Here is a 50,499-nt window from a genome sequence, read left to right on the forward strand (position 1 = left end):
CGGCGTGCGGGGGTTATTTGGTTTTTCGGTTGTTGGCCGCGCTCCTCTCCCTTCCGGGGCGGCCGCCGGGCCGGGGCTCCCCGCCCCCGCGCCCCCCCCCCGGGCCGCTTCCGGCGACGGACGTCGGGTCACGCGGTCAGACGGTGACCCGTTCGGTCCGCTCCGCGTCGAGGCCGGCGGGCTGCTCGGCGGTGGCGGCGTCGGCGGCGGGGGTGTTCTCCCGGGGCGCGGGGAGGACGGCCATGATCACGGCGGAGATCACGATGGTCGCCGCCCAGGCGAGCCCGTACTTGCCGACGGGGGTGCCGGAGAACGGACCGGCGAACCAGTCGCACTTGGTGAAGGCGAGCCCGATCAGCAGCGCGAGGACCCACGAGACCATCGCCTGCCAGCAGAAGCCGCCCACGTACCAGTACCGGCTGCCCTTGCTGGTGTCCATCAGCGCGTCGGCGTCATAGCGCACCGCGCGCGAGCGGCGGCGGAACATGTCCACCGCGTAGACGCCGATCCAGGCCGAGAAGGAGACGGCGAGCAGGATCAGGAAGGTGATGAAGGAGCCGAGGAAGCTCTTGGCGACCAGCATCAGCATCAGGCCGCCGACCAGCGAGATCACGGCGTTGATGCTGACGGCCATGGCGCGCGGCAGCTTGACGCCCATGGTCTGCGCGGTGAAGCCGGCCGAGTACATGGAGAGGCTGTTGATCAGCAGCATGCCCACGATCGCGGTCAGCAGGTAGGGCACGGCCAGCCAGGTCGGCAGCAGGTCGCCGAGGAAGGAGACCGGGTCCGCGGCCTGCGCCAGGCCGGGCGAGGCAACCGCCATGACGGCGCCCATCAGCACCATCGGCACCATCACCAGGCCGGCGCCGGAGACCGTCACGCCGACGATCTTCCGGCCGGAGGCGGCGTGCGGCAGATAGCGGGCGAAGTCCGGGCCGGTGGGGACCCAGCTGATGCCGCCGGCGGCGATGGTGCCGATGCCGGCGATCATCATCGCGGTGGTGCCCGCGGGCTTGGAGAAGACCTCGCTCCAGTGCATGGTCGCGATCAGGTAGCCCAGCACCAGGACGCTGAAGACGCCGAAGAGGTACGTCGACCAGGTGTTGCAGACGTTCAGCGCCTTGCGGCCCATGCCGGAGACCAGGAAGGTGCAGGCGACGAAGGCGAAGAGCGTGATCACGATCAGCGCGGTGTTGCTCTTGATGCCGAAGAGCAGGTCGAGCACCGTCAGCACGGCGTAGGCACCGGTGACGGCGTTGATCGTCTCCCAGCCGAAGCGGGCGATCCAGAGGATCGCGCCGGGGAAGAGGTTCCCGCGCACCCCGAAGGTGGCCCGCGAGAGGGTCGCGCCCGGAGCCCCGCCCCACTTGCCGGAGACCGACAACACGCCGACCATGCCGAACGAGACGAGCGCGGCGCACGCCGCGACGATCAGGACCTGCCAGAAGTTCAGCTGGTTGAACACCACCAGGGCGGCACCCATGGTGAGCAGCAGGACGCTGATGTTCGCCGCGACCCAGGTCGGGAAGAGCTCGCGGACTCTGCCCCGGCGCTCGTGGTCGGGGACGGGTTCGATACCGCGGGTCTCTATCGCACCGTCGGTAACGGCGGTGGACGGGTTGTCCATGTGGGTGGCTCCGTGCGTGTGAAGCGGGAGATAATTCGGGCAAATGACATATTTGTGCAACTCTTCGCGCGTAGCGCGGGAGTTGAGTCATCCTACTTTGTTCAAGATGTGACCCGAATGATGCGGTTGCCCGCTAGGACGGCCGGGCCTCTCGCCCGTACAGCCGGGCCTCTCGCCCGTACGGCCGGGCCTCTCGCCCGTACGGTCGGGGCCTTTCGCCGTACGGCCGGCAGCTCAGCCCCGGGTCTTGCAGGCGGGCTCGTGCCAGGTGGTTCGAACCACCGTGCCGCCCGGGTTGATGTGCTCGCTGGACCAGGTCCGGCAGCACCCGCTGCCGCCCGGCCGGGCCGGAGCCGACGGCCGCGCGGCACGGACCGGAGCGGCGGCGGTGAAGGCGTCCGGACGGCGGCTACGGCGGTGGCGCCGGGTGGGAGTCGTCATGCCGAAGGCTCTGCCCACCACACCCCGGCGTCGAACCCGGCCACCACCCGTTCGGAGCAACGCGGCGGGTTCACACCTCCCGCTGAAGTGCGGTGGGAGGTTTCCGCCCCCGGTGCCGGTCCGGCCGGGCGGTCGCGCCCGGCCGGACCCCTACGTCCGCACTGCGGATCGGCTCAGCAGCCGGTGGCGTTGTAGTTCCAGAACGCGGCCCTGGTCTGCGGTCCGGCGATCCCGTCGGCGGTTCCGGCGTTGTAGTTGAGGGCGTTCAGGAACTGCAGGGCCGTGATCGTGTTGTGCCCGGGGTCCCCGTCGACGGAACCGGCGTTGTAGCCCCAGGCGTTGAGCATCCGCTGCGCCGCCGCCCAGCTGTTGGGGCCGAGCTGCCCGTCGACGGAACCGGCGTTGAAGCCCCAGGCGTTCAGGCAGCTCTGCCAGTTCTTGGCCCGGTCCGTACTCAGGCCGAGGTTGTTCACCGACAGGACGGTGACGCGCAGGCTGCTGGTCGCGGGCTTCGCGGCCTGCTGGGGGGCCGCGACGCTCGCGCTCGCGCCCGCGAGGCTGCTGGCGGCGATCCCGACGGCGGCGGCCGCGGTGACGAATGCCCTTGCCAAAGAAGATCGCATTGGTTCCTCTCTCCGAACGGATTCTGGAGGGCTTTGACGCGAGCGCCGAGACCAGTTGTCCGCGCCATGCCAAGCATTGCCGGAACCGGGCGGCCGGAGATAGTACGAATCCGGTCCGCCGCCACCTGGCACCCGGTTCGGGCCCCGTGGCAGGCGCCCGCCACGCCTGACCCGAATCCGTCCCTCGAAACGGGCCGCCCCCGGCCTGGAGCGACGACGCGGGCCCGGCGTCGGCGACGGCGACGGCGACGCGCTGATGACGCCGCACGCTACGAGCGGCGGTAGGTGGAGCAGCGGCAGTACTTCTCGTTCCGGTAGCCGACCCAGTCACCCGCGCCGTCGTAGATGTCCCCCGAGGCCGAGACCCGCACGGAGCAGCTGCCGCTGGAGTAGTGCTCGCCGGGGCTGTGGCCGCAGGTGGCGCAGTCCGGCCTGGGCGGGGGGAGGTCGGGAAGCGGGGGGAAGGGCGAGCCCGTGCGCCAGATGGCGACAACGGCGACGAGCACGGCCGCCACGATGAGGATGCCGACCAGACCGATGATGGTGTGCGCTGTCATGAGTGCCACCCGGGGCGTACGTGACCTGCCGTCCCGAGGACCATGAGAGCAGCGCGCGGCCGCCCGCGTCGAGCGCCGCCTGCCGCGTCGGCCTGTGCCGCTGACGAAGAAACCCGACAGGTTCGCGGAATCTCACGCCGCATCGTGGAGGAACCCGTGGGTCGCTCCGCCCAATTGTGCGGACGTACCCGTGAGTTCACACCCCCGACTCCGGGGCGCTGGTGTTCAGCATCTCCGGCAGCAGCACCCGGCAGGCCCGCGGCATCGCGTCCGCGATGGGGGAGGCTCTTTCTTCCGGACGGAGGCCCCCGACATCCTCAACGCATGGAACCTGCGCCTGAGCCCCCACGTCCAACGCGATGAAGCCCCTCTGGGACACCAGAGGGGCCCACCGTGAGGAGGCACCCCCCTGAAGCGCAAGGCCGCTCTGCTCGCCATCTCGCTCGTGCCGTTGCTCGCCGCGTGCAGCCATGAGACGCCGGCGGCGGCGGACACCTGCGGACAACGAATCGCCGGGCAGACCGACCCGAACACGCTGGCCGTCTACCGCGTGCCCGTGGGCAAGGACTCTGTCCAGGTCGACTACCGCGCGCAGAACGTACATCCCGTCAGCGCGTACCTCACGACAACGAACGGGACCGTCGTCGGCCGTGCCTCGAAGCCCGCCCACGACGGCAAGGCGACAGTCGATGTGCTGTGCTCTGGAGTCGCCTGGGCACAGGTGACCGACCCGCACAACTTCGACTATCAGGCCGTGGTGATGATCACTAGCTCCGGCCACCCGAACATCGTCTCGTCGGAGCCGCTGTTCGTCTCCGGATCGGTCCCCACCGTACCGAGGACGCAGCCGTAAGGATCGCCGGCGTGGGGTGAGCAGTGGCGGGCGGCGGCGATTCACGCAGCGAGGCGGCCGCCGACACCACCCACCGCCGGGGGCAGGGATGCGTCGGACCGGCATATGGCGGCTCCGGCCTATACTCCGACCATGTCGAGCTTGCTGGACCTTGCCATCCTCGGGTTCCTGTACGAGGAGCCGCTGCACGGCTATGAACTGCGGGTCCGGATCGCGCGGTTGTCAGGGCACGTCAGGGCGGTCAGCCACGGCACGCTGTACCCGGCCATCAAGCGGCTGGAGACGGCTGGGCTGCTGACCCGCGAGGCGCAGCCCGGGACGGTGGCCGCCCCCCGGCACGTGCTCAGCCTCACCGAGGCCGGCCGGGCCGAACTGCAGCGGAACCTGCGGGAGCCCGCCGAGCCGTTCATCACCGACGAGAACCGCTGGTTCGTGCTGCTCGCCTTCCTGCGCCACCTGCCCGACCCCGGCGCCCAGGCGACCGTGCTGCGCCGGCGCCTCGCCTTCCTCAGCGAACCCAGCAGCTACTTCTACGACGGCGACACCCCGCTCGCGGCGGACGATGTCGACGATCCCTTCCGCAAGGGGGTGCTGCTGATCGCCCGAGCCACCTCGCGTGCCGAACTGGAGTGGCTCCGGAGCACGCTCGACGAACTCGCGGCAGCCGCCGCGGCCCCAAGGTCCTGACCGTCGAGGCGGTCCAGGCCTCCGACGTGGTGATCACCATGGGCTGTGGCGACGCCTGCCCCTACTTCCCCGGCAAGCGGTACCTGGACTGGAAGCTGGAGGACCCGGCGGGCCAGGGCGTGGAGGCCGTCCGTCCGATCCGCGACCAGATCAAGGCCCTGATCCGCGGCCTGCTCGCCGACCTCGGCATCGACTGCGACGACGCGACCTTCGAGAGGGCCGCCCCCGAGTAGAAAGCCTTCGACGCCGTTTGTCTCCCGGCCCGCCTGGTCGCCATCGACCAGGCGGGCCGAGTCGTCGGGTGGGCCGCGCCGACCGCCGGCCAAGGCTTCATGAGCGAGGCGGAGAGCCGCTCGCCTGAGACGGCGTCAGCCGGGGTCGACTGTGTCGGCCATGTCGGCCGGTCGCCGAATTCACTTGAACCTCCGTGCGCGGTGCTTCTACGATTCGATATGTCGAAACGACATAAGGTGGAGTCGACCTAGATCGAGTCGCCAGACCCTCGGCGCACCACGGCCCGCTCTGGCCCCGGTGCCTGGTCGTCCACACCGACCACGCGCTCGGCCGAACCGCTAGGAGGTCCCCGTTTTGTCCGCCCCTACGAACCCGCAGTCCGCGACACCGGCACCACCCGAAGCACCCACACCCGTGGCAGAGGTGCCGGACGGTGACCGCCCCGCCGGACGCTTCTCGGTGATCCCGCTGATGGCCCTCGGGCTGTCCGTCTTCGCGCTCTGCTCGGCGGAGTTCGCGCTGATCGGGCTGCTGCTCGACGTCTCGTCCGACCTGCACGTCACCGTCGCCGAGGCCGGCCGGCTGCTCACGGCCTACGCCCTGGCGGTGGCCGTCGGCGGTCCGATCATCACCGTGCTCACCGCCCGCTTCGCACCCCGGCCGCTTGCCCTGACGCTGCTCGGCGTCTTCGCGGTGGCCAACGTCCTCGGCGCCCTGGCGCCCAGCTTCACGATGCTGTTGGGCGCCCGCACCGTCGCGGCGCTCACTCACAGCACCTTCGCGGCAGCCTGCATCATGCTGGCGCTGCGGCTCTCGCCGCCCAACCGCCAGGCCTCCGCCATCGCCTGGGTGGCGGGCAGAAGGTGTCGGTGGCCACCGAGCTCAAGGTGCTCGGCCGGCCCCAGGTGCTGTGGGCGATGGGCGTCACGGCGGTGTCCCAGACCGGCTGGTTCCTGCTCTACAGCTACATCACCCCGCTGCTGCGCGACCTCACCGGCTTCGGAGAGTCCCTGGCGGCCGGCATGCTGTTCGTCTTCGGCTTCGGGGGGTTCCTCGGCAACGCGCTGGGCGGTCGGCTGGCCGACCGGTCGCTGCGCGGCACGATCGCCGGGATGCTGGCCGTCCTGGCGGTGATGCTCCTGGTGATCGGCGCGGGCGCCCGGCACGCCTGGCCGACCGGCATCGCCGTGCTGCTCATCGGCGTGGCCTCCGGAGCCCTGGTGCCCCCGTTGCAGGCATGGGCGCTGGGCGCCGCCGGCGGCGGGTCGACGCTCGTCCTGGCCGCCAACGCGTCGGCCTTCAACCTGGGCAACGCGGCCGGCTCCTGGGCCGGCTCGTGGATGCTCGGCGGCGGCACCGCCGTCAACGTCCTGGGATACGTCGGCGCGGCGATCGTGCTCCTGTCCCTGATCGGCGTGGTCGTGGCGCTGCGGAAGCGTTAGGCCGGCGCCAGCGAGAACCGGACCTTGGGGCGGGCCTGGGCGCCCGCGCGGTGGTAGAAGCGGATGGCGTCGGTGTTCCAGTCGGGCGTCTGCCACTGGAGTTGTGCGGCGCCCAGCTCTGCCGCCGCGTCCTGCACGGCGGTGAGCAGGGCGCGCCCCCAGCCCTCGCCCCGGTGGGGTTCGGTGACGAACAGGCAGTCCAGGTGGACGTAGTCGGCCGCCTGCCAGGTGGAGAACTCGCGGGAGTAGGTGGCGTAGCCGATCAGTTCGCCGTCACGGTCGACGACGAGGCACCAGGCCCGCGGGTGTGCCGAGAACAGCACGGGCTCCAGGCGGGTGGCGAGGTCGGCGGGCACGGGTTCGGCCCGTTCGAAGGCGGCGTGGGCGGCGCACAGGCGGGCGATCGCCGGCAGGTCGGCCGCGGTGGCCGGGCGGATCACGCCGCCCGGCCGTGCGGTGTCGTTCAGCATGCGCAGGTGATGCCCGAGCGCGGGGCGGTCAGGTCGTCGACGGGGCGCTGGTCGGTGCCGGTGGCGGTTTCGTAGGCGAAGCCCTCGCGTGCCCAGTACTCGAAACCGCCGAGCATCTCCTTGACCTGGTAGCCGAGGCGGGCGAAGGCCAGCGCCCCGCGGGTCGCGCCGTTGCAGCCGGGGCCCCAGCAGTAGGTGACCACGGTCAGGGACGGGTCGATCAGCTGCGGTGCGAGTTCGGCGATCCGCGCGGTGGGGATGTGGAGGGCACCGGGGATGCGGCCCTGGTCCCAGGCGGCCTCGCCGCGGGTGTCGACGACCACGATGCCGGGTGCGCCGGACAGCAGATCGGCGTGGACGTCGGAGACGTCCGCCTCGAAGGCGAGACGGGCGGCGTAGTGGGCGGCGGCCTCGGCCGGGGCTGCGGCGGGCACGCTCAGAACGGCGCTGGTGATCTCGGCGGACGTGGTGGCAGACATGGGGTTCCTCTTGTTCTTGCTGGTCAGGACGGGGTCCGGTGGGCCGTTCCGGGTTCCCCCGTCGGCGATGGCTCCATCCTCTGATCCCCGGGCTCGCCCGACGAGTGGCGTCAACGCCTTGGGTCGCCAAGATCCCGCCAGCCGGTGCCGGCGGCCGCTGCGGGAGGATGCCGGTGTGACGATCACACCCAGGCTGGTGGCCACGTACCCGATCCCGGACCGGGACGGCGGCGCCCGGACCCTCCTCGACCCCAGCGGCCCCGTACCCCGTCTGCACGTGCGCAGCGCCGAGTCGCTGCGCATCTACGAGCTGCGGGAACAGGCGGAGCCGGCAGCCGAGTTCCCGGCCCCGACGCCAGACCGGTGGACGAGGGAGTGGGTGGCCCCAGACCTCTCGTTCGCCGTCTTCGGCACCACGACCGAGTACCGCGCGGTCGCCCCGGACGGCAGGACGTTGTGGAAGCAGCCGTACGGCGCGTGGGAGGTGGGGCGCTGGGGCTACCTCGACTTCTCGACGGCCGACGCCTCCCCGACGGGCGGCACCGAGGAGGAGCTCCGGATCTGGCTGCGGCTGCCCTCCGGCCTGCCCGACCGCACCCTGATCCTCACCCTGGACACCGAGGGAACGGAGCTGGCACGGAGCATGCTCCCGTGCGGCGGCTACGGGCAGTTCGTCAGCCTGCTCCGGGACGGGAACGGCGAGATCATCGGCGTGACCGTGTCCGACGGGCAGGGGCCGGACACGCGCTACGAGGCGCGCTGGGAGTGCGGTGGCATCGTCCTGGGCCGGCAGCAGTCGCCGCAGGACCGGGACGGCCAACCCGCGAGCGGACGCGACCACCTGGGCACGGACTCACGGCGCACCCGCTGCATGACCGTCGACCGCAGGGGACGGGACGTCAGCTGGCACAGCCTCCCCACCTACCAGGTCACCGCCTCGCTCGCCCTGAGCGACTTCCCGGCCCCCGGCACCGGCGACTGCTCGGTGCACAACGACCCGTACATCTCCTGCCCGAGCGGCTTCGTGGACGACGACACGGCGCTGGTGGCGCTCTACAACCCGTACGACGAGGCAGCGGTGTACGTGTTCGGCGAGGAGCGCTGGAGGCAGCACAGCCACTGGCTCGCCGACCCCGCCACCGGCGCCCTGCACGGCCGCATCGAGTACCCGATGCCCGAGGTCGACAACGTGACGCCGCTCGGCGACGGCACCTGGATCACCCAGGAGTGGGACGCGTACCACCGCTGGCGGCGCTGAGCAGCATGTGGCGGGGGTCTTCGAGGCCCCTCAGCACGCTCGCCGCCCGCTGGCACGAACACCGAAGTCACTCAGCCGACCGCCTTGCCCGCGTCATCGACAGCCACTGATCGTCGGGCGCGCTCGGGCGACCGGCCGGCACCGGATAGTGTGGTGCGAGAGGCAAGGCAGGAGGATTCCGATGGGTGTCCAACCCGTGTACCACCACCCCCCGCAGCCCAGGGTGCCCCGCACCCCCGACGGCATCGCCGCCGCGCTGCAGGGCGGCCGGCGGATGGAGTTCTACCGCGAACTCGGCCAGGCCCCCATCGACCGGGCGGAAGAGGTCCTCAACCGCTGGTGGTGCGAAGCGGAGATGGACGCCGATCCCGAACAGGACCGCATCATCGCCGCCGCCCGCAACGGCGCCCTGTCCACCACCACCATGGCCGACGTCCTACGGCTGCGCCGCGAGCGAGGCGGGGACCTGCCGCGTGGGTAGCGAGGAACCGGACGACCTGTGGCCGGTTCTGCCCTCCGAGGCTGTCCAGGACGCCCTGTCCGATCCCAGCCTGCCGGTCGAACTGTTCTCCGCGGTCGTCGCGCTCACGGTCGCGATCGCCGAGGACCCGTGGCTGCCGGAGAGCAGCGCCCGCGACAACGTCGGCGACTGGCGCCGACTCCCGATCCCCCGTGGGCGCGGCCTGGTCGAGTACGTCATCGACACGCACAGCCACGTCGTACGCCTCACCCGCATCATCCCCCTCTGACGAGCCACCGCCTCGCAGCCCCTTCTACAAGGAGCAGCCGGTGGCCGGACGGCGGGGCGGGTGGCGTCAGTCGCCTTCTCCGAGGCCGCGGTCGGGCGCACCCATGTCCCCGGTGCGGGGCGTGCCCTCGGCGAGTCCGTAGCGCAGGTGCACGGTACCGGTCGGACTGGCGGCCGGCGGCTGGAGGAGCGTGAGGTTGGTGGGCACCGCGCCGCCGTCGAACACCTTCTTGCCGACGCCGAGCGTGATCGGGTGCACCCAGAGGTCGAGACGGTCGAAGAGCTTCTCCCGCAGCAGGGTCTGCACCAGGTTCAGGCTCCCGACGACCTTCACGTTCCGGTGCCGTTCCCGGACCTCGCGCACCGCCGCGGCCAGGTCCGGGCCCAGTTGCGTGGACCCGGCCCACGGGAGGTCCGCCCGGCCGCGGGAGGCCACGTACTTCGGGACGCGGTTGAAGAGCTCGGCGATCTCGCCCTCCTTCTGGTGCGGCCAGTAGGAGGCGAAGAGGTCGTACGTCCGCCGGCCGAGCAGGAGGGCGTCCGTGCCCTCGTACGCGGCGACGATCTGCGCCCCGGTGACCTCGTTCACCAGGGGCGCCTGCCAGCCGCCGAACGGGAACCCCTCCGGGTCCTCGTCGGGCCCGCCGGGCGCCTGCCCGACGAGGTCGAGGGTCGCGAACAGTTCGATCTGGATGAGGCCCATGCCTTGTGCTCCCGGTGAGTCGGTGTCTCGGCCGGGATACCAGATCCCCGCCGCGTCGTGGCGGCACTTCACCTGCGCGGCGGCGCGGCCCGGGCTCCGCGTTGACGCCGCACGAGCCGCTGCTCCGGTCCGCCCACCTAACTGTCGTGGACGGTCGGTGCCCCCAGGTAGGGGTGCAGCCGGGTGGCCGTCCTCGCCAGGGCCGCGAGCTCGGGAAACTCCGGACGCCCATGCCCAGGACGGGCGTTGCGCCCTGGACCGCGTCGAGCAGGGAGGCCCGGCCGCCGTGCGTGACGAACAGGTCGGCGCCGTGGAGGAGGGCGGGCTGTGGGACGTGCTCGACGACCGTGATGCGGGGGTCCGGGCCGGCCACGTCCGCGGCGAGGTCTCCCGCGGACACGATCGCGTCGCAGTCGATGGCGGAGAGGGCGGCGATGATCTCCCGGTACGCGCTGGCGACGACGTCGCGGAGGCCGGACATCCTGGTGGTCAGGGTGCCGAGGCTCACGTAGACGAGCGGGCGGGGGGAGGGGGTGCGGTCCAGCCGTCCGGGGAGGGTGGACCGGAATGCCGCGACGGTGCGCCGGACGGCGTGCGCCGTGGGCGGGGGCGTGTCGTAGAACCAGTGGACCGGGGCGGGGGCGAGCAGCGGGGGCAGTTCGGGGGTGTCCTGCCCGTGTAGATCGTAGAGGGGGGTCAGGGCGGGCGCGATGTCGGTGTCCCAGAGGTCGAGGAGCAGCGGGCCGAGACCGTTGTCCGCCGCGAACACGGACAGGTCCAGGGCCTTCGCCGCGAGGTGCGCGCCGAGGTCGCTGCACTCGGCGATCACCAGGTCGGGCCGCGCCCCGGTCCACGCGGTGATGAGGTCACGGGCCTTCGCTTCGGCCTGGTCCGGCCAGAGCCGGCCGAAGACATGGCGGTTGAAGGATGCGTTTCCGGACTCCTTCCAGATCTCGCTCGCCGCCCGCTGGACGGCGGGATCGCAGGTCCAGTCCGTTCCCGCCCGATGGAACTCCACTCCTCGGCGGCGGGCTTCGAGGCGGAACATGAGGGAGGCGAAGAGGGTGACCTCGTGGCCCTGGTCGAGGGCCGGGCCGATGACGTAGTCGAGCGCGGACACGTGTGAAGGTATCGGCTCGGCGGTGATGGCTATCCGTAGGGGCATGGAGGCTTCCTGGCGTGGTGAGGGGGCGTCAGGCGTCGGTGTCGGGGGACGGCGGCTTGCGGGAGGGGTCCGGGCCGTCCGCGCTGCCGAGGACGAGGACCTGGAGGGCCGCGCCGGCGTAGACGGCCAGGAGTCGGGCGATCCTGCGGGGTGTGCTGCGCATGGTGGTGTGCCTGCTTTCGCGGTGGTCGGCTGTTCACGTGGTGGCGGTGTCACCAGGAGACGGCGTCGTCCATCAGCCGCTGCCAGTAGGTGACCTTGAGGGAGTCGTCCACGTAGACGCCCTTGGCGGGCAGCGACGGGTGGGCGCCCGTACCGACACTCTCGTCGCCGGAGGGGCCTTGGAAGTAGACGGCCAGGGACGTGGCGGTGTAGCCGTTCGAGCCGTCGGTGCCGTCGGTGGAGGACAGGTTGACGGAGGCGTAGCCGGACTCGCCGGGCTTGAGCGTGACGACGGCCTGCGGCTTCGAGTCGGCGATGACCGGGGGCACGGACTGGGCCTCGCCGAACCGGACGGCCGGGTACCCGTAGAGGTAGCAGGGGCCGGAGCCGGTGTTGGTGACCGTGAGCAGCATGTGGTTCACGGGGCGGTTCAGCGGGGCGGCGGTGGTCTTGGTGTTGGAGCCCTCGCAGGTGCTCGGCTTGGCGGGTGCGGGGGCCGAGGGGGCCTTGGGGGCGGGGGTGTTCGGGGCGGTGTTCGGGGCGGGCTTCGCAGTGGTTGCCGCGGGAGCCGGGGTCTCGCCGGTGGCGCCGGCGGACGAGGTGGGCGCCGTGGCGGGCGCCGTGGCCGGTGCGGCGGCCTTCAGCGTCGGACCGGTTGACGTCGCGATGTCCCCGTGGTCGTCGTCGGTGCACGCGGTCATCGAGAAGGCGGCGAGCACGACGCTCGCGGCGGCGGCGGCCAGACGGGTGCGGGAGGTGCGGACGGACATGTGGTCGTGCCCCTTTCGGCATTCGCTCAGTTCGCTCAGGTGGTGCGGCGATCGGATGACCGAAGCCTGCGGAGCGATCCGTCCCAGCCGCCACACCTGACGGCACGATGGGTAGGGTGGAACGGCGAACCGGGCTCTGACCAGCGGGGGTGGAACGGGCCTGGAACGCCGGAACGGGACACCGGGGATTCGGAGGGGACGGGTGTCGGAGGGTACGGGGGCCGCGGAGACGGAGGAGTTCGCGCGGCTGCTGCGCGAACTCAAGACCCGCTCGGGCCTGAGCTACGGAACGCTGGCCAAGCGGCTGCACACGAGTACGTCGACGCTGCACCGCTACTGCAACGGCACGGCGCTGCCGCACGAGTACATGGCGGCGGAGCGCTTCGCACGGATGTGCCGGGCGACTCCGGAGGAGCTCGTGGAGCTGCACCGGAGCTGGATCCTGGCGGATGCGGCCCGGGGGCGGCGGGCCGAGCGGGCCGAGCGGGCCGCGGAGTCACCGGCGATCCCGGTTGTCCCGGTTGCACCCCCTGCTGAGGAGGAGGGCGGGGCGCCGGTCGTCGCGGTGGTGGCGGAGCCCGCGCCGCCGCGGCGACGCCGTAGCGCGCTGATCGCCTGCGCCGCGGCCGTCGCCCTGCTGGGCACCGTCGTGGTCGTCACGCGTCCCACGATCTGGGGTGGTGGGAACGATCCGGGCGCTGCCACGGCTGCGACGACGGGGGCGACGGGCACGGCGGGCACGGCGGGCGTACCGGAACCGTCCCCGTCCGCCTCCGCCACCGCGGTTGCGACCGCCACAGCGACGCCGGCGGTCGCCGTTACGGCGACCGCCCCGAGCCCGAGCGCGTCCCCGTCCGCCGACGGGCCCGCGCCGCTCACCGTCGGCACCCGCCCGTACGTCTACAACGACCCGTGCAGCCAGCACTTCCTCGTCAACAGCGCCCCCGCCCAGGTCGGGCCGCCCGCCCCCGAGCGCGACGCCCCGCGCTGGGCCGCCGCCTACGGTGCGGTCTCCGCCGGCGGGCAGGAGGTCGCCCTCACCGTTCAGGGCACCGGATCGGACACGGTCGTCCTGGAGGCGCTGCACGTGCGGGTCACGGCCAAGGGCGCGCCGCTCGCCTGGAACGACTACTCGATGGGCGTCGGCTGCGGCGGCGGGATCGAGACCAAGTCCTTCGACATCGACCTCGACCGGGGCAGTCCCGTGATCACCGTCAAGGGCGGCCAGCGCGACTTCCCGTACAAGGTCAGCGAGTCCGACCCCGAGGTCTTCTACATCACCGCGCACACCAAGGCGCACGACGTCCGGTGGGACCTCACGCTGGACTGGTCCAGCGGCAGCCGCCGCGGCACCATACCGATCGACAACAAGGGCACCCCGTTCCGCACCAGCGCCAACGTCAACCGCCCCGGCTACGACTACCCGCCGGGCAGCAGCGAGTGGATCAAGCGGATGGGTGGCTAGGTGTTCTGTCCCGTGCGGTTGGGGACGCGGCTGGCGGATGGCTTGCCTGCGAGTGTGGTGTGTCCGCGGTGGTGATCCCACAGCCCCCGGCCGGCACTCCGATGGCCTGTGGTGCCGGACACCGCCATACCGGGGTACTACAGAGGACTTGACACCCTGGTATGACGGTTTCCGCCCCTCCTCGCCCGTACCGTCGCCCCTGTTCAGGGCGAGACGGAACCGAACGAGGAGGAACGGCGATGAGCAGGCGAGGTCGGACCGTGGCGGCGGTGCTGCTGGCGGCGACGGCGGCGTTGGGCGTGGTCGGCGCGCCGGGCGCGGTGGCGGCGCCGCAGCGGGGCACCGGGCAGCAGGCCAGGGCCTGGCTGCCGCAGCCCACCGGGCCGTACCCGGTCGGCACGACGTCCCTGCAGCTCACGGACGACCACCGGGACGACCCGTGGAAGCCCGGGCAGCACCGCAAGCTGATGATCAGCTTCTGGTACCCGACCACCCAGCCCGCCACCGGCAACGACCGCACGCCGTACATGCTCCCCGCTGCCGCCGATCACTTCGGCAGCGCCGGGAGCGTCGGCCAGAGCGAACACGAATTCGATCCCGGCCGCACCGACTGGGCAGGCATCCGCACCCACGCCCGCGCCGACGCGCCCGCCCTCCCCGGCGGCAAACGGCCCGTCGTGCTGTACTCGGCGGGCTTCGGCGACCCGCGCACCTGGGGCACCGGCCTGGTGGAGGACCTCGCCTCGCGCGGCTACGCCGTCGTCACCGTCGACCACACCTACGACGCCTCCGAGGTCGCCTTCCCCGACGGGGACCTCGCCACCTCCGTCCTCCCCGCGCTGATGGCCCAGCCCGGCCTCGACATGGGCGCCCTCCTACGCAAGATGCTGCAGACCCGGGTCGACGACACCCGATTCGTCCTGGACCAGCTCGCCGGGCTACGCCACGACAAGCAGCTGCCGGCCGGCCTCGCAGCCTCCCTCGACCTCGACCGGATCGGAATGGTCGGCCACTCCGGAGGCGGCTCCACAGCCCTCCAGACCATGCACGACGATCCACGCCTCAAGGCCGGCGTCAACCTCGACGGCCAGCTGCACTTCCCCGGCCCGGACGGGAGGACCGGCGTCTTCCCGACCAGCGTCGCCGAGGACGGCCTGACCCGGCCCTTCCTGCTCATGGGCACCCAGGACCCCGACTCCGGCAGCTACCACCAGCAGCCCGGCTGGGACGCCCTGTGGCAGCACAGCACCGGCTGGCACGCCGACGTGACCCTCACCGGCTCCCGCCACGGCTCCTACACCGACGCGCAGTCCCTGCTGCCCCAGCTCGCCCGCCAGGGCGCGATCAGCGGGACGAAGCTGACCGCCGACGTCGGCGACGTCCGCCCGGACCGCGCGGTGCAGGCCACCCGCTCGTACGTCGCGTCGTTCTTCGACCGCTGGCTGCGCGGCCACGACGACCATCTCCTGGACGGCCCGTCACCGCGTTTCCCCGAGGTGGTCTACGAGCGGTGATCCGCGACCGGAACCGAGTGTGACACGCGTGACGGGGGTACGGCTTTGGCCTCAAGCTGCTCCACCAGGTCGCACAAGGCAGCCTTCGCGGCCTCGCCATCACCGTGGTCGGACCGACTAGGAGTTCGTGCCCGAGGTCGACAGCGGCCACGCCCTGTTCTGGGCCCGGCGGCTTCATAGACGCCCTCCCGCACCGGCACTCCACCGGGGTCAGATCGTTCCGCCGAGGGGGCGCGTCGCCCAGGCTCTGACCTTGATCCACAGCAAACAGCCGGAAAGCAGGCCCACCGAGGCCCTCCCGCATCTCACGGAGGCCGGTGCCGATCGGGCCGTCCTGGGGCTTCGTGGTCTCAAGTCAGCGGGCCTCCCCCGCCCGCGCATAGAGTTTCCTGGTGACCCGCCCCGACCCGTACGACGTCCTCGCCCAGTGGCTCGCCGCCGGCCTCGGCAAGCACGGCCGCGCCCTGCAGGGCACCACGCCCACCCGGTACGAGGCCGACGTCCGGGACTGGCTGTACTTCACCGAGGAGACCACCGGCATCGGCGCCTGGAACGCCAACGAGTCGACGGCCTCGACCTGGGCGTACGCCCCCGCCCTGCGACCCCCGAACCCGGACCGGCCCTCGCGCCGTCCCCTGGCACCGCGCGTGTCCCTGCACAACCCCGCCCGCCGCCTGGCCGCCCTCGCCGCCTACTACTCCTACGCCGCCGGCGCCGGCCACATCCCCGAACCGCCGTTCAACGCCGCGGCCCTGCGCCCCGCCCCCACCGCGCTGCCCCGCACCGCCCCGCTCACCCTCGAACAGGCCGCCGCCCTGCAGTACGCGGCCGACGACATCCTGCCCGGACGCCACCGCCGCGGCCCCTACGACACCGCCCCGCACCGCGACCGCCTGCTCGTCCACCTCCTCCTCGACGGCCTGCGCCCCCGCCAGGCCGTCGGCATCGACCTGGAAAGCCTGAACGAGGAGGACCCGCACCGCCGGATCCGCACCCTCACCTGCCCCGCCCCCAAGGGCGACGGCACCATCACCCACCAGCCCTCCCGCGAGGTCTGGCAGGCCATCGCCGACTACCTCCCCCACCGCGTCGACGGCCGCGACCCCGAAACCGGCCGCCGCCCCCTGCTCACCAGCCGCAACGGCCGCCGCCTGGACTCCAACACCATGCCCGGACGCATCGTCAAAGCCATCGCCGCGCGCGTGCCGGAACTCATCTTCGAACCGAACACCATCACCCCCGACCGCCTCGCCATGGCCCCCGCCGTCCTCCTCGACCACCCCCTCCCACCCCCCGGCCCCGACGGCTGGGCCCCACCGGACGCCCCACCCCTCTCACGCCTCCGCCTCGACCTGCGCCACGCCCTCGACACCGCCCCGCACTGCCCACCCGTCAACGGCGGCTGCCCCGCGGACTGCGAACGCTGCGCCGTCCGCCAACGCCTGTGGACCCAGTGGGAACAGCGCTGGAACGCCACCACCCCGGCCTACCTGTCCTGGCCACTGCCGCCCTACGACCACCACCAACGCCCCGCCGAACGCCTCCTCGCCTACCACCAGCACCGCTGCGCCATCTGCGGCTCCCTCCCCGCCCCCGGCCGCCCCGCCCACACCGAGGACCACGACCCCCACACCGGCCTCACCCGCGGCCTGCTCTGCCACCACTGCCGCCCCCAGGCCGAACGCGGCGCGGCCCCGTTCTGGGTCCGCTACCACGAGCGGCCGCCGGCCGCCGTGCTCGGGCTGGAGCTGCACTACCCGGCCCTGGACGGGGGGCGGCGGCGGTAGGCGCGCCGCCCCCGCCCAGGGCGTCAGCAGCCATTCCCCGCAGCGGACTCGCGAATCTGACCGACTCGGAGCTGCGCACGATGGTCGTGCCGACAACATCCGCGCGGATTTTCCGCGGAAAATCGGTCGGCCGCAGGAACGGCGCCCCTGCCGGAATGACGGACGGTCAAGCCCCCGAAGCCGCCGCCTGCCTGCTTCTGACATCGCATCGCCGATTCTCGCGAGCAGGCCATCGACGCCAGCCTGGTTTGCCACAGGTTTAATGGCGTCATTTGTGTTCAAAGCTCAAAGCGTGGCGTGAGCGCAGCAACCACATCACGCTCCTTCGCGGAGATGCCACTCCCAAAGGTCCGCACAGTGACACCGGCTCCGGCCGTCGCCCACCGCACTCGCCACAGGCGAGGGGGTGGGTTCAGGAAGCGGAACAGACAAGACCTTCAAAGCCACGCAGGAAAGTCCGTCCTCCCGGCCCCGGTCCGGGAGAACAGGCAGACCTATTGAGACGGCGAGGGGTTCAGCTTCTCCCCCGCGTCAGATCTGCCCGACTCGGGGGCGGGAAATTTTCCGCGGAAAATCCAGATCCACGACGCACGGGCTCCGCTGCTCTGCCGATCCCGGAGACGCTGTATTTGCCGACGTGGCCCGCCGTCCTGGACGCCCGTAGGACTCCGGCCTGCGGCTGCCCTCCCCGGGGCAACTATCAGCGTCTCGCCCTACGCCTTCTCCCCCCGACGGCACCGGCTGGGGGGGTTCAGTGGCGCTCTCTCCCGGCAGCGCCAGCGGCCCATCGCCCCGGCTTCACCCGCTCGGTGCGCCCCGACACTCAGGCTCCGCACCGAGGTCGGCGACATCAGTCGTCCGCGTCGAGGACTTCCACCACCAGGTCACCCAGGAGCCGTTGAGCCCGCAGCGGGGCGGGTGACCAGTTCGACGAGCGGGTAGCGCAGCGGGAGGTCCCGCTTCCGGCCGAGGAGCTCCGTGACCCGCACCTGCCCCCCGGCATCCGAACCACGGCGACTCGGCCCCGTAGGACCTGCCAGCGGGAACGGGCACCTGTTTCCCGTGCCCGAGGCAGGTAGGGAGGCCGTCCTCCCGGCGGCGTCAACCAACGCCGCCTTCACGGAGTCCGGCGTCTCCCCGCACCTGCCGGGCAGAGATGGTGCCGCTGCATCGCGTCCGTCGGCAGCCGACTCCTCGAAGGGCCGGGGCGCACGTGGCTAGTGCCGCATCAGGCAACGTTCGCCCTGTAGTGAGGCCCCGCCTGTCGACGGCTTCGGCCGCTGGGGATAATCGACCGATGAGCGCCTTCGATCGCCCTATGCCGCCCCTGAACGCCGACGAGCGCACGACGCTTGAGAGCTGGCTCGACTTTCACCGCACCACACTGGCCATGAAGTGCGAGGGGCTGGACGATGAGCAGGCCGCCGAGGCGTCCGTGCCGCCGTCCGGCTTCACGCTGACCGGCCTGGTCCAGCACATGGCGGAGGTGGAGCGGAATTGGTTCCGCCGCGTGTTCGCCGGAGAACAGGCCCCGCCCATCTACGACCCGCAGGCCGACCCGGATGCCCCCGACGGTGGTTTCGATGTGGCTGAGGGCGCCACCCTGAGCGACGCCCTCGCCACCTGGCACGCGGAGATCGCCCGCGCCCGCGAGCACTGCGCCGACCGCGCTCTGACCGATACGGGCCGCTTCATGGAGCAGGACGTCAACCTCCGCTGGATCTACGTCCACATGATCGAGGAGTACGCCCGCCACAACGGCCACGCCGACCTGGTCCGGGAACGCATCGATGGCACCACCGGCGTTTAGCGCCGGATCAGGCAGCGTTAGCCCTGTCGACGACAGCGCGTAGGCGCTGGTCGTCGGCATGGCGGTTTCGCCAGATGATGTAGCGGCGGATCATGCTGCCCTGCTCCTTATGGCTGGCATGGTCGGTGCCGTCGAGGGTGAAGTAGCGCAGCGCGGTGAACTGGGCCTCGATGCGGTTGAGCCAGGAGCTGTTGGTGGGGGTGTAGGTGATCTCGACGTTGTTCGCCGCGGCCCAGGTGCCGACGCGTTGGCACTTCTTGGTGGTCAGGTGCGGGGAGAAGTTGTCGCAGACGATCGCGATACGGACCTGGGGCGGGTAGAGGCTGCGCAGGTAGCGGCAGAATTCCAGGAACTGGGTGCGCTTCTTGACCGGCTTGATGTGGCCGTAGAGCTTGTCCTTGGCCAGGTCCAGGGCGGCGAACAGGTGCCGTACTCCGCCGTAGCGGTTGTAGGTGGCCCGGCGCCGTCGGCGAGGTTCGCGGTCGGGGTCCTTGTGCTTGCCGCCGCGTTCGGCCCACTGCCGGCCCGGGTGGGGCATCAGGTTGAGCGGCCCGAACTCGTCCATGCAGAAGATGACTTCGGGCTCGCCCTCCTCGGGTATGACCTCGGCGTCGGCGATCGCGTAGAGGTGCTCGACGCGGGCCTTCTTCGCTGCGTAGTCAGGGTCTTTGGAGGTCTTCCAGGTCTTCAGGCGTTGAAAGGAGACGCCTTCCTCGCGGAGCAGGATGCGCAAGCCCTCGTGGCTGATGTCGTCGACCACCCCCTCGGCGACCAGGAAGTCCGCCAGCTTGGTCAGGCTCCAGGTCGAAAACGGCAGGTCGTGCTCGGCCGGCTTGGACTTCGCGATCTTCTTGATCTCGCGCCGCTCGGGCAGGGTGAAGGTCTTGGGCCGGCCGCCCTTGTACTTCGGATACAGGGAGTCGAAGCCGTCGGTGTTGAAGTTGTGGATCACGTCCCGGACCCGGTCCGCGCTCGTGAACGTCACCTCGGCAATCTTCGCCACGGGCATACCCTGCGCGGACAGCAGCACCATCTGGGCGCGCCGCCAGGTCACCACCGACCCCGTGCCTCTGCGGATGGTCCGCAACAGGCGCTGCCCCTCGTCGTCATCGATCTCGCGGACCACGTACTCGTTCTGCCACCCAGACAGCCTGGCGACACCGCGCCGTCCGGACCAGCATCCGAACGGCGCGTCACGTCACTACGGGGCAAAGGTCGTCTGATGCGGCACTAGGAGTCCCGGCTCGGGAGGATCGGGACTGCGTATTCATCCGTGGCGCCGCCTCAAGGGAGTGTCGTGTGGGTCCTGCCGGGTCCAAGCCACCACCTCCTGGTGCCCGGGCAGCGGATCCGATCCACGAACCAGGTCGGGAAATTTTCCGCGGAAAATCGGTGGGGCTCTGTCCGCTCTGACGAAGCACAGCAGTCGGCCCGGTTCACTCGTGGCATTCGACCGCGGAAACCCCGGGAACCTCAAGGTCGTCCTCAGCGGGCCAGCGCCCTTCTATGTGCAGCTGGATGAGCGCGGCGTGGGACAGCGGGGTGGTGGGGTCGGCGACGTCCCCGTTGGTGGTGTAGTCCAGGAGTACGACATCGTCCTTGTTCCTGAGCTGCTCGACCAGGTCGGCGACTCGGTGCTCAAGGATCCAACGGTAGGCCGGCAGGTAGATCCGGCGCCGAGCCGTTTCGTAGGGCAGCAGCCGGTTGCCGTCCAGACCGGTTCGGTGACCCTGGACGGGACCGTACCGGCGGACCGTCCGCTTCAGGCCCTTCATCGTGGTGACCCCGAGCTTCGCGGGGTCGACGTCGGAGTCCTGGAAGACCTTGAGGGCTTGCCAGATCCCTTCCACGGACTGGCTGGTCGCTCCGTCGCTGTAGGGGACCGGGATACCGCCGTGCGGGTAGAACGGGCTGAACCGCACCCACGGGTCCGGTGCCTTGGAGGTGACGTCGATGATCTCCGCGCCGGGGAAGGCGGCGGTCAGTGAGGTCATCGCGCGGCGGCGACTGGCAATGCGGATCGACATCTGAGGCCCCCTGGGGATTGATGGCAACAACCGTCGAGCATCCCCGATGCCACTGACATCCCCGCCGCCCGTGGGAGCCGTAGAGAGGAGAGCTGACAGGGCCCCGAGCACGCGGCAGTCGGCTGGCACGACGTGGCCAGGCTCGTCACGTCTGCCGGCCGCGGCTCCCCCAGCTTCGATTTTCCGCGGAAAATCCGGACGCGCCGGTGGTCCACCGCGCGGACGGGTGTCCGACGGCACGATGGCGCGCAGGGGACGGCCTACGCGGCCCGAGCCGTCTACCGGTCGTCGAGCCGCGGAATTTTCCGCGGAAAATCGGTCGACCGCAGGAAACAGCGTCCCTGGCGGAATGACGGACGGTCAAGCCCTTGAAGCGTGAGGGCGAGTGCGCGATCTTCTGGACCGTGACCTCTATGACTCCCTCCGGGCCCGTGGCTGCCGAGAGCAATCGGATCAAGGTGTGGTTCCGGTTCGTGCCGCGTGAAGACTGGCTTCCCTATGACACTGAGGGGCTGTGGGCAACGCGGCTGAGCGCCGATACCGCCCGGGTGGAGAACATCCCCTTCCTGCAGAACGGGGTGGCCGAGGGCGAGGCCGTGCGGTTCGTGACGGATGCCGACGGTCTCCGTTGGTCGAAGGAGCGAGTGGAGGCGTCGGGCAACTGCACCATCCGGGTCCTGCCCGTTCCCTCCGGGCCGCTGGGGCGAAGCGCTCGGGCCGTGCACGAGCGGCTGTCGCCGTTTGGCCTCGGCGGTGAGGTCTTCAGCATGATCTTGCGAGGAACCCCGGCGCTTCAGGGCCGGGAGGAATCGCATCCTCGGCCTGGAGCAGTGAAGCGGCGGAGTTCTCTATGTCACCGCTCGGGCGGGCGTTGTCAGTGCCTCCTTGTAGCTTGCGGGCATGAAGACCGTGACGCAGGTGAAGCTCCTGCCGACGCCTGATCAGGCGTCGGCTTTGGAGCGCACCCTGCGAACGGTCAACGAAGCGGCGTGCTGGGTGTCCGGGATCGCGTTCGAGCGCGGTGTCCCGCGTGAGTACGAGCTGCGCAAGCACACCTACGCCGAGTTGAAGGCCCGTGGGCTCGGGGCGCAGACCGCGCAGCATGTGATCAAGAAGGTTCGTGACGCCTACACCGCGTTGACGGTGAACATCAGGGCCGGGAACCTCGGCAAGCCGGGGAGCAAGCGCCGCGTCAAGGCCGAGTCCAAGCCGATAATCTTCCGGCCACAGGCAGCCCAGCCCTATGACGACCGATGCCTGAGCTGGCAGTTGGACGCGCGGACCGTGAGCATCTGGACGACGGCCGGCCGACTCAAGGGGGTGCGGTTCGCGTGCTCCCCGGATGCGCTGAAGACACTTCGCGATTGCCGCCGGGGCGAGAGCGACCTGATCCGGCGCGACGGTGTCTTCTACCTGATCGCCACCTGCGACGTGCCCGAAAAGCCACTCAACGAGAACGCTGCCGGGTTCCTCGGCGTAGACCTCGGAATCGTCAACATCGCCACCACCAGCGACGGCACCCGGCACGCCGGGCGCGGCCTGAACCGGCACCGCAAGCGCCAGCTCGACCTTCGCCGCAAGTTGCAGGCCAAGGGCACCAAGTCCGCGAAGCGGCTGCTCAAGAAGCGGGCCCGTAAGGAAGCCCGGTACGCGGCGGACGTCAACCACCGAATCTCCAAGACCATCGTCACCACCGCTGAACGCACCGGTCGCGGTGTCGCTCTGGAAGACCTGAGCGGCATCCGCGACCGGGTACGGCTCCGCAAGGACCAGCGGACCTCCCTGCACTCGTGGGGCTTCCACCAGCTCGGCCGGTACATCGCGTACAAGGCCAAGCGAGCCGGTGTGCCGCTGGTGTACGTCGACCCGGCGTACACCAGCCGGCAATGCTGCGAGTGCGGACACATAGACCGGAAGAACCGGCCGAAACAATCCGAGTTCGCGTGCCGCGCCTGCGCAGTCATGATGCACGCGGACCACAACGGTGCCCGCAACATCGCCCGCAAGGGCGAGGCTGCGTGGACAGCGGGGCGTCAGTCATGCGTCCCAGAGCCAGCCTGACGGCAGCTCTCAGACGTGGGAGGCCACGCGACAGCCAGCCGCGCCCTACCCACAAGCCCGGTCCCTTTAGGGCCGGGTCAAGTTGACCCTCGAACCAAGGCGCCGGACTCGGGTGCCGCGATTCGGATGTTGTCGTACGGGTGCTCCGCCACGGGATGACGCCATCTGCGGCACCGGGGGACCGGGGTGCGAAGTGTCGTAATCGCCTCTGGGAGCGAGCGATGTCGACCGCGTCTCGGCCCGATGCAGCTCCGCGGCCCCTCGAATTTTCCGCGGAAAATCGGTCGCCCGGAGCGGACCGGCCGGTGGCTGGTCGGAGTTCTCCCAGACCAGTACGCCGGGACCGTCAGCCGTGATGACCGGGATCCAGGCCTCGGCGGCCTCCGAGAGCCAGGGCTCGTCGAGGACCAGCGGCGGCGGGTAGAGATCACCGCTACGACCGGAGCCGTACATCCCCAGGGAATCGACGGCGGCCCGTAGCCGGTCGAGCACCCCGGCCGGCCACTCCAGGCCGCACTTGTCCCATCCCTTCAGCTCGCCGACGAAGATCTCGTTCATGTCCTCGTCCAGGTCCGTTCCGGAGAGCGGGACGAGGTAGCCCTCCTGCTCGTACCGCGCGCAGGCGTGGCCGCCGCACTGGTTCTGGTGGACGACGCCGGTGGGGGCCGCCACGATGACTTACATCCAGCCGCCGCCACACCCGTCCGGGTCGAGGTAGACGTGCCGCTTTGCCGTCGTCGCGTCGTGGGGCTGGTCCGTCATCAGGGTCGGTCTCCGGTGGGATCCGGGTGGTCGGCGGTCTGGAGGAGCTCGCACCGGCGACTGCCGTCCGTGGTGGCGGGGCCATCGAACCTCGGCCGGGGTCCGCGGACCACTGGATTTCGGTGGGCGCCCGGCATCCCGGATCCGGCCGCCGGCGGGCTCCGGAATTTTCCGCGGAAAATCCGGGGGACCAACACCCCCCCACCGATGCCGCGTCTTGATCACTGCGACGATGTTCCGATGTCCTCCTCGCCCCTCCCCGACCTGTGGCTGCGCGGCGTCGCCGCCAACCCCGCCGCTCCGTCCGAGGTCCTGCTGCGTCTCCTGGCCCCGCAGGCGCGCGCCGCCTGGCCGGTCCTCTGCAGGGGGAGGAGGCTTCCCGCAGAGGTCGTCGAGGCGGTGCTCGCCCACCCGGAGAGGGCGGTTCGCCGGGCCTTCGCCCGTAGCCGGTACGCCGCTCCCGCTCAGCGCGGGCGGCTCGTCGGCGACCCGGATTCCCTCGTCCGCGCGACCCTGGCCGCAGGACCGCGCCCGCGCCTGGGGGTGGCCGACACCCTCCCCGACGACGTCCTGGAGACGCTACTGACCGCGCGGAACGACGACTGGCAGGAGCAGCGGCTGACCGCCGACGAGATCAAGCAGGAGCTGGCGTCTTCCGGGCAGATCCCGCAGTCGTTCCGCCGCGGGATGGTCCGGCACCCGAACCCGGAGCTGCGGGCCCAGGCCACGAGTCTGTGGCTGTGGCTCAACCCCGCACAGCGCGAGGCGCTCCTGACCGACCCGGATCCGGCGGTGTCGGAGGCCGCGCGTGAGAGCAACCGGATCCTGGAGCCGGCGGCGATGGAAGCGGACCTGCCGGAGCGCGACTGCCACTACCGGTCCCTGCTGCTCGTCAACTACGCCGTCTCCCAGGCGGTGGCCGAGCGCTGCCTCGCTCAGGGGCGCAACCTGTGGGCGCTCGCCTCCAACCACCACACGCCCGGCAACGTCGTCGCCCGGCTGGCGCGCGACCCCGACCCGGCGGTGCGGGAGCGGGTGGCCGCCCGGGCCGACCTGGACGCGGCTCTGCTGGCGGTACTCGCCGAGGACCCGGACGAGACCGTACGGACCCGGGCCCGGCTGCAGCCGCTCCCGCGGACCTGGCCGCAGCGCGCCGCCCTCGACCGGGTCGTCGGGCACACGGCCGAGTGCGTCGGTCCGGTCGGCGAGATGTTCCTGGAGCCGGAGGCGGGCTGGTACGAGGCGTGCGCGGTGTCCGAGGAGCCCCTGATGCGCCGGGTCGCCGCGACGTGCGCATGGCTGCCGGGGGAGTCGGTCCGGTGCTTGGCCGCCGACCCGGACCCGGATGTACGGCACCTGCTGGCCCTCAACCATCCGCTGGCACCGCCGGCGATCGTCCTCGACGCCTTCATCGCCGTACCGCGCCACCGCCCCTACCTGCTGACGCTGCCCCGGCTTCCGCGCACCGGACTGGGGCACCTCCTCGACCACGCCGACGCGGAGGTCCGCGCCCTGGCCGCCGCCGACAGCGGCCTCGCCGAGCCGCCGGTACGGCTGCTGTCCGACCACGACCCCGGTGTCCGCCGGGCGGCGGCCGCCAATCCGCTGCTTCCGCTGGAGCTGGTCTCGTCCCTCCTGGAGGCCCCGCAGCTGGCCGAGGGGGCCGCGGCCAACCCGTCGCTGCCAATCGCACGGCTCCACGAACTGCTCGACCGCGGCGGGCTGCCGGCCACTGCCCCGTAGCGGGAAAGCGGCAGCAGGACGGCCCGGGGCCAGCCGAACCACCGCGATCCGGAGATCCTCGACCTCTTCCGCGAGGTCGGCCGACGGGGCCGGGTTCGTACGGCCTGCTGCACGTACGCGATGACGAGGACCCCGCCCACGAGAACAAGGTGCGGAAGGTGACGGAGGCGCGGCCAGGTGGCTCCCCGTCAGGTGGCCGCCGGTGGGGAATGTCAACTACCTGGGACGGAAGTTCCCGGGCTTGTGGTTGACCGTGTGCCTGGCGAGTCGCCCCGTCAGCGGTCACCGCGTCTGACCAGCGCTCTACGGGGCGCTGGTGGGGCAGTTGACTGTGCCCCGCTGCCACGCAGCGTCCGCGCGGTGGCGGATGTTGCGGGAGGCTCCCCCAGCCTTCGGCCGGGAGGTGCCCCCATCATCCGCGTGCATCGTGGTGCCGCAGGCGCGGCACGCGAACGTCGCTTGGTCCACTCGGTTGGTCTTGTGGGTGTGCCGGCAGGAGGAGCACTGGCGGGAGGTGTTCCTCGGGTCCACGTGGACCACGGGAACGCCCGCGCGTTCGGCCTTGTAGGCGACGAACGCTCCGAGCTGGGCGAACGCCCAGGAGTGGAGGCGGTACCGCTGGTCGTGCCTGGCCTTGACCCTCTCGCGGATGCCCGTCAGGTCTTCCAGGGCGATCCCGCGCGAGGTGCGTTCAGCGGTGGTGACGATGGTCTTGGAGATTTGGTGGTTGGTGTCGGTGGCGAACCGCTGCTCGCGGCGGCGGATCGCCTTCAGACGGCGTTTGGCGGACTTGGTCTTCTTCGCCTGGAGCTTCGCGGTCAGCGCGCGCATGCGCTTGCGGTAGCGCTCCAGGCGACGCCCTGACAGCACCGCACCGTCCGAGGTGGTGGCGATGTTGACGATCCCGAGGTCCACCCCGAGGCAGTCGGCCGGCTCGAACGGCGCGGGTGCCGGGATGTCACAGGTGGCGAACAGGTACCAGGACCCGTCACAGAACACCAGGTCGGATTCACCCTGCCGATGCTCGGCGATCATCTTCGCCGCGTTCTCGGAGCAGACGAACCGGATGCCCTTCAACCGGCCGGCCACGGTCCAGATGGACACGGTCCGCTGATCGGCCCGCCACGACAGGCACCGATCATCGAACGCCTGCGCCGCGTCCTCACGGAAGACGACCGGCCTGGACTCCGCCTTGCTCCGGCGCTTGCCGCCCGGCCTGCCGAGGTTCCCGGCCTTGATGTTCGCCTTCAACGTCGCGTAGGCGTCGCAGACCTTCTTCACCACCCGCACCGCAGGCTGCGCGGACAGGCCGTACTCGTCCTTGACCTGCCGGTACACCAGTGGCTGAAGACCGTTGCGCCGCTGCTCACCGGAGTCGAACGCCACGCGCGAGACGTGGTTCGCGGCCCGGTTGCAGGCGCGCAGGGTGGCCGCCAGCGCGTCGGCCTGGTAGGCCGACGGCTCCAGCTTCACCCGCACCACGACCTTCACAGAGCGTGAGGTTAGTTCACGTAGGGCTACAGAACCAAACCGGGAGGTCAAAGCACACCGGAGAACTCCGCCGCTTCGCGGCTCCGAGACCAGGAGCCGATTCCTCCCGGGGCTGAAGCCCCGGGCCTCCTCGACAGAATCAGGTGAACTGGCCACTGACAGTCCGGCACTGGAGTTCTCGCCGGATGGTGCGGCGGTTCGTCGCGCGGGTCGCGGAGGTGCCGGACGGCCGTGGGGGCGGGGGAGGGGCCCGGATAGGCTGGAACAGCACGTCAGAGGGCCGTGGACGGCCGGGGAGGGTCCTGGAGCATGGGGAAGAAGAGCGAGCTGGACGACCTGCGGGCGCGGCTGGCGACGCTGGAGGCGGAGGTCGACCGCCTGCGTGGTGCGGCTGCGGCGAGGGGTACGACGACGGCAGCGGTGACCACTGACCAAAACCGAGCAACGGCCCGCTCCGCCCGGCAGAGCCATACCCCGGTGCTGAACACAACCCGCGAGGAACAGCCCGGGCAGCCCCAGTCGATGACCCGTATCGCCGATGCCCTCGGTGTCATGGTCTCCGGCCGGACCGAGGAACGGGCCGAAGAGCCGACCGAAGAGCCGACCCAGGTCCTGCGGACGCGCCCCGAGCCCCCGGAGAGCCGGAGCGCCCCGGTCGCCGAGCGCGGCGGCGGCCAGTTCCTGGAGAGCCTGCTGTCGGGCCGGCCGGCTCTTCAGAAGTAGCTACGCAAGAAGTAGGTACGCAAGCCGACAACAAGACGGTGCGGGGTGCGACCCGGGAACCCGAGTCGCACCCCGCACCATCCGCCCCTCCAGCCGTCAGGCCTTCGGCAGCGTTATCCCCAGTTCGAGCATGGCCGGCGAGGCCGGCCCGCCCTCGGAGCGCTCGGTCTTGTAACCCTTGACGCCGGGGGCGACGGTGCGCGGGTCCACCGCCTCGGAGGGGGCGCCGGTGGTGTAGAGGCCTTCCGGGTCCTGGTCGCGGTCGTGGGGCAGCAGCCAGAAGACGCGGCGGCGGAAGGTGCCGGAGGCGCGGGAGGACTTGGCGTCGGGGCCGAGGATCGCGTAGCCGACCATGCGGCCGTCGCGGTGGTAGGCCGGGCGGCCGCGCCGGGTGGTGAGACGGTCGAGCGACTGGCGCACGTAGTCGAGGTCGGTGGTGTCCTCGAGCCAGACGAGGTCGGTTTCGTGGGCGAGCTCGGCCGGGTCGATCAGCGCGCTCACGCGTTCTGCTCCTCTGTGTCGTCGGTGATCAGGCCGATGCCCGGGTAGTACTTGCGGCTGTTGGACAGGACCATCTCCTTGGGAGAGGTCATACCCAGTGTCTCGCGGACTCGTGCGGCGAACGCGCGGCCGGATACGGGATTGGCTCCTTCGAAGCCGCACCAACGGGTGTAGGCGCCGAAGAGCTGGGACTGTTCGGCGCGCATGCCCTCCCCGGTGACGCAGGCCTCCTTGAGGAAGCGGCCGACGTGGTCCTCGGTCTCCGCGTACGCCGTGGTGGCGGTCTGGACGGCCTGGGGGCCGGCCAGGTCCTTCTCACCGGCGAAGTAGCGGCGGGCGCCGTCGATGAGCCAGGCGAGGATACCGGGGCCCTCCTCGGCGACGAGGACGTGGGCCAGGTTGTCGATCTTGCGTTCCTCGGGGACGACCCGTTCGAACGGGATGAGGCGCATGCGGCGCCAGAAGGCGAAGCCGCCGGTGCCGACCTCGGGGCGGTGGTTGCCGAGCAGCCAGAGCTTGTGGGTGGGCTCGAAGGAGAAGAAGTCCTGGCGCATCCGGCGGGCCTTGATCTTATCGCCGCCGGTGAGGAGCTTGACCCGGGCCTCGTCGAAGCGGTCGCCGGGCTTGAGTTCGGAGCAGACGATGATGCGCCGGCCGTGGAGTTCGGCGAGGTCGGTGGGGTGGCCGTCGAAGGTCTTGGCCATCAGGAAGCCGGGCGGGGCCGCGTCCGCGTAGTCGCCGAGCAGCTGGATCATGACGTCCAGGAGGACGGACTTGCCGTTCTTTCCCTGGCCGTAGAGGAACGGCATGACCTGGGCGCCGACGTCGCCGCTGATCGAGTAGCCGAGCAGCAGGTGGAGGAAGTCCCGGGTCTGGCGGCCTTCCTTGTCGTCGCCGAAGGTGTCGGTGAGGAAGCGGTCCCAGCGCGGGGTGGGCATCCGGGCGGGGGCGAGCGTGGTGGAACGCGAGTGGTGGTGGACCTTGGGGTCCGGCGGGACGATGGCGCCGGTGCGCAGGTCGACGACGCCGCCGGGGGTGCACAGGGCGTAGGCGTCGGCGTCCAGCAGGGCGGCGTTGAGGACCATGCCGGGGGCGGACTTGGCCTGGGCGAGCATGGCGTTCATGCCCGAGGTGGACAGGGCGCGGCGGCGGTGCCGGCGCAGGTCGGTGTTGGTGTAGAGGCCGCGGGCGTCGTGGGTGGCGATGCTCTCGGCCATCTCGCCGGCGGCCCACAGGACGGTGTCGTCCTCGTCGAGCTGCCAGCGGTGGGTGGCCCAGCGGTACCAGCCGATGCCGGGGACGTGGCGGTAGTCGCGTCCGTAGAGGTGGACGAAGAGCTTGGCGTTGCCCCGGTCGGAGAGGGAGTCCGGCAGGAGGCCGTGCTGGCTCACCTGCGGGCCTGGCTGGGGGCCTGGCTGGGGGCCTGCCTGTGGACCTGCCTGCGAGCCTGCCGTGGCCTGGACGGTCTGCGGTGCCTGCGCATCGTGGAAGGGCTGGACGGGCGCCTGCGAAGCCGTGACGTGGGCCGGGGCGTGGGCCGGGGCGACGGGTGCGTCGAGGAGGCTCTCCTGGACGGCGGTGCCGTGCCAGGGGGCCTGCGCGGGCCCGGGGACGGGCGGGTACTCCAGGATCTGCTGGGCAGCGGCCACGGGATCGAAGACCGTCCTCTTGCGGGGGCTGTCGCTCATCCTCGCGCCTTCCCGATGTGCAGGGGCTGCCGGGCCCCGGCGGCGAGGCCGGAGCGGATGACGGCGGAGCTCTGCCGGTCCTGGGAGGGACGGGCGGTGCGGGCGGCGTCGGTCAGCAGTTGCTCGGCGGCGGCGTGGGTGAGGTGTCCGGCGGAGACGAGGCCGCCGACGGTGTAGGCGGCGCGGTTGAGCTTGCCGGTGAAGCCGGCTCCCTCGGGGGTGGTGGCACAGTCGGTGACGTCCTGGAGGACGGTGTCGAGGATCTTTTCGGCGCCCCGCTTCCCGCCTCCGGCTGCGACCACGGCCTGGCGGGCGCGGTCGGGGACGGCCGGCTGGGGGGTGCCGGGCTGCCGGGGGCGGTCCTTGAGGTGGCCGGTGCGGATGAGTTCCTCAGCGAGCCACTGGGGGAGCGGGGCGGGAGCCGGAGCACCGGGCAGGGGCGTGTAGGTGCCGCTGGTGGTGACGGTGCTGGGGGCGACGATGTAGCCGCCGTGGGCGCGCACGTCGACCTGCCAGGCGAGGGCCCGGCCGGTGGAGGAGCCGGTGGAGCAGGTGAAGCGGTGGTGGTCCTCGTCGCGGTACCAGATGTGCAGGCCGCCGGAGGGTGTGCGCACCCGCAGGGTGCCGATGTCCTGGGACGGGTCGGGGGCCTTGCGCAGGGCAGCCAGCAGGGCGAGGGTGTGGTAGCCGTTCTCCAGGCCGTCGAGGTCGACCCGGCCGTGGATCGGGATCCCGGGCAGGATCCGGTCCCGGGCGGGGACGTCGGCGGGGTGGCTGTCCACGTCGATGACCACCAGGCCCGCCGGACCGCAGGCGACGCCGGTACCGAAGCCCGGGTTGACCCGCCACCAGGCATTGATCACGTCCTGGTCGGTGGTGGCCGCGTGGAAGCCGTGGCACCAGCGACCGACCCGGGGGCAGAGGCACTCGGCGGGGGAGTGCGGGGAGTCCTGGCAGGGCTGGCAGTTCGCCGGCGGGGTCTTGCGCCCGGGAGCCAGCGGATGGACGGGCCACCCCTGGGCGGCACACCAGCGCGCGACGGCCAGTGCGTCCGGCTGACGCTCCGTTCGGTCGCTCCCCACGGCCTTCGGCGCCGTCACGCTGGTCCCTTCCCCTTGGTTCGGTAGCTGCTGCAGCTTCTTCGGTAGCTCGGTAGCTGCCCGGATTTGGGTCGCTCGTCCAGTCGCTGACGGCAAAAAGCCAGGTCAGAGCACTGGCGGGTGCCAGATCAGCGACTGAAGCGACCGAAGTCCAGAAGATAGCTCACACAGACTAGCCGAGCGAGCACATACGGTCCCGGACTGCCGGCACTTACCAGGACTTGCCGGGGAACTGAGCGACCGAATCCCGGGGCAGCGACCGAGTCGCTTCGGTCGCTGATTTCGGTCCACCAGCGTTTTCGCAGGTCGAGGCCGATTTTCCCAGCAAACAGCGACTGAAGCGACTGAAGCCCGGGTCTATAACGCGCACACGCACACGGGAATGTCTTCATATACCCGGCCTTGAGTCGCTTGGGTCGCTGATGGGACGGCTGCATGGGCTCTGACCTGGTGTTTTGTCCAGCGACTGAAGCTCAGCGACTGAAAGCGACTGAGTCTCTCGGGGCCTGGCCCTCGGCGTGTCGCGCGTGTCGGGCCCGGTTGCAAGACGCCGGCTCGGTCGCTGGGTCGCTTCGGTAGCTCCGGTCGCCGACCGAGGAACGGAGCGGACGGCGGGCGCCGTCGCGCAGGAGTTCCGGCCCTGGGTCGCTTCAGTCGCTTGGGTCGCTCGGTCGCTGCCCGCAGGACAGGAAGCCGCGAGGGCGCCGGAGTCTGCCCCGAGGCCGTCAGGCCAGCTACCGAAGCGACCCAAGCGACTCTGGCACGGACATGCAGCCGGCCCCGCTGCACTTGGCAGGGACCCGCCCCGCGGGGTCCATTCCCGTATCGACCCGGCCGCCCATGGACCCCCGCGAGCAGCTCGATGCGCACCGCGCCGGTCGGGCCGACACCCGAGGGCTGCGGCGCCGGTCGCCGGTAGCAGCGCTGCAGGGCCCTGGCCACCGATGCGGATTCCGGCACAGCCCGCCCACCGCACGGGCAGGATTCCACCGCGCTTTGATAGCGCCCGCTACACATCGCTACGCTCGCGCACATGACGCAGCTGACCGCGCGACCGGAGAACGCCGCGCCCGCCCGGGGGCGGGTCTTCGAGGCAGAGTTCGGGCCGTACCCGGCCACGGCCCGCGACGCCACGGCGGACGCCGCGTGATCCTGCGGATCGACCGGGCCTGGCTGCTCGACATCGCCCACCAGTTCCTGCCCGGCGACCCCGACATCACCGACTACGGCACCCTCGCCGCCGCCGTGGCCCGGCACGCCGACGAGGTCATGGGCGTCCCTGTCTACGAGGCCGTGAACCAGCGCGCGGCCGCCCTGATGCACCAGCTGATCCGCGTCCCGGCCCTGGAGTCCGCCAACGAGCACTTCGCCGCCGTCGTCGCCGCCTCCTACCTCAGCGCCTCCGGCGTCATCGTCACCGCCGAACCCGAACAGGCAGTCGACCTGGCCGCCCGCATCCGCGCGGGGAACGCCGACGTCCGGGAGGCCGCGGCCGTCATCCGCACCTGGTACCGCTGACGACCACCGGCGGAGCGCCCCCGCGAGCCGAGCGAAGGGCCGCTCTAGCCGATCTGTTCGGCCAGGGCGAGGACGATGCCCGAGGGGCCGCGGAGGTAGCAGAGGCGGTAGACGTCCTCGTACTGAGCCACCTCGCCGATCAGTTCGGCGCCATGGGGGCGCAGGCGGGCGATGGTGTCGTCGATGTCGTCGACGGCGAACATGACCCGGTGCAGGCCCAGCGTGTTCGGCGGAGGGTTGTGCGACCCGTCGCCGATCGCCGCGGGGGCATGGTACTGCGCGAGCTCCAGCCTGCCGTGGCCGTCCGGGGTCCGCAGCATCGCGATGTCGCTGCGGACCCCGTCGAGTCCGACGGCCTGGTCCGCGAAGAGGCCCTCGATCTGCGCCTTGCCTTCGACCTCCATGCCCAGTTCGGTGAAGAAGGCGACGGCGGCGTCCAGGTCTTCGACCACGATGCCGACGTTGTCCATCCGCTGAAGCGTCATGACGGTTCTCCCTCTGCCTCTGGCTCTGCGTTGCGCGGCCCTTCGAGGCCACCGGTATACCGAGGACGGAGCCGGTGGCCCGTTCTCGACACCCGTAAGCGGACCGAAGCGGCCGCGTCTTCTCAGGCGGTGGTGAGCGCGTGCCCCAGGAGCGACATCGCGTCGGGCATCACCCGCCGCCAGAAGCCGTCCGTGTGCTCGCCGTCGGGGAACCGTTCCACTCGCGCCCGCACCTGCCGCGCGACCTGGCGGGCGGCAGGGCAGAACGGGTCCTCCTGGCCGCACCACACGCCGAGGGCGCCGGCCTGCAGCTGGTCCAGACGGAGTGCCGGCTCGTGGGCCCGCCAGTCCGCCTCGTCGGCGTACCCGCCGGTGGTGCGGGCGTCCGCCCAGGTGCGGAAGACGGCCGGGCTGAGCAGCGCGACGGCGTCAAGATTGCGGCCGGCCTGGGTGCGTCCGATGGCGTACTGCAGGGCGCCTGAGCCGCCCATGGAGATCCCCATCACGGCGCGTGGCGTGGGCAGTTGGCGGGCGTGAAGCCAGCCGGGGAGTTCCTCGCGGAGCATCGCCTGAGGGTCGTCGCCGCCTGAGGCTTGCGGGTGCCAGTACGTGGCGTCCCCGCCGTCCACCGCGACGACGGCGAACGGCGGCACGCCGCCCTTGACCGCGGCCGCCAGGAACTGTGGAACCCCGAGCGTCACCATGCCCTGGGCGTCGTTCCCGCGCCCGTGCAGCAGGACGCAGACCGGCAGGTTCGTGCTCGCCGCAGCTCCGGGCGGGAGCATGGTCACCATCGTGACCTCCCGCCCCCGCGCCGCCGAGCGCACCTTCTCGACGCGCACGGGCCCCGGGACCGCGTCCGGCACCGTGCCGTCCGTCCCGGTCATCCCCAGTGCCTTCTTCAGCGTCACCCCGCCGGGCAGCCATCCGGCGAGCATCCCGCCCCCGGCCGCGGCCCCGAGCAGGGCACCGCCGCCCACGACGCCGGCCCCGATCCGTAGCAGGCGCCGCCGTGACAGCGCGCGGTCGGCGGGGTCCGCCGAGGACTGCCCGGTAGGGCTGCTGGTGTGTGTGGTCATGTCTGTCGGCCTTTCGCCGTTCGGTTTCGTGCGCGCGGCCGTGGTCAGGCGGTGCACAGGTCGGAGCCCGTGAACACGCCTGCGTTCACGAGGTACGCGTAGATGTCTGCCGTGCCAACGGCCCCAGCAACTCAGAGCAGCGGCAGTGGCAGTGCAGTGGCAGCGGGCCATGGCAACGGCAGGGCAGGGCAGGGCTGGGCTGGGCTGCCTGCCGGCCGGCCTACAGCCTCTGATTGACCCCACGGCCCGGTTGAGCGGACCAACGTGGTGGCCTGGCCGAGCGCAGGCGGCGGATGTACAGATGTCGGCACGCTTCCCCCCGTCGGCCGGCCCAAGCAAAAAACGATCATCGTCGTGGACGAGGGATCAGACCACCTGGTTCCGTCCACGCCTTGAGCACAACAGTGAACAGGGCCTGGAGGAGTTCGACTCCTTCGGCTGGGTGTGGCTCCCAGTGGGGGGTGCCGGGATCGTGTTCGGTGGCGGGAGGCCGCGGGTTACGGCTGGGGGGTGAGGCGCAAGGTGGTGGCGCGTGCCTGTTCGGCGGTCATGGGTTCGACGTAGCCGGCGTAGTGGCCGTACTTGAGTGGTAGGCGGCGTCGATGCGGTCGTTGACGGCTGACGGGGGTTGTGAACTGCTGGGGGGATCGAAGTCGTTCTGGTGCACAGAGGTGCCCATGAGGCGGAGGCTGCGGCGAACACGGCCAGGCCGAGGGTGAAGGCGCGGCGGGCGCCGATGCGGTCGGACAGGGCGCCGGCGGGCAGCAGCAGGGCGGCGAAGGCGAGGGTGTAGCTGTCGAGGACCCATTGCAGGCCGGTGATGCCGCCGCCGAGGTCGGTGCGGATGGCGGGCAGGGCGACGTTGACGACCAGGGCGTCGAGGGTGATGACGAAGAACCCCAGCAGGGCGGCGGCCAGCGCCGCGGCCGGGCGGGCGCGGCCCGCGGGCGCGGTGGCGCATAGCCGTCACTCCGGTGCGGGCGTCGTTCGGTCTCCGGCCGGCTGGGGGCGGACGGGGGGCGGCCGCCGCGCGGGCAGGGGGTGGTGGTCAGCGGCCGGCTGTGGCCAGTGCCGTCCTGTACTGCTCGTCGGTGACGGGTTCCAGCCAGGTGGTGCCGTCGCCGTCGGCGTCGCCGACGAGGATGGCGATGTGTGCCATCAGGGTGGTGTCGGTGGCGCCGTGCCAGTGCTCCTCGCCGGGCGGGCACTTGACGGTCTGTCCGGCCCGGGCGAGTACGACGTTGCCGTCGCGGGTGCCGACCAGGCCGACGCCGTCGGTGACGTGCAGGGTCTGGCCCTTGGCGTGGGAGTGCCAGTTGGTGCGGGCACCGGGGGTGAAGCGCACCAGGGCCGCGGCCAGCCGGGCCGGGTCGGCGGGCGCCTCGATCGGGTTGAGGTAGACGTCCCCGGTGAAACGCTCGGCGGGCGCCTTGACGGTGGGGGTCTCGGTGATGTGCTCCACGGCGGTTCTCCTCGGTCGGGTGAGGTGTCCGGGTGTCCGGGTGTTGGGGTGTTGGGGTGTTTGATGCCGGCTGGCGGTCAGGCGCCGCGCTCGTCGGCGATCCTCTTCAGCTGGGTGATCGCGGTCATGGCGTTGGGCCAGCCCGCGTAGAAGGCCAGGTGGGTGATGGCCTCGGACAGTTCCTCGACGGACAGGCCGTTGTCCAGCGCCACGCCGAGGTGGTGGCCGAGTTGCTCGCCGCGGTACAGCGCGGCAAGGGTCGTGACGGTGACCAGGCTCCGGTCGCGGGGGGACAGGCCGGGGCGCTGCCAGATGTCGCCGAACAGGACGTCGTCGGTGACCTCGACGAGCTTGGGCGCGATGGCGGCGAGTTCCTGAGGGGCGGACTGCTGCGGCATGGGATGACTCCTTGATCGCGGTGCGGGGGAGGGTCGGGCGGAACGCTCTGTCAGGCCCGGTCGGACGGGCCCGCGAGATGCCTGGGTGGTGCTCTCCCGGCGGGGCCGGTGTTCAGCGGGCGACGTAGCCGCCGTCGACGGGCAGGGCGACGCCGACGACGAAGCTCGCGCCGGGGCTGCACAGCCACAGGACGGCCTGGGCGATCTCCTCGGCGGTGCCGAGCCGGTTGATCGGCTGACTGGCCTCGGCTTCGGCGCGGTCGAGCTCTCCCTTGGCGATCATGTCCTGGACCATCGGGGTGTCGATGATGCCGGGGCAGATCGCGTTGATGCGGATGCCGCGCGGGGCGTACTCGAGGGCGGCGCTGCCGGTCAGGCCGATCACGCCGTGCTTGGAGGAGTGGTAGGAGGCGCGGCCGGGGATGCCGACCAGGCCGCCGAGCGAGGAGCAGTTGACGATCGCGCCGCTGCCCCGGTCGCGCATGTGGCGCAGTTCGTGCTTCATGCTCGCCCAGACGCCGCGGAGGTTGACGGCGTGGACGCGGTCGAAGACCTCGACCTCCTCGTCCGCGGCGTCGGTGGGCGGGATCTGGATGCCGGCGTTGTTGTACGCCATGTCGAGGCGGCCGTACGCCTCGACGGTCCGGTCGACGGCGGCGGCGACCTGCCGCTCGTCGGTGACGTCGCAGGGCAGGGCGATCACCTGGTGGCCCTGGTCGGCCAGCTCGCGGGCTGCCTCGTGCAGGGCGGGCCGGTCGAGGTCGGCGAGGGCGACGGCCGCGCCGGAGGCGGCGAAGGCGCGGGCGGTGGCCAGTCCCATGCCGGAGGAGGCGCCGGTGACGAAGGCGACCTGGCCGGTGAAGTCGTACGTCGGGTTCATCGTGCGGTCCTTGCAGAGTGCGCGGATGGGCGGGCGTCGGCCGGCGGCTTCGGCGGTGATCCTCTGGGCGCGGTCTATCCGGTCCGGGTCGGTGTCGAGGTGGCCGGGGATCAGCAGGTCGGCGGAGGGGGCGGGGCCGTCCTGGTGGAGGAGGGCGAGGCTGCCCCACGTGATCCAGGAAACCCGCTCCCGCCGCGCGCAGCGAGTCACCGACGAGGGGTGTACCGGCAGTGCACCCCTCCCGGGCCCGCCGGGCCGTACCGTCGGAGGTGCGGACAACAGCCAGGAGGGTCCGCGCAGGCCGCCGACGGCTCCGACCCCCTCGCCCGTCCCCGCCGCCGCACCACCGCCCGCCAATGGACGGCGTACCGCAGTTTCAGTGGATGCTCGACGCCGTCACCGGCGGCCCGGCGTTCGTCCGCAACGGCCGCACGGACCTGCTCGCCGCCACTGCCGCCTACGGCGCGCTCCGCGTCCGCACCCCGCGCCCGCGCTCCGCGCCCGCGCTCCGCGCCCGCACCCCGCGTCCGCGCTCCGAGCCCGCACCCCGCGCGGCTGGCCTCCGGCCACCCCGCCCGGCGGCGGAGCGGATGCCGCCCCCGACCAGCTCAAGGAGATTTGGAGCCATGCGAGCAACTGTGCTGTACGGAGCCGGAGACGTGCGCGTCGAGAACGTGCCCGACCCGGTCGTCAAGAACCCCACCGACGCCGTCGCGCAGCACCCCTACCGCTCCGCCCCCGCCGGCGGGACCGGCCGGCAGATGGGCCACGCCGCGTGTCCGGAGCACCGCGGGCGGGCCCTCGAACGAAGGGAAAACACTGTGCGGCACATCAAGTTGCAGGACCTGGACGTCTCCCGGATCGGTCTGGGAGCGATGGGCATGTCCCACGGCTACACCGGCGCCGGCACCGACGACGACCAGTCGATCCGCACCATCCACCGTGCCCTGGAGCTGGGCGTCACTTTCATCGACACCGCCGAGGTCTACGGCCCCTACACCAACGAGGAACTGGTCGGCCGCGCCCTCAAGGGCCGCCGCGACCAGGTGGTGCTCGCCACCAAGTTCGGCCTGATCTCCCACACCGGCCGCCCCGGGCCCACCGACAGCGGCCCGGCCAACGTCCGCGCCGCCGTCGAGGGCTCCCTCACCCGCCTGGGCACCGACCGCATCGACCTGTACTACCAGCACCGTGTCGACCCCGGCGCCCCGATCGAGGAGACCGTCGGCGCGCTGGCCGAACTGGTCACCGAAGGCAAGATCCGGCACATCGGCCTGTCCGAGGCCGGACCTGACACCATCCGCCGCGCCCACGCCGTCCACCCGGTCACCGCGGTGCAGTCCGAGTACTCGCTGTTCACCCGCGACCCCGAAGCCCACGTGCTGCCCGTGCTGCGGGAGCTGAACATCGGCTTCGTCCCGTTCTCCCCGCTCGGACGCGGCTTCCTGACCGGCACGATCCGCTCCACCGGGCAGTTCGACCCCAACGACTTCCGCGCCGACAACCCCCGCTTCACCGGCGAGAACTTCGAGCACAACCTGCGCCTGGCCGAGCAGGTCGCCGCCATCGCCACCGAGGCCGGAGCCACCCCGGCACAGGTCGCGCTGGCCTGGCTGCTCGCGCAGGGCGACTTCATCGCGCCCATTCCCGGCACCCGCCGCGTGACCCACGTCGAGGAGAACGCCGCCGCCGACGCCCTCCGCCTGACCGACGACCAGCTCGACCGGCTCAGCAGCCTGCCCCCGGCCGCCGGCGACACCCACAACGAGGCCGGCATGAAGATGATGGAACGCTGATGACCGGGACCAACCCGCGCCTCGCACCGGACCTCGTCCGTCGCCCGCCCCGAAACCCGCCGACCTCACCTCCGGCGAACTCGCCGAGGCGATCACCCACCTCGCCTTCTACGCCGGCCGGCCCGCCGCCATGAGCGCCACCGGCGTCCTGGCCCAGGTCACCGAACCCTCCCACTGACCCGGCACCACCTGCCGGCCACCCGTCCTACCAGGAGAACCCCGTGCGGCACGTCACCTTGAACAACGGCGTCAAGATGCCGGTCCTCGGCTTCGGCGTCTACCAGATCCCCGCCGACCAGACCGAGCGGGCCGTCACCCAGGCCCTTGAGGCCGGCTACCGCCTGCTGGACACCGCCGCCGCCTACGGCAACGAGGAAGCCGTCGGCCACGCCCTCAAGAACAGCGGCATCCCCCGCGAGGAGCTGTTCGTCACCACCAAGCTGTGGGTCCAGGACGCCCCCGCCCAGGACAACACCCGCCGTGCCCTGGAGGCCTCCCTGGCCAGGCTCGGCCTGGACCACGTCGACCTGTACCTGATGCACCAGCCCTACGGCGACGTCTACGGCCAGTGGCGCGCCATGGAAGTCGCCCAGCGCGAGGGCCTGACGCGGGCGATCGGCGTCGCCAACTTCTACCCCGACCGCCTGCTGGACCTGATCCTCAACAACGAGACCGTCCCGCAGGTCGACCAGATCGAGACCCACCCCTTCTTCCAGCGCAACCCCGACCACGCCCTGATGCGCGAGCACGGTGTGCAGCACCAGGCGTGGGGCGGCTTCGCCGAAGGCAAGAACGACCTGTTCACCCACCCCGTCCTGGCCGGCATCGGCGAGGCACACGGCAAGTCCGTGGCCCAGGTCGTGCTGCGCTGGCTGATCCAGCGCGACGTCGTCACCATCCCCAAGTCCGTCAACCCCGACCGGATGGCGCAGAACATCGACGTCTTCGACTTCCAGCTCACCGACGACCAAATGGCGCGGATCGCCGCCCTCGACACCGGCAAGACCCTGTTCTTCGACCACCACGACCCCGAGATGGTCACCTGGCTCAGCAAGCGCCGCCTGGACAGCTGACCCCCCAGCACCACCACTGTGCCCCGCGGCCCCGGGCGCCCCGGCACACGGGCTGATTTCTCCCGAACCGCGTCCGGAGTGCCGGTCGCTCTGGCATGCTCACCCGAATGGCAGTCGGCATCGGGTAGTCGGCGCATCACTCAGCGTCAAGGGTGGGCAGTGCAGTACACGATCAGCGCGACCGCGTTCCTCGCGGTTCTCATCGTCATCCGGCTCCGCCGCCGTACCGAGTCGCGTAGCCGTGGCGACGAGGCCTTCACCGTCTTCACCGCGGTCGTGTTCGGCGTCCTGATCGCGGCCACGACCTGGGGGCACGCCATCCTCCGGCTCGTCGGGATCGTGGCCGAGGCCACCCACTGACGTCACCCGCAGGCGGTTGGGAGTCGCGTCAGGCCGGGTCGGTCACGTCAGGCCGGGTCGGCCGGGGCCGCCGGGCCGGCTGTCCGGGCGAACAGACCGGTGCGGGCGCTGGCGGGCGCGGTCGGCTACGGCTTCGGTGCTGAGCCGGTCGAAGCCCTGTTCGGCCAGTTCCTCGGCACTTCAACGCCAACTACACCCTGGCGCCGATCCCCGACCGGCTCGCCTGACGCCTTCGGACGCGGGGCCCGCCGTCGACAGCCCGCTGTCGACAGGCCGTCGGCGGCGGGTCCCTTCGGAGGCCGAGGGCAGTCGACCAGCGCCAGCGGGCGTAGCACTGCCGAATCAGCGATGTCCAGGGGGAGGTGCACCCACCCCCGTTGATAGGCCATCCTGGCCATCCTGGTGCTCCCGGTCGGTTTCGCCGCCGGCGAATGGCCGTCCCCCTACGCGGTGAGGTGTCCCCATCGGCAAGAAGAGCGGATCGGCGCTGGCCGCATGGCTGCGCGGTCTCGACGCACCCGCCCTGGAGCGGGTCCTGGCAGCGCGCCCGGATGCCGCGTCGGCTCCGGAGCCGCGGTCGGTCGGTGAACTGGCGGACCGTCTCCAGCGCCCGGCGTCGGTGGCGTTGGCGTTGCCCCGGCTGGCGCTGCCGTGCCTGCAGGTGGCGGAGGCCCTCGCTGCCATGGCGTCGCCGTCCCGGGATGGCCTGGCAGGCCTCCTTGATGCGACGCACGGGGAACGCGCCCACGGATTGGCCGCCGTGCTGGAGGCGCTGGCCGATCGCGCGCTGGTGTGGCCGGACGGCAGCGGTCTGCTGCACATGGCGGCGCCGCTGCGGCAGGCCTGGGGCTCGCCTCTGGGGCTGGACCCGTCACTGCTCCAACTCACGGCGCACACCACCTCGGACGAACTGGGGCGCGTGCTGGCGAAGCTCGGTATCAAGCCGGCCGGCGGCAACAAGCAGCAGCGGCTGGCCGCGTTGGCTGACCACCACGGCGATCCGGACCGGGTCGTCGCGCTGGTGGCCAAGGCGCCCGCGGCCGCCCGGGAACTGCTCCAGCGGCGGGCACGTGAGGCTCCGGTGCGACCGGCCTTCATCATGTTCGGCGCTCCGCCGGACGCCTCCGATGCCGGCATCCGATGGGCGCTGGAGCGGGGGCTGCTGATCCAGGACCGCCACCGGTACGGGCCCGCCCGCATGCCCGCGGAGGTGGCACTCGCCCTGCGCGGCCCCGACTGGCACGCCCCGTTCACGCCCGCCCCGCCCGGCGTGCGGTCGGTGCCCGCCACCGCCTCGGAGGTCGAACGGGAGGCGGCGGCCGCCTCGATGGCCTTCGATGCCCACGCCACCTCCGTCCTCGGGGTGTGCGCCGCCACTGCGCCGACCCGGCTCAAGTCCGGCGGGATCGGCGCCCGCGAGCTGTCCCGGATCGGCAAGGCGGCACAGTGCGACGAGATCCTGGTGCGCCTCGTACTGGAGGCGGCGAGCGCGGCCGGGCTGCTGGCCCGGGACGGTGAGCGGGTCGCGGCGACGGCCGCCTACGACACCTGGGCCGCGCAGGAACCGGCCGACCGAGTCGCCGTGCTGGTCCGGGCGTGGTGGGAGCTCCCGCGGACTCCCGGCGGGAGGCGCGACGAGGACGGGAAGGCCCTGCCGGCGCTCGCCGGGACCCCGCCCTGCGGAGGCTGCGTCCAGGCCCGGCACGGGCTGCTCGCGGCCGCGGCACAGCTCCCGGCCGGCGAGGGCGCCGCGGACCCGGCCGACCTGGGGGCGCTGCTCAGGTGGCTCCGGCCGCTCGCCGACGAACTCCCGCAGGACACCACGCCGTTCGCCACCCTGATCCGGGAGGCGGAACTGCTCGGCGCACTCGCCCTCGGGGCCGTGTCCCCGATCGGGGCCGCCCTGATCGCCGACGACGCCGAGGCGGTGGCGGACGCCTGCCGACGGCTGCTGCCCGCCGCCAGCGGGACCGCCCGCTTCGGCAGCGACCTCACGGCCGTGGTCTCCGGCACACCGTCAGCGGCCCTCGCCGCCCTGCTGGACTCCGTCGCGGACCGGGAGAGCGCCGGTGCGGCGTCCGTCTGGCGGTTCAGCCCGGGAAGCGTGCGCCGCGCCCTTGACGCGGGACTCACCCCCGACACCCTCACGGCCGATCTGGCCGCCGTCGCCCTCGCCGTCGAACCGCTTCCCCAACCGCTCTCCTACCTGATCCACGACACCGCGCGCCGCCACGGCCGGGTGCGCGTCGTCTCCGCGGCCTGCGTCATCCACGGCGAGGAGCCCGCCCTCCTCGCCGAACTGGCCGCCCACCGCAAACTCGCCCCACTCGGCCTGCGGCAGCTGGCACCGACGGTGCTGATCAGCCGGACCCCGGCGGACAAGACGCTCGCGGCACTGCGCGCCGCGGGCTACGCCCCCGTCGCCGAGAAGCCCGACGGGACCGTACGGATCGAACGGGCCCAGCACCACCGCGCGGCGAACCCGGTCCCGTACCCGCGCCTGCCCGGCGGCAGCACCCGCGCGCGGCGGACGCCCGCCCGCGCCGCGAACACGGCAACGCCCGGAACGCCCGGAACACCCGTCGACCTGCGCGCCCTCGCCGCCCGGCTCCGGGACGCCCCGCAGGACGTCGCGCAGGACGTCGCGGAGGAAGTCACGGAGCCGGACGCGTACGACGGCCGCCTCTACGCCGGCGACACCGAGGAGATCATCGCCGGGTACGCGCGCAACCTGACCTTCACCGACGTCCGCCAGCTGGCCCACGCCGTCGACGAGCGGCAGGCCATCACGATCGAGTACGTCGCCACCTCGGGCAACGCGACCGTCCGCACCCTCAGCCGGCTCGAACTGGACGCCCCCTACCTGAACGCCTGGTGCCACCTGCGGGACGGCGAGCGGGTGTTCACCCTCTCCCGCATCCACGGGGTGATGCCCGCGTAGCCCGCCGGACGAGGTGACCCGGGCGGGTTCTGTGGGCCGTCCGTAGCAATGCGGCCCGCGCCCGCTTGCGCCTGCCGCCACGGTGCCCCTGCCAGGCCGAACAATCGGCCTGGTCGGAACACAGGGACGAGTCCGAGTGGCAGTGAGGGGAACGAACCGATGGACGGAACCGGTCGCCCGAGTCGTCGAGCGCTGCTCGCCGGTGGGCTGGTGAGCACTGCGGTCGCGCTCGCGGGGTGTACGACGACGAGGGCGGACTCGCCGGCCTCTCCCGCCTCGCCTGCCTCTCCCGCCTCGCCCACGGGCAGTGGTTCGCCGGAAGCACGGCCCACCACGCCCACCGCGGCGTTCGCGAGGCTGATGGACGGCAACAAGCGCTGGGTCAGCGGAAACCTGCAGCACCCCAACCGGGATCCGAACCGGCGTCAGCTGGTGGCCCAGGAGCAGGAGCCCTTCGGGTCGATCCTGTCGTGCATCGACTCGCGGGTGCCACCCGAGCTCCTCTTCGACACCGGCCTCGGCGACCTGTACGTGATGCGCACGGGCGGGGAGGCGGTCGGCCCGGTGGTCACCGGGTCCGTCGAGTACGGGCCCATGACGAGCGGCACCCCGCTCATCGTGGTCCTCGGGCACCAGCGCTGCGGCGCGGTCAAGGCGGCGTACGGGTCCTTCCGGGACGGCAAGCCGCTGCCCGGCAACCTGGACGCGATCGCCAGGGCCCTGCGGCCGGCGTACGACCAGGCGGTCAAGGAGGGTGGCGCCGATCCGGTCGAGACCATGTCCCGCGCCCAGGTCACGCTGACGGCGGCCGACCTGCGTTCCAACCAGGACCTGGCCCCACTCGTGGCGAAGGGCTCCCTGGCCGTGGTCGGCGCCTACTACTCGTTGGACACGGGCGCGGTGGAAGTCCTGGCCGGGGCGCCCTGACCGGTCGGATAGGTCGGATAGGTAGGTCGGCGGGTCGGCGGGTCGGCGGGTCGGCGGAGGGGCGCATCGGGCCGGGTGCGCGCCGCCCGTACGACCCGGAGCGCCCGTGCCGTGTCGATCGCAGCCCACCCGCATCCCTACGCTGTGTCCCGCCACGATCACGACCAGTAGGGGGTGCCGTGCGGCGCTCGCGAACCGCCCTGGTGACGGCCGCCGTCATCACCTCGGCCACCGGGCTCCTCGTCGGAGGGCTAGCGGTGGAGGCCGTGTCCGACGAACCGCCCGTCAGCAGCCACCGGGCCGACCTGCCCCTCGACCCGACGGCGCAGCAGAAGCTGCACCGCATGACCGACCCCGTACAGGACTGGGTGGAGTCCGGCTTCGCCGGGTCGGAGGGCTACGCGGGAACGTACATCGACGCCCCGGACCAGCGGGCGGACCTGTGGTGGAAGGGCGACGTCCCGGCCCGCGTGCAGGAGCTCATCGACGCGAACGCATCGCCCGGCCTGAGCGTCCGTCTGCACCCCGCGGAGTACTCCCGTGCGGACATACGCCGGGCGATCGACCGGTTCACGGAGAACGCGGGCGAGGGGACCTGGAACTCCGTCGGCCCGAAGGAGGACGGCAGCGGGATCTCGGTGACCTACGACGCGACGCAGGCCGCGCGCGCCGTACGGGGCGCTCCGGACCCCGGGGCGTACGAGCGGTGGGCGTCGCGGATCGCCGGGGTCCCCGTCACCGCGGCGGTCGCCGCGCCGTCCGTGCCGCTGTCCGGCAGCCGCGGCTCCGACCGGGCGCCCTACTACGCGGGCGCGCAGGTCCGGTCACCGAAGCCCTCGTTCTGCTCCACCTCGTTCAGCGGCTGGCGGGACAAGACGCGCGTCGTGCTCACCGCCGCGCACTGCGGCAACGGCAAGTACTACACCGGTGCCGGGGACTACCTGGGAAGCCTCGACTTCGTCGGCTCCGGGATCGACATCGGCATGATCGGGACCGGCGGCGGCCAGGGCGACGCCCGCCTCTACGACGGCCCATGGTCCGGCGGCTCCTCCCGGCGCTTCTACGGGCCCGGGCGCAACAACGCCGGGGACCTCGTGTGCACGAGCGGGGCGATGAGCGGCTGGCACTGCGACGTCAGGATCACCGAGGTCGACAGGGAGTCGACCAACGAGGAAGGCCAGCACATCAAACCCGTCGACATCGCCAAACCCCGGGGCGGAGAACAGCGTGTGGTCATCGCCCAGGGCGACAGCGGCGGCCCCGTCGTGGCGAACCCCAGGGATCCGACAACGCCATGGAGGCCCGGGGCGTGATCGTCGGCGGGGCCGACAGGCTGTCGTGCCCCTCCGGATCCACGGTGTGGAACAGCACGACCTGCTTCTCCACGGTCTTCTACGTTCCGATGGGCAGACGCCTGCGCGGTCCGGGATCGTCGCGATCGTCGAACGCATGCTGCTCTCCGACGAGACCGTGCGGATCAGTGAGCCTGGCCCCCAAGTCCTCGACCCGGCCACCGGCCAGTACGTGCCCGGCCCCGCCGTCGTGAACTACGAAGGCCCCGGACTTCACCGGGCCTCCGGCGGGCCGGGGATCGTGCTTCGTCTGGAAGGCCAGCTGTACAAGGACGACGGCGACGGCAGGTACATCCTCCTCACCCCGCTGGCCTCGCCGGTCGCGGCCGAGGGCAACCAGGTCACCATCGTCAAGAGCAAGGACCCGGCCGCTGTCGGCCGCACCTTCAAGATTCTCGACCCGGGCGAGAGCGGCGCCATGGCGGTGGTGCGGATGACGTGGATGCGGATCGAGAAGGCCGGGGGCGGGGCATGAGCACGCCCTCCGCGCCGGTCGACCTTGATGCGGTCCGTCGCGCCCTGGAAGCGACCGTGATGGTCGACCGGGTGCGGATCAGCAGCCCGACCGGCACCGTCCAACTGGACGTCGAGACCGGGTTGGTGGGACCCGTCCCGGCCGTCCTCGTCTGGGAAGGCAACGGCGCACTGCTTTCCGCCCATGGACTTGCCGTCGTCGAGCACCTAGTTGGAGGTCGGTGGCTCGACGACAACGCCTCCTGGTACGGTCTCGTCACCCCGCTGTCCGCACCGATCCCGCAGCGCGGAGACCTGGTGAGCGTGACTGCTGCTGCGTCTGCGACAGCCGGCACGGTCGGCCGGACCTGGCAGGCACTTGACCCGGGCGAGGCCAGCACCGTGGAAGTCGCCCGGATCACCCGACTCGACGAGGTCGCTCTGCTCTGACCAGTGCAGCAGCAGTCTCGGCTCCGGTAGCGCCAGTTCGCAGACCGGCCTTACCGGACTTCGTCCTGGTTATCCGAGGCTCTCTGCGACGTGGATGAGTTCGTCATCTGAGAGCCGTGGGGGGGCGCCGGTGGTAACGATGAAGGTGTAGGTCCCGTCGGACCAGGTAAGCGAGCGGGGCGCGCTTGGAGAACCCGATTGCGTGATGCTTGCAGGGTGGCCCTTGACAGTGGCGGCCTGACCAGCGGGCGGTGTGCTGTTCCGAAGTATCTGACCGATGATCAGGGAGCCTTGTTCGGGGTCCGTTCCTAGCCGATATCCGCTGGCCCAGGCCGGGGTGTCGGTCGGGAGCGGGTCCAGGCCGGGCAGGTGAACCATCCTGCCTGCCGGGTAGGGGTAGTAGTTCTCCGGCAGAAACGCGGGATGAAGAAGCTTGCGCTCATCGAAGTGGACGACGGGCTTGCCTGTGGCGTCGTTCAAAGACCTGGCTTGGAGCGGTGCGTTCAGGTGAGTCGTGATCTGTCCAATGCCGCCGGGGCCGTCGCAGTTCCCCGGGGTGACAGTGTGCCGCAGGGAGAGCTTTACCTCGTCGGCGGTCTCCCGGGCCACGAGTTCGGGCTGCTTCTCGCAGCCCCAGCCGATGCTCAGTGTCAGGGTGCGACCGTCGGAGCTGACTAGCAGCAGATGGCCGGCTACTGGGCCTTCGTGGACCTTGTCTGAGCCCCTGTTCATCCATGCGTTGATCGCGAAACCGCCACCGAGAACGACTACGACAGCTACGGCGGTCAAGCGATGCCGTCGTCCGCGCTTCGACATCTGACAGACGGTACTTTGCGTCACAAACCCTCCCCGGCAGTCATAGCCATGCTTGCGGCACGGCGCGTGCGAAGTCAAGCGAGGCGGGAATCGTCACTTACTGGGCAAATCGCTCAAAGATATGCGAATTAAATTGCCGATAAATGGTAAAGGCCTGGCAGTTATGTCCGGAAAGTGTCTCAAGTGCGCTTCTGGGGCTTTTAATTCCGGCGCGCTGGCGTCGGCTGTGCACTACCGTGTTGGACGGAATCGCCCGCGAGGGCTCTGATCGTTCCACCTCTGGGGGGAAGTGAATGGCTCAGAAGACTAATTCCGGCCGAAGGTGGATAATCTTAGGCACTGCCCTGCTGGCGTCGGTGTCTGCGATTGCTCCGGCTACCGCCATATCGGGGGATGGCGGCCCTACCGCACCGCCGACTCAGCCAGGTCACGCATCCACGAAGAAGTTGCCAGCCAACGGCATCACCGCAGCCTCACTGTTGGGGGTCGCCAAGCCGGAGGTTGTCGAGCTCATGAAGAAGCAGGAGGCCCTGGACAAAGCCGTTGACCGCATTACTGGAGGGCAAGACGAACAGAACCGGGATCGGATCCCGGGATTTTCCGAAGTCGAGGTCGACCCGGGAGCCAACCGCATCACCCTGCACTGGAAGGGAGAGCTTCCGGACGCGGTTCGCGGTGTGCTCCAAGACCTTCCGAGGGACGTCAGCGTGCAGGTTGTGGCCGCCAAGTACTCCAAGGCGGAACTGCATGCAGCTCGCGAGAAGCTGCTGTCGAACGGCAAGCCGATCCCCCTTCCAGCGAAGAGGCCGAGCCACATCAGCAGCATCGGGCCATCGCTTGACGGCAGCGGCCTCGACCTCGGCTACGAGACCGACGACGAGCGGGCCCCCGGTGTGCGAACATTCGTGCCGACGCTTTCCGCTGAGGAGCTGTCGCCGCAGGTAGAGGCGATCGCATCTGCCATCGCCGGTGTGGAGGTCCACGCCCGCCACCAGGCGACGGTGGTGGACCTGACACGAGGCGAAGACCAGGAGCCGTGGTACGGCGGTGCTGGTGTGGAGACCCCAGGCGGGACGATCTGCTCCACCGGCTTCGGGGTCTACAGTCCCTCAGCCAACTACAAGAACTTCGTCACCACTGCCTGGCACTGTGGGGCGGGCTCGTACAAAACTTGGTACAGCCACGTGTACATGGGCTACGCCAGCGAGGGTGATGGAAACGCCGCCGATGACGCGATCGGTATCGTTCCGAAGAATGATCAGCACTCGGGCGGGTATGTCTATGTCGGGCCATGGAACGACAGTGTTAGTTCTGCCATGCAGGTCTCCGGTTCCGGAGGTAACAATGTCGGCGACTATGTGTGCCAATCTGCGGCCAACTCGGGAGCGCACTGCAATATGCGCGTCGCGCAAGTGGATCGGCAAATCCAAGGGCCTAACGGCGTCTGGCGCAAGTTCGCTGACGAGGCCGTTCAGACGGACCCGAACGACATCGCCGCCATCAACGGAGACAGCGGCGGACCTGTCGTCGTGACAACTGATAACGCAAGCAAGCTCCAGGCGCGCGGAACCATCACCTCGCTTGAGAAGTCGCAGGACTGCGCAGGCCGACAGGCCTCTGACGGGGGGACTCGTACACCGGCGTGCTATCACGGGATGTGGTACGTCCCTATTTCCCAGACCCTCGCTGACATGGGATGGGTTCTGAGGACGTCCAATCCATGAGAACGAGCCGTTCCTAAAGCACCTCCGGTGCCGCGAGTTTTCTGATCACGCGTTGCAGCAGCAAGGTGCGGGGCGGGCCCATGGGCCCGCCCCGCACCTTGCTGCTGCTGTGGCGGAACCTGAAGCGCGGATCCCCGTGTCCGTGGCGGCTTCTACGCTCGCGACCATGACCCCCACCAACCCGCTTGAGCAGCGGCATGTCCAGATCCGGGCGGCCGGCACGACCGCGCGCCTGTTGCTCGATGGCCATGACGTTGCCGACCACGTCAGGTCCTACGAGCTGCGGCACACCGTCGGGCAGCTCCCCGAATTCCAGCTGCTGCTGCGTTCCAACGCGGCGCCCGAGTGGGAGGGCACCGCCCGAGTGGTCGGTGAGGCGCCAGACCCGGGCCCGGCCGCTGCGGCGTTCCTGGCCGCCCTCGACCCGGGCGAGATCGACCGCGCGGTCCTCGCCCGGCACGACCTGCTCGACGGCGGTCCGCACGAGTTCACTCGAGCGCTGCTCGCCCAGCTGTCCGAGTGGGCGCTTGGTGTCCGGCAGCCCGGCGATCATGCGGCGGTGGACGGCTGATGGCGAACGTCACGAGCAACGCGGCCGTTCTGGCTGCGCGGCTGGAGGCGCGGGCCGCTGTCGCGGTGCCGGCGGCGACCGCGGTGGTGCGCCATCACGCGATGCTGTTGGAGACCGCGATCAAGGCGGCTGCGTCCGGCCGGCCGGGGCCGAACGTCCAGACCGGCGAGCACCGGCGGTCCTGGACCACGGAGGCCCACGCCACCGCAACCGGTGTCGAGGCAGTGGTCGGCACAGCCGCCCGCAGGGACCGCGCTTGGAGTACGGCTTCGTCGGGCCGGACAGCCTCGGCCGGGTCTACCACCAGCCCCCGTTCCCGCACGTTGGCCCGGCCGTGCAGCGGATCGAGCCGCTGTTCGTCGCCGCGATCGCCCGCGTCGCCGAGACGGTGGTGTCCGAGTGAGCCAGCTCATCGACGACATCCACCAGGCGATCGGCGGTGTGCTCCGAGCACACGGTGCCGGACTGTTGTCGAGGGCAGTGCTCGTACTCGAGGTCGTGGACGAGGACACCGGGGAACTGGGCCTGTTCGTGGAGTCCTCGCCGCCCGAGATGCCGGTGTGGGACCGGGCGGGGATGCTGCGGTACTGCGACCTCGACTTGGCGGGGCAGATCAGCCTGGCATTCCAGCGTCCTTACTGCCGACTTGCTGGCCCCCTTCCCCACGTGGCCGGCTTTCCCGGCCTCCGAGTACTACGGAGCCTCCGTCCTGTCCGGCGGCCATCGGCCGGCGATGGGCCTGCCCTCGGCTGGACTGGAGGTCCGACACGGAGGGCGACCGCGGACAGTTCCCACGTTCACCACGGAGTCGATCGACGGGTGAGGTGCCCAGCTCTACCCCGGCAGCATCGCCACACCTACGCCGCAGACATTCGGCGTGGCCTCCCCACCGACAAGTGGGATCGGCTTCGGAGTCGGCCACCGATGCTCGGTGGCCGTGCACTGCGTCCGGCCCAGATCCGCCAGGTTGGAGCCGGTGTCGTAATTACGGGGCGTCAAGCACTGGTTCCTCGCGTACACCTTCCCGTCTTGCTTGCCGGACCCGAACCGTCTGGCAGTGCCAGTCCGTCCCGGCGTTGTCGGGGCTGCTTACCGCCCGTCTCGGCATCCCCTGAGACGAACTTCCCCCAGTTTCAACCAGGTTGCTGCGACAACCCGGCGGTGATGGTCTCTCACCTCACTCGACTCCACGGCGCCTCGTGGCGCACCCACCAGATACGACAAAACCGGCTCTCCTGCTTGATGTGTGGGTCAGGCTGTCGCGGGTTGGCGTCCAGGGAGGGTGGGGCGAGGGCCCGCCAGGGTGAGCATGACCAGGGCGAT

Annotated in this window: 48 protein-coding genes and 3 pseudogenes; 28 read left to right on the forward strand and 23 right to left on the reverse strand. The window is 71.2% G+C overall.

Annotation, left to right across the window (positions count from 1 at the left end; all coding sequences use genetic code 11):
• Window positions 1-136: 136 nt before the first annotated feature.
• The 4 genes from ACIG5E_RS29765 to ACIG5E_RS29780 all read right to left on the reverse strand — a co-directional run bounded on the left by ACIG5E_RS29765 (window position 137) and on the right by ACIG5E_RS29780 (window position 3,248).
• Window positions 137-1,627, reverse strand: a complete 1,491-nt coding sequence (locus ACIG5E_RS29765) for a purine-cytosine permease family protein (RefSeq protein ID WP_396538548.1) — start codon at window positions 1,625-1,627, stop codon at window positions 137-139.
• A 234-nt stretch (window positions 1,628-1,861) separates the two neighbouring features.
• Complete coding sequence (locus ACIG5E_RS29770; RefSeq protein WP_396538550.1) at window positions 1,862-2,068, reverse strand: hypothetical protein; 207 nt, start codon at window positions 2,066-2,068, stop codon at window positions 1,862-1,864.
• Between the two features lie 173 nt (window positions 2,069-2,241).
• The gene (locus ACIG5E_RS29775; protein ID WP_396538552.1) at window positions 2,242-2,679 is read right to left on the reverse strand and encodes a peptidoglycan-binding protein; all 438 of its coding nucleotides are present in this window, start codon (window positions 2,677-2,679) and stop codon (window positions 2,242-2,244) included.
• Between the two features lie 281 nt (window positions 2,680-2,960).
• A complete protein-coding gene (locus ACIG5E_RS29780) occupies window positions 2,961-3,248 on the reverse strand; it encodes a hypothetical protein (RefSeq protein WP_396538554.1) in 288 nt (95 codons plus the stop codon).
• Between the two features lie 445 nt (window positions 3,249-3,693).
• On the opposite strand from ACIG5E_RS29780, the gene ACIG5E_RS29785 reads away from it, so the two are divergent.
• From ACIG5E_RS29785 to ACIG5E_RS29805, 5 genes and pseudogenes are all read left to right on the forward strand, one after another.
• Window positions 3,694-4,101 carry a hypothetical protein gene (locus ACIG5E_RS29785; protein ID WP_396538556.1) on the forward strand — a complete coding sequence of 136 codons (408 nt, stop codon included), beginning with the start codon at window positions 3,694-3,696 and terminating at the stop codon, window positions 4,099-4,101.
• A 132-nt stretch (window positions 4,102-4,233) separates the two neighbouring features.
• On the forward strand, window positions 4,234-4,788 hold the full coding sequence (locus ACIG5E_RS29790; RefSeq protein WP_396538558.1) for a PadR family transcriptional regulator: 555 nt from the start codon (window positions 4,234-4,236) through the stop codon (window positions 4,786-4,788).
• Window positions 4,764-5,021 (forward strand): annotated as a pseudogene (locus ACIG5E_RS29795) (hypothetical protein); the annotation flags it as partial. The gene ACIG5E_RS29790 and the pseudogene ACIG5E_RS29795, both read left to right, overlap by 25 nt.
• 472 nt (window positions 5,022-5,493) lie before the next feature.
• A pseudogene (locus tag ACIG5E_RS29800) lies at window positions 5,494-5,780 on the forward strand (MFS transporter); the annotation flags it as partial.
• Between the two features lie 30 nt (window positions 5,781-5,810).
• Window positions 5,811-6,464: an MFS transporter gene (locus ACIG5E_RS29805; protein ID WP_396538636.1), complete on the forward strand. Its 654-nt coding sequence runs from the start codon at window positions 5,811-5,813 to the stop codon at window positions 6,462-6,464.
• Here ACIG5E_RS29805 and ACIG5E_RS29810 read toward each other — a convergent pair.
• Both ACIG5E_RS29810 and ACIG5E_RS29815 read right to left on the reverse strand, forming a co-directional pair.
• Window positions 6,461-6,934: a GNAT family N-acetyltransferase gene (locus tag ACIG5E_RS29810; RefSeq protein ID WP_396538560.1), complete on the reverse strand. Its 474-nt coding sequence runs from the start codon at window positions 6,932-6,934 to the stop codon at window positions 6,461-6,463. The two genes, ACIG5E_RS29805 and ACIG5E_RS29810, sit on opposite strands and share 4 nt — an antisense overlap.
• Window positions 6,928-7,413: a rhodanese-like domain-containing protein gene (locus tag ACIG5E_RS29815; protein WP_396538562.1), complete on the reverse strand. Its 486-nt coding sequence runs from the start codon at window positions 7,411-7,413 to the stop codon at window positions 6,928-6,930. The genes ACIG5E_RS29810 and ACIG5E_RS29815 overlap by 7 nt, the downstream gene beginning before the upstream one ends.
• Window positions 7,414-7,588: 175 nt before the next feature.
• On the opposite strand from ACIG5E_RS29815, the gene ACIG5E_RS29820 reads away from it, so the two are divergent.
• From ACIG5E_RS29820 to ACIG5E_RS29830, 3 genes are all read left to right on the forward strand, one after another.
• Complete coding sequence (locus ACIG5E_RS29820; protein ID WP_396538564.1) at window positions 7,589-8,671, forward strand: hypothetical protein; 1,083 nt, start codon at window positions 7,589-7,591, stop codon at window positions 8,669-8,671.
• A 181-nt stretch (window positions 8,672-8,852) separates the two neighbouring features.
• Entirely contained in the window at window positions 8,853-9,152 is a 300-nt protein-coding gene (locus tag ACIG5E_RS29825) for a hypothetical protein (RefSeq protein ID WP_396538566.1), read from the forward strand.
• The gene (locus ACIG5E_RS29830) at window positions 9,145-9,420 is read left to right on the forward strand and encodes a hypothetical protein (RefSeq protein ID WP_396538568.1); all 276 of its coding nucleotides are present in this window, start codon (window positions 9,145-9,147) and stop codon (window positions 9,418-9,420) included. The genes ACIG5E_RS29825 and ACIG5E_RS29830 overlap by 8 nt, the downstream gene beginning before the upstream one ends.
• A gap of 66 nt (window positions 9,421-9,486) precedes the next feature.
• Here the strand turns inward: ACIG5E_RS29830 and ACIG5E_RS29835 are convergent, their stop codons facing one another.
• The 3 genes from ACIG5E_RS29835 to ACIG5E_RS29845 form a co-directional block, all read right to left on the reverse strand.
• Window positions 9,487-10,122: a dihydrofolate reductase family protein gene (locus ACIG5E_RS29835; protein WP_396538570.1), complete on the reverse strand. Its 636-nt coding sequence runs from the start codon at window positions 10,120-10,122 to the stop codon at window positions 9,487-9,489.
• Between the two features lie 1,193 nt (window positions 10,123-11,315).
• On the reverse strand, window positions 11,316-11,450 hold the full coding sequence (locus tag ACIG5E_RS29840; RefSeq protein WP_396538572.1) for a hypothetical protein: 135 nt from the start codon (window positions 11,448-11,450) through the stop codon (window positions 11,316-11,318).
• Between the two features lie 49 nt (window positions 11,451-11,499).
• Complete coding sequence (locus tag ACIG5E_RS29845) at window positions 11,500-12,219, reverse strand: DUF4232 domain-containing protein (protein WP_396538574.1); 720 nt, start codon at window positions 12,217-12,219, stop codon at window positions 11,500-11,502.
• A 202-nt stretch (window positions 12,220-12,421) separates the two neighbouring features.
• Between ACIG5E_RS29845 and ACIG5E_RS29850 the strand changes: the two genes are divergently transcribed.
• The 4 genes from ACIG5E_RS29850 (at window position 12,422) to ACIG5E_RS29865 (ending at window position 18,795) form a co-directional block, all read left to right on the forward strand.
• Window positions 12,422-13,684: a helix-turn-helix domain-containing protein gene (locus ACIG5E_RS29850; protein WP_396538576.1), complete on the forward strand. Its 1,263-nt coding sequence runs from the start codon at window positions 12,422-12,424 to the stop codon at window positions 13,682-13,684.
• A 239-nt stretch (window positions 13,685-13,923) separates the two neighbouring features.
• Window positions 13,924-15,198, forward strand: coding sequence for an alpha/beta hydrolase family protein (locus tag ACIG5E_RS29855; protein ID WP_396538578.1), 1,275 nt, complete (start codon window positions 13,924-13,926; stop codon window positions 15,196-15,198).
• 392 nt (window positions 15,199-15,590) lie between these two features.
• A complete protein-coding gene (locus tag ACIG5E_RS29860) occupies window positions 15,591-16,985 on the forward strand; it encodes an endonuclease domain-containing protein (RefSeq protein WP_396538580.1) in 1,395 nt (464 codons plus the stop codon).
• Window positions 16,986-18,282: 1,297 nt separating this feature from the next.
• A complete protein-coding gene (locus ACIG5E_RS29865; RefSeq protein WP_396538582.1) occupies window positions 18,283-18,795 on the forward strand; it encodes a DinB family protein in 513 nt (170 codons plus the stop codon).
• A gap of 7 nt (window positions 18,796-18,802) precedes the next feature.
• On the opposite strand, the gene ACIG5E_RS29870 is transcribed toward ACIG5E_RS29865, so the two are convergent.
• Complete coding sequence (locus tag ACIG5E_RS29870; RefSeq protein ID WP_396538638.1) at window positions 18,803-19,885, reverse strand: IS630 family transposase; 1,083 nt, start codon at window positions 19,883-19,885, stop codon at window positions 18,803-18,805.
• 346 nt (window positions 19,886-20,231) lie between these two features.
• Window positions 20,232-20,822, reverse strand: a complete 591-nt coding sequence (locus ACIG5E_RS29875) for a DUF6939 family protein (protein WP_396538584.1) — start codon at window positions 20,820-20,822, stop codon at window positions 20,232-20,234.
• A gap of 413 nt (window positions 20,823-21,235) precedes the next feature.
• Between ACIG5E_RS29875 and ACIG5E_RS29880 the strand changes: the two genes are divergently transcribed.
• Window positions 21,236-21,763: a DUF4265 domain-containing protein gene (locus ACIG5E_RS29880; protein WP_396538640.1), complete on the forward strand. Its 528-nt coding sequence runs from the start codon at window positions 21,236-21,238 to the stop codon at window positions 21,761-21,763.
• Window positions 21,723-22,883 (forward strand): RNA-guided endonuclease InsQ/TnpB family protein, encoded by a 1,161-nt coding sequence (locus ACIG5E_RS29885; protein ID WP_396538586.1) that lies wholly within the window; start codon window positions 21,723-21,725, stop codon window positions 22,881-22,883. The genes ACIG5E_RS29880 and ACIG5E_RS29885 overlap by 41 nt, the downstream gene beginning before the upstream one ends.
• 66 nt (window positions 22,884-22,949) lie before the next feature.
• On the opposite strand, the gene ACIG5E_RS29890 is transcribed toward ACIG5E_RS29885, so the two are convergent.
• The gene (locus tag ACIG5E_RS29890; RefSeq protein WP_396538588.1) at window positions 22,950-23,555 is read right to left on the reverse strand and encodes a DUF6210 family protein; all 606 of its coding nucleotides are present in this window, start codon (window positions 23,553-23,555) and stop codon (window positions 22,950-22,952) included.
• Between the two features lie 330 nt (window positions 23,556-23,885).
• On the opposite strand from ACIG5E_RS29890, the gene ACIG5E_RS29895 reads away from it, so the two are divergent.
• Window positions 23,886-25,388, forward strand: coding sequence for a hypothetical protein (locus tag ACIG5E_RS29895; RefSeq protein ID WP_396538590.1), 1,503 nt, complete (start codon window positions 23,886-23,888; stop codon window positions 25,386-25,388).
• Window positions 25,389-25,691: 303 nt separating this feature from the next.
• On the opposite strand, the gene ACIG5E_RS29900 is transcribed toward ACIG5E_RS29895, so the two are convergent.
• On the reverse strand, window positions 25,692-26,879 hold the full coding sequence (locus ACIG5E_RS29900) for an RNA-guided endonuclease InsQ/TnpB family protein (protein ID WP_396538592.1): 1,188 nt from the start codon (window positions 26,877-26,879) through the stop codon (window positions 25,692-25,694).
• Between the two features lie 309 nt (window positions 26,880-27,188).
• Between ACIG5E_RS29900 and ACIG5E_RS29905 the strand changes: the two genes are divergently transcribed.
• Complete coding sequence (locus ACIG5E_RS29905; protein WP_396538594.1) at window positions 27,189-27,602, forward strand: hypothetical protein; 414 nt, start codon at window positions 27,189-27,191, stop codon at window positions 27,600-27,602.
• Window positions 27,603-27,698: 96 nt separating this feature from the next.
• Here the strand turns inward: ACIG5E_RS29905 and ACIG5E_RS29910 are convergent, their stop codons facing one another.
• From ACIG5E_RS29910 to ACIG5E_RS29920, 3 genes are read right to left on the reverse strand one after another with little or no spacing between them, the layout of a single operon-like run.
• Window positions 27,699-28,103, reverse strand: coding sequence for a DUF6009 family protein (locus ACIG5E_RS29910; RefSeq protein ID WP_350512420.1), 405 nt, complete (start codon window positions 28,101-28,103; stop codon window positions 27,699-27,701).
• Complete coding sequence (locus ACIG5E_RS29915; protein ID WP_396538596.1) at window positions 28,100-29,791, reverse strand: phage/plasmid primase, P4 family; 1,692 nt, start codon at window positions 29,789-29,791, stop codon at window positions 28,100-28,102. The genes ACIG5E_RS29910 and ACIG5E_RS29915 overlap by 4 nt, the downstream gene beginning before the upstream one ends.
• Window positions 29,788-30,891: a bifunctional DNA primase/polymerase gene (locus tag ACIG5E_RS29920; protein WP_396538598.1), complete on the reverse strand. Its 1,104-nt coding sequence runs from the start codon at window positions 30,889-30,891 to the stop codon at window positions 29,788-29,790. Before ACIG5E_RS29920 ends, ACIG5E_RS29915 begins: the two co-directional genes overlap by 4 nt.
• 1,146 nt (window positions 30,892-32,037) lie before the next feature.
• On the opposite strand from ACIG5E_RS29920, the gene ACIG5E_RS29925 reads away from it, so the two are divergent.
• Window positions 32,038-32,409 carry a fic family toxin-antitoxin system, toxin component gene (locus tag ACIG5E_RS29925; RefSeq protein WP_396538600.1) on the forward strand — a complete coding sequence of 124 codons (372 nt, stop codon included), beginning with the start codon at window positions 32,038-32,040 and terminating at the stop codon, window positions 32,407-32,409.
• 44 nt (window positions 32,410-32,453) lie between these two features.
• Here the strand turns inward: ACIG5E_RS29925 and ACIG5E_RS29930 are convergent, their stop codons facing one another.
• From ACIG5E_RS29930 to ACIG5E_RS29955, 6 genes and pseudogenes are all read right to left on the reverse strand, one after another.
• A complete protein-coding gene (locus tag ACIG5E_RS29930; protein WP_396538602.1) occupies window positions 32,454-32,894 on the reverse strand; it encodes a VOC family protein in 441 nt (146 codons plus the stop codon).
• Window positions 32,895-33,016: 122 nt separating this feature from the next.
• The gene (locus tag ACIG5E_RS29935; protein ID WP_396538604.1) at window positions 33,017-33,973 is read right to left on the reverse strand and encodes an alpha/beta hydrolase; all 957 of its coding nucleotides are present in this window, start codon (window positions 33,971-33,973) and stop codon (window positions 33,017-33,019) included.
• A gap of 678 nt (window positions 33,974-34,651) precedes the next feature.
• A pseudogene (locus ACIG5E_RS29940) lies at window positions 34,652-34,921 on the reverse strand (MFS transporter); the annotation flags it as partial.
• A 100-nt stretch (window positions 34,922-35,021) separates the two neighbouring features.
• Window positions 35,022-35,435, reverse strand: coding sequence for a cupin domain-containing protein (locus ACIG5E_RS29945; RefSeq protein WP_396538606.1), 414 nt, complete (start codon window positions 35,433-35,435; stop codon window positions 35,022-35,024).
• A gap of 77 nt (window positions 35,436-35,512) precedes the next feature.
• Window positions 35,513-35,833: a carboxymuconolactone decarboxylase family protein gene (locus tag ACIG5E_RS29950; protein WP_396538608.1), complete on the reverse strand. Its 321-nt coding sequence runs from the start codon at window positions 35,831-35,833 to the stop codon at window positions 35,513-35,515.
• Between the two features lie 112 nt (window positions 35,834-35,945).
• A complete protein-coding gene (locus ACIG5E_RS29955) occupies window positions 35,946-36,713 on the reverse strand; it encodes a glucose 1-dehydrogenase (RefSeq protein ID WP_396538642.1) in 768 nt (255 codons plus the stop codon).
• An 821-nt stretch (window positions 36,714-37,534) separates the two neighbouring features.
• Between ACIG5E_RS29955 and ACIG5E_RS29960 the strand changes: the two genes are divergently transcribed.
• The 8 genes from ACIG5E_RS29960 (at window position 37,535) to ACIG5E_RS29995 (ending at window position 46,065) form a co-directional block, all read left to right on the forward strand.
• Window positions 37,535-38,509: an aldo/keto reductase gene (locus ACIG5E_RS29960; protein WP_396538644.1), complete on the forward strand. Its 975-nt coding sequence runs from the start codon at window positions 37,535-37,537 to the stop codon at window positions 38,507-38,509.
• A 221-nt stretch (window positions 38,510-38,730) separates the two neighbouring features.
• Window positions 38,731-39,582 carry an aldo/keto reductase gene (locus ACIG5E_RS29965; RefSeq protein ID WP_396538610.1) on the forward strand — a complete coding sequence of 284 codons (852 nt, stop codon included), beginning with the start codon at window positions 38,731-38,733 and terminating at the stop codon, window positions 39,580-39,582.
• Window positions 39,583-39,741: 159 nt separating this feature from the next.
• On the forward strand, window positions 39,742-39,942 hold the full coding sequence (locus ACIG5E_RS29970; protein WP_396538612.1) for a hypothetical protein: 201 nt from the start codon (window positions 39,742-39,744) through the stop codon (window positions 39,940-39,942).
• 760 nt (window positions 39,943-40,702) lie between these two features.
• Window positions 40,703-42,883, forward strand: a complete 2,181-nt coding sequence (locus ACIG5E_RS29975; protein ID WP_396538614.1) for a helicase C-terminal domain-containing protein — start codon at window positions 40,703-40,705, stop codon at window positions 42,881-42,883.
• A gap of 360 nt (window positions 42,884-43,243) precedes the next feature.
• Window positions 43,244-43,810 carry a carbonic anhydrase gene (locus ACIG5E_RS29980; protein ID WP_396538616.1) on the forward strand — a complete coding sequence of 189 codons (567 nt, stop codon included), beginning with the start codon at window positions 43,244-43,246 and terminating at the stop codon, window positions 43,808-43,810.
• 179 nt (window positions 43,811-43,989) lie between these two features.
• Window positions 43,990-45,123 (forward strand): hypothetical protein, encoded by a 1,134-nt coding sequence (locus tag ACIG5E_RS29985; RefSeq protein WP_396538618.1) that lies wholly within the window; start codon window positions 43,990-43,992, stop codon window positions 45,121-45,123.
• A 136-nt stretch (window positions 45,124-45,259) separates the two neighbouring features.
• The gene (locus tag ACIG5E_RS29990) at window positions 45,260-45,637 is read left to right on the forward strand and encodes a DUF6093 family protein (RefSeq protein ID WP_396538620.1); all 378 of its coding nucleotides are present in this window, start codon (window positions 45,260-45,262) and stop codon (window positions 45,635-45,637) included.
• On the forward strand, window positions 45,634-46,065 hold the full coding sequence (locus tag ACIG5E_RS29995; protein WP_396538622.1) for a DUF6093 family protein: 432 nt from the start codon (window positions 45,634-45,636) through the stop codon (window positions 46,063-46,065). Before ACIG5E_RS29990 ends, ACIG5E_RS29995 begins: the two co-directional genes overlap by 4 nt.
• A gap of 69 nt (window positions 46,066-46,134) precedes the next feature.
• On the opposite strand, the gene ACIG5E_RS30000 is transcribed toward ACIG5E_RS29995, so the two are convergent.
• Window positions 46,135-46,881 (reverse strand): hypothetical protein, encoded by a 747-nt coding sequence (locus ACIG5E_RS30000; protein WP_396538624.1) that lies wholly within the window; start codon window positions 46,879-46,881, stop codon window positions 46,135-46,137.
• Window positions 46,882-47,393: 512 nt separating this feature from the next.
• Between ACIG5E_RS30000 and ACIG5E_RS30005 the strand changes: the two genes are divergently transcribed.
• From ACIG5E_RS30005 to ACIG5E_RS30015, 3 genes are all read left to right on the forward strand, one after another.
• A complete protein-coding gene (locus ACIG5E_RS30005) occupies window positions 47,394-48,605 on the forward strand; it encodes a hypothetical protein (RefSeq protein WP_396538626.1) in 1,212 nt (403 codons plus the stop codon).
• Between the two features lie 166 nt (window positions 48,606-48,771).
• Window positions 48,772-49,176 (forward strand): hypothetical protein, encoded by a 405-nt coding sequence (locus tag ACIG5E_RS30010; RefSeq protein WP_396538628.1) that lies wholly within the window; start codon window positions 48,772-48,774, stop codon window positions 49,174-49,176.
• A gap of 256 nt (window positions 49,177-49,432) precedes the next feature.
• A complete protein-coding gene (locus tag ACIG5E_RS30015; RefSeq protein ID WP_396538630.1) occupies window positions 49,433-49,579 on the forward strand; it encodes a hypothetical protein in 147 nt (48 codons plus the stop codon).
• Window positions 49,580-50,499 lie beyond the last annotated feature (920 nt).

It is taken from the genome of Kitasatospora sp. NPDC053057 (genome assembly GCF_044546945.1).
Lineage (GTDB): Bacteria > Actinomycetota > Actinomycetes > Streptomycetales > Streptomycetaceae > Kitasatospora.

Excerpts from the sequence above, each read along its gene's own strand:
- ACIG5E_RS29990 (WP_396538620.1), top strand. The coding sequence starts at position 45,260 with ATGCTGCTCTCCGACGAGACCGTGCGGATCAGTGAGCCTGGCCCCCAA.
- ACIG5E_RS29950 (WP_396538608.1), bottom strand. The coding sequence starts at position 35,833 with ATGCCGCAGCAGTCCGCCCCTCAGGAACTCGCCGCCATCGCGCCCAAG.
- ACIG5E_RS29880 (WP_396538640.1), top strand. The coding sequence starts at position 21,236 with ATGACTCCCTCCGGGCCCGTGGCTGCCGAGAGCAATCGGATCAAGGTG.
- ACIG5E_RS29780 (WP_396538554.1), bottom strand. The coding sequence starts at position 3,248 with ATGACAGCGCACACCATCATCGGTCTGGTCGGCATCCTCATCGTGGCG.
- ACIG5E_RS29995 (WP_396538622.1), top strand. The coding sequence starts at position 45,634 with ATGAGCACGCCCTCCGCGCCGGTCGACCTTGATGCGGTCCGTCGCGCC.
- ACIG5E_RS29865 (WP_396538582.1), top strand. The coding sequence starts at position 18,283 with ATGAGCGCCTTCGATCGCCCTATGCCGCCCCTGAACGCCGACGAGCGC.
- ACIG5E_RS29770 (WP_396538550.1), bottom strand. The coding sequence starts at position 2,068 with ATGACGACTCCCACCCGGCGCCACCGCCGTAGCCGCCGTCCGGACGCC.
- ACIG5E_RS29835 (WP_396538570.1), bottom strand. The coding sequence starts at position 10,122 with ATGGGCCTCATCCAGATCGAACTGTTCGCGACCCTCGACCTCGTCGGG.
- ACIG5E_RS29825 (WP_396538566.1), top strand. The coding sequence starts at position 8,853 with ATGGGTGTCCAACCCGTGTACCACCACCCCCCGCAGCCCAGGGTGCCC.
- ACIG5E_RS30005 (WP_396538626.1), top strand. The coding sequence starts at position 47,394 with ATGAAGAAGCAGGAGGCCCTGGACAAAGCCGTTGACCGCATTACTGGA.
- ACIG5E_RS29955 (WP_396538642.1), bottom strand. The coding sequence starts at position 36,713 with ATGAACCCGACGTACGACTTCACCGGCCAGGTCGCCTTCGTCACCGGC.
- ACIG5E_RS29875 (WP_396538584.1), bottom strand. The coding sequence starts at position 20,822 with ATGTCGATCCGCATTGCCAGTCGCCGCCGCGCGATGACCTCACTGACC.
- ACIG5E_RS29840 (WP_396538572.1), bottom strand. The coding sequence starts at position 11,450 with ATGCGCAGCACACCCCGCAGGATCGCCCGACTCCTGGCCGTCTACGCC.
- ACIG5E_RS29915 (WP_396538596.1), bottom strand. The coding sequence starts at position 29,791 with ATGAGCGACAGCCCCCGCAAGAGGACGGTCTTCGATCCCGTGGCCGCT.
- ACIG5E_RS29885 (WP_396538586.1), top strand. The coding sequence starts at position 21,723 with ATGAAGACCGTGACGCAGGTGAAGCTCCTGCCGACGCCTGATCAGGCG.
- ACIG5E_RS29855 (WP_396538578.1), top strand. The coding sequence starts at position 13,924 with ATGAGCAGGCGAGGTCGGACCGTGGCGGCGGTGCTGCTGGCGGCGACG.
- ACIG5E_RS29935 (WP_396538604.1), bottom strand. The coding sequence starts at position 33,973 with ATGACCACACACACCAGCAGCCCTACCGGGCAGTCCTCGGCGGACCCC.
- ACIG5E_RS29905 (WP_396538594.1), top strand. The coding sequence starts at position 27,189 with ATGGGGAAGAAGAGCGAGCTGGACGACCTGCGGGCGCGGCTGGCGACG.
- ACIG5E_RS29765 (WP_396538548.1), bottom strand. The coding sequence starts at position 1,627 with ATGGACAACCCGTCCACCGCCGTTACCGACGGTGCGATAGAGACCCGC.
- ACIG5E_RS29815 (WP_396538562.1), bottom strand. The coding sequence starts at position 7,413 with ATGTCTGCCACCACGTCCGCCGAGATCACCAGCGCCGTTCTGAGCGTG.
- ACIG5E_RS30000 (WP_396538624.1), bottom strand. The coding sequence starts at position 46,881 with ATGTCGAAGCGCGGACGACGGCATCGCTTGACCGCCGTAGCTGTCGTA.
- ACIG5E_RS29980 (WP_396538616.1), top strand. The coding sequence starts at position 43,244 with ATGGACGGCAACAAGCGCTGGGTCAGCGGAAACCTGCAGCACCCCAAC.
- ACIG5E_RS29810 (WP_396538560.1), bottom strand. The coding sequence starts at position 6,934 with ATGCTGAACGACACCGCACGGCCGGGCGGCGTGATCCGCCCGGCCACC.
- ACIG5E_RS29930 (WP_396538602.1), bottom strand. The coding sequence starts at position 32,894 with ATGACGCTTCAGCGGATGGACAACGTCGGCATCGTGGTCGAAGACCTG.
- ACIG5E_RS29895 (WP_396538590.1), top strand. The coding sequence starts at position 23,886 with ATGTCCTCCTCGCCCCTCCCCGACCTGTGGCTGCGCGGCGTCGCCGCC.
- ACIG5E_RS30010 (WP_396538628.1), top strand. The coding sequence starts at position 48,772 with ATGACCCCCACCAACCCGCTTGAGCAGCGGCATGTCCAGATCCGGGCG.
- ACIG5E_RS29845 (WP_396538574.1), bottom strand. The coding sequence starts at position 12,219 with ATGTCCGTCCGCACCTCCCGCACCCGTCTGGCCGCCGCCGCCGCGAGC.
- ACIG5E_RS29790 (WP_396538558.1), top strand. The coding sequence starts at position 4,234 with ATGTCGAGCTTGCTGGACCTTGCCATCCTCGGGTTCCTGTACGAGGAG.